The sequence below is a fragment of the Paracoccus haematequi genome (assembly GCF_900631945.1).
GTDB classification, from domain to species: domain Bacteria; phylum Pseudomonadota; class Alphaproteobacteria; order Rhodobacterales; family Rhodobacteraceae; genus Paracoccus; species Paracoccus haematequi_A.
Genome location: NZ_UZWE01000014.1, coordinates 55047 through 101112 on the forward strand (window position 1 = coordinate 55047; position 46066 = coordinate 101112).

The window sequence follows — 46066 nt, forward strand, 5'->3', positions numbered from 1 at the left end:
GGCTATCTGGCGGCCTGGCTGACGGGCGCCGATTGCGCGGCGGCCATCGCGGCGGGCCACGCCCTCAGCCGCAAGGTGATCGGGTATCGCGGGGCGTTGGTGCGCGAGGCGGTGGCGACCGCCTGAAGCGCCGAATTGGCGAAGGCCGTCGCCTTCCACGCCGGGGCATTTCCACCTGAACCGCCGGACCGGGCGCGCCTTGCCAAAGGTGACTTTTCTGAAGCGCGGGAGCGGTGGTGGGCAAGCCGGTCGTCGATACGGGTCAGGATCGGGGCGGTGCGATCCTGCCACGCGGCCAGACGGGAGTGACGCTCGGCTCTTGATTGCCTTGCGGAGCACGCGGTGCGACAGAGGCACGCCCCTTGGGCAAGGCGGTGTCATCGATAATCGGCCAGGCGTCGCTGCCACCTCCCAAGGCGCCGGCATCGCCCTCGGCTGAAGGCCGTTAACGGGAACCTGCCGAGTGGTATTTCTCCTCGACCAGTTCGGAACGCAGCAGGGCGTTGATCTGGCGCTTCAGCGCAGCCCTTTCGTCGTTCGTCAGATAGACCGAGCGCGCCAGCCCGATGAACTCGGCATCGAATTGGGCGGCGGCCTCTTTGGCGCGAATGTCGTCCTCGACCGTCCACAGGGCCAGGTTCACACGCCGCAGGCCGGCGATCAGATCCGCGAGGCCCGGCTGCGAAAGGACGGGTGCCGCGATATCGCGCAGCAAGGCAAGCTCGCGGTCCACATTGGCGCGGGCGGCGGGATCGGCGATGCGATGGGCCTTGATCTCCAGGATGGTGATCTTGTCCAGAAGCTCGCCCCAGGACACGGGGGCAAGCGGCGCGGGGCGATCATCCGAAGTCATGTCGTTCCTTCCGCGGGCTGCAATCGGCGCAGTCGCTCCAGGGCATCCGCGACATGGCCCAGGACGGCGGCCCAGTCGCCGGGCGCGGGCTGGCGCCAGACGCGCATGGTGGGATACCAGGGCGTGAAGGGGGTCTCGACCGGCCAGCGCCAGTCGGGGTCGTGCTTGACCAGCAGCCAGACGGGCCGTCCCAGCATCCCGGCCAGATGGGCGATCATCGTATCCACCGTGACGACAAGACCCGACCCGGCGACAAGCTGGGCGGTCCGCACCATGTCCAGCGGGCAGCCCTGCGGGTTCAGCACCGGCAGCGCGGTCGGTCCCGGCATCAGCGACAGCGCGGGACCGGAGCAGAAGGGGGCGAACATCGCCTCGGGCACGGACCGCGCGGCGTCCCAGTCGCCCGCGCCCCAGCACAGCCCCACCGTGCCCCGAGGCAGCGCCGCCGGCGCGATGCCCAACCGGGGCATGGGCGCGTCCGCAGGCCCCGTCCGCAGGGCAAGCGGCAGTTCCATGATCTCGATGTCGCAGTCCTGCGGCGGCAGGGGGTGGGCCGCGTCGAAGGGGACCAGCCGGTGGATGCCGGGGAAGCCCCGGAACAGGGGCAGAAGATGCGGCTGCATCTCGACCGTGACGCGCGCCGCGCGTTGCGCCAGCAGCGGCAGGAAGCGCGAGAACATCAGCGTGTCGCCCAGCCCGTGATAGCAGCGGACCAGCACATCCCGGTCCCGGAAAGGCCGGCCGTCCCACACCCATCGCAGATGATAGGGCAAAGCCGGATCATCCCGCGTCGTCGGATCGCACCGCGTCAGCGCATGGGCCGCGATGGTCCAGGCGGCCGGAAAATCGCCGCGCCGCATGGCGCAGGTCCAGGGATCGCCGGTCGTCACGGCGCCGACCCCGGACCTGTGCTGCTGGCCCCAGGCGGCCGCGCGCGCATGTCGGTCCTAGCCTGCGAATCCGGCCGCAGCAGGCTTGGCCGCCGCGAGTTCCGCCGCGAACCAGGCGCAGGTCGCCTCCAACCCTTCGGCCAGCGGAACCTTGGGCGCCCAGCCCAGCACCTCGTTCGCGCGGCTGATATCGGGGCGCCGGCGGCGGGGATCGTCCACAGGCAGGGGGCGATGCACCACGCGAGCGGCTGTGCCCGTCAGCGCCAGGACATGGCCCAGCAACTCGTTCACCGTCATCTCGTCGGGGTTGCCCAGATTCACCGGATCGGACCCGTCGATATCGGCCTCCATCAATGCCATCAGTCCGGCCACCATGTCCGAGACATAGCAGAAGCTGCGCGTCTGGCTGCCGTCTCCATAGATGGTCAGTTCGTCGCCGCGCAGCGCCTGACAGATCAGGTTCGATACCACCCGCCCGTCGTTGGGGTCCATATTCGGACCATAGGTGTTGAAGATGCGCGCGACGCGCACCTGCGTACGGCCCGCGCGGCCATAGTCGAAGGCCAGCGCCTCGGCCGCGCGCTTGCCTTCGTCATAGCAGGCGCGGGGTCCGGTGCAGCTGACATGGCCGCGGTAATCCTCGGCCTGCGGGTGGATCTCGGGGTCGCCATACACCTCGCTGGTCGAGGTCAGCAGGAAGCGCGCCTTTGCGGCCTCGGCCAGGTGCAGCAGGTGGTTGGTGCCCACGACATTCGTCATCATCGTGTGTTCGGGGTTCTGCTGATACAGCGGGGGCGAGGCGGCACAGGCGAGATTCCAGACGCGGGTGATGCGTGGCGCCATCCGCGTCAATTCGGCGGGCAGCGGCTGGCTGATGTCGTGGCGCATGAAGCGGAAACGGGGATGGCCTTCCAACGCCCGCAGGTTCGAAGCCCGCGAGGTTTGCAGGTTGTCCAGGCAAAGGACGGATTCCCCCTTTTCCAGCAGCGCGCGGCACAGATGCGATCCGATGAAGCCCGCGCCCCCCGCGACGACGTTCAACGCCAGCGGTCGGATTGTCGGGCCGGGGCCGTGATCCAGGTCGGTCTGCTTCCTCATGCCTTCAGCCCTCCGCTGTTTCGGTCGGTCGCGTGATTGCCTTGTGCTTGGCCGCTTCGCCCAGATGGGCTTCCAGTTCGGCCGCGCGATGGTCGGACGAATGCGCGGCCTCGATACGCGCCCGCGCTGCGCGGCCCATTGTCGCGGCGTCGCTGTCCAGCGCCGCCAGCACATCGGCGGCGCCATCCGCCAGCACGATTTCCTGATCGGGCCGGAACAGCGTCTCGATCCCGTCCCATTTGTCCGAGATGATGGGCGTGGCGCAGGCCCCGGCCTCGAACAGCCGGACCGAGGGCGAATAGCCCGCCCGGATCATGTCGGCCCGCGTGACGTTCAGCGTGAAGCGGCTGGCCGAATAGAAGGCCGCATGGTCGGCGGGCGGGCAATGTTCGATGCGTTCGACATTGCCGGGCCAGTCGATGCCGGGGGGATATTGCGGCCCGGCCACCACGAAACGCAGGTCGGGGCGCCGCCGGGCGGGTTCCAGCAGCAGCCGCTCCAGCGTGGGCTGGCGGTCGTCGCTGTAGGTGCCCAGATAGGACAGATCCCAGCGGATCGGCACGTCGCGCGGGCCGTAAAGGTCCAGGTCCACCGAGCAGTAAAGCGCCCGCGCCATCGGCGCGCCATAGCGGGTTTCGATATGGCGCAGGGTCGGGCCGCCGGTGAAGGACAGATACACATCGAAACCGGGGATCACGGCGGGCGAGAGATATTCGTGATCGCCCCGTTCCAGCTTGGCCAGCGTGACCGGCGTGTCGATGTCGTAGAAGGCCGTCACGCCCCCCACCCAGCCCTGCACGCGGCGCGCGACCTCAACGCCCTCGGGGACGTAGCTGCCGACGATCACCGCATCCGCCGCCGCGATCTCGTCCCGCCAGCGATCCAGCGCGGGCAGGCCCTCATAGAATTCCAGCCGGCACCAGTCGGGGGCGGTCAGGTCGCGCTGCCCGGCATACCAGGGCACGTCGCGTTCCAGGAACAGCACCTGATGGCCGCGCCGGGCAAAGGATTTCAGCAGCGCGCGAAAGGTCGTCGCGTGGCCATTGCCCCAGGACGACGACAGCGACAGGCCCAGGACGACCAGCTTCATGCCGCCATTCCCTTCGCCTGCGCCTTGAACAGCGCGTCCACCTGCGCACCGCGCAGGGCATAGGTGTGTTCCGCCTTGACCCGCGCCAGCGCCGCCTGGCCGATCTGCTTCGCCCGTTCCGGCGTCAGCGCCGCCAGATGGTCGGCCACGTCCTGCCCGTCGCGGGCGACCAGAACCTCGCGGTCGGGGGTCAGGAACTGCTCGATCCCCTCCCAGGCGTCAGTGATCAGGCAGGCGGCGGCACCGGCGGCTTCAAAGACGCGGGTGGCCGGGGAAAAGCCCACATGCGCCATGCTGTCGCGGGCGACGTTCAGGACGGCCAGCGGCGTGCAGTTGAAGGCGTTGTGTTCATGCGTATAGACATGGCCCAGGTGGCGGACATTGCCCGGCATCGGCTTGCTGTCCCAGCCGTTGCCGCCGATCAGGAAGCTGCGATCCGCCAGCATGGCGGCGGGCTTCAGGAAGAACTCCTCGACCCGCGCCTCGCGGTCGGGCAGGCGGTTGCCCAGAAAGGCGAGATCCGAGGCGAATTTCGGATCGGCGGGGGCGGGGTGATGGGTCGCCGGGTCCAAGGCGTTATAGACCGGCTCGCACAGCTTCGCGCCGAAGCCGCGATAGGCGTCCACCACGGGCGGGCCGCCGCCATAGGTCAGCACCATGTCGAGGGCGGGCAGCGCCCGGCGCACCGGATGGTCCGGGGCCGTCCGCATCTCGTCCAATGTGGCCGCCGCGTCCACGTCCCAGAAGATCTTCAGCGCGCCGGGTTTTGCACCCGCGACCACGCCGTCCAGCAGTTCCCGGTCGAAGACGCCGACGCCATTGGCCTTGACCACGATATCGGCGTCGGCCGCCTCGGCCAGGACGCCGCGCATGGCGTCCTCGGTCGCGGGATAGACGACCGAGCGGCACCAGTCCGGCGGGTCGATGTCGCGGTGCTGCTGGCGGTCGAATGCGTCGGGTTCATAGAAGGTGATCTGGTAGCCGCGCCTGGCGAGTTCGCCCAGGATGCCGCGGTAATAGGTGGCGGCACCGTTCCAATAGGAGGACAGCAGGCTGGATCCGTAGAATGCGATCTTCATGCGGCAGAAGCTCCGTGGTTCAGGCCGAGCGTTCCGGCAATGGACAGAAGTTCCTGCGCGCGATGGGCGCAGGTATGGCGGGCGCGGATGGTCTCCAGCCCATGTGCCACCAGCGCGGCGCGCAGGTCGGCATCATGGGCAAGGTCGCGCAGGCGGGCGGTCATTTCCGCGCCGTCGCCCGCGAACAGAAAGTCCTGGCCGGGGCGGAACAGGGCTTCGCTGTCCTGCCAGGGGGCCGAGACCAACGGGATGCCGCAGGCCAGCGCCTCGAAGACGCGGATGGTGGGGATGCCGGGCAGCATCGTGGTATAGAAGCGGCGCGGGACATGCACGGTCGCCATGTGGCGCGCGAAGATTTCGGGTGCCGCGGCGTTCGGCGCCCAGCCGTGATAGCGCACGCCGTAACGGTTCAGCGTCGCCAGGGCCTCGGCGGGGTAGCGGACGCCGTAGATGTCGAGCGGCAGTTCCGCCTGCTGCGCCGGGCGGAACAGGAAGGTTTCAAGCTCCTCGGTCCGCTCGCCGTCGCCCCAGTTGCCGATCCAGACCAGCCCTTCGCGCGCGGTTTCCTGCGCGGGCGGGTGAAACAGGCGGGTGTCGGCGGCCTCGTGCCAGGTCCAGACGCGATCCCCCCAGCCCCAGCGGCGATAGACCTCGCTCAGCGCCTCGCCAAAGGCCAGAACGCCGTCGAAGCCCGACAGGTCGAAGGCGCGGATCGCATCCGGGTCGCTGACGGCGCGGTGGTGGGTGTCGTGGAACAGCAGCTTGAAGCGGGCGCCCCCCTTGCGCGCCCGGCCAAGGGTCGCGGCCAAGGTAGGGTCGTTCCATTCGTGAACGATCACCAGATCGGCGTCGCCCGCCAGATCGACCGGATCGGCGGCGGGGTCATAGGTTTCGACCGACAGGTCGGGATAGTTCCGGCGGAACGGCTCCAGCCCCGCAGGCCCGTGGTCGCGCAGCAGGTTTTCCAGGCTCCAGGCGCCTTGCGGCTCCAGCGCGCGGACATGGTGGCCCGCTGCGGCCAGTTCCCGCAGCACGCCGCGCAGGAAATGGGCGTTGCCGTGGTTCCAGCAGCTTTGCAGCGAATGGGTGAAATAGACGATCTTCATGCGGCCTGGGTCCGTCTGGCAAGCGCGTCGCGATAGATCTCGGCCATCTGCTCGGCCATCGCGGCGGGGGTATAGCGGGCGGCGCGCTGACGGGCGGATTTGCCTCGGGCAGCGTGGCAAGCCGGGTCGGCGAGAAGCGCGGCGATGGCGTCGGCAAAGCCCTGCGCGTCGCCAGGCGCAACGAAGGAAGCCGCTCCGTCCCAGAGTTCGCGAAAGGTCGGAAGGTCCGACAGCACCAGCGGGCAACCGGCCTGCGCGGCTTCCAGGACCGCCAGGCCAAAGGGCTCGAACCGGGCGGCGCTGACAAAGACCGGGCGGCGGGCCAGCCAGCGACCGATGACCTCGGCGGGCAGGGGGCCGGTGGCTTGCAGATGCGTGGGCGTCACTGCCCCGCCATGCGGCGCGCGAGTGGCGCCGATGGCGACGAAGGGCGCATTCAGCCGCGCGGCAACGGCGTCCAGGGTGGCGGTGTCCTTGACCTCGTCCCAAAGCCTGCCGACCGTCAGCGCGCCGGGAAACGGCTGCGCCGGGGGCAGGGGCAGGGCGGTGCGGCCGTTATGGACCACCGCCGGCAGCAAGGGCAGGCCGTAGCGGCGGGCCGTCGCCTCGGCATAGGCGCGGGTCGGCGCCACCACGCGGTCGGCGGCGCGCAGGCCCCGGCCGACCAGTTCGGGCAGCCAGGCCAGCGCCGGATCGACCGCACCGCCGCGCGCCGCGTCCCACCAGGTGCCAAGGCAGCCGTGGTTCACGGCGACGACCGGCCGGTCATGGCGCGCCACGGCCAGAGCCGGGGCGTTCAGATGCACCAGATCCGCGCCCTCCTGGTGCACCATCCGCGCGACCGCATCCGCCGCCGCCAGCACCGGCGCGGGACCGTCGCTGAGCCAATCGAGCGGCAGGCCGGTTTCGATCAGCCGCACCCCCACCGCCTCGGCCGCGGCACGCTGATCGGGGTCGGGCGCAGGGCCCAGGACCGCCAGCACCACCTCGACCCGCAGGGCGGTGGCGAGTTCCAGCGCATAGGCCCAGACCCCGCCCATCGCGTCGGTGGTCATCAGCACCCGCATCATGCCGACTTCGCCAAGGGCTGGCCGATGGGCAGGTTGATCCCGCCCTCGGCGGCCAGCCATTGCGTCAGCCTTGTCACGCCCTCTTGCCAGTCCAGCTTGGGCGACAGGTCCAGCGCCTGGTCCGCCGCGCGGGTGTCGGCGACGAAATACCGCTGGTCGCCCGCCCGCCAGTCGGAATAGGCGATGTCCACCGGGCGGCCGATGATCCGGCCCACGAAGGCCAGAAGCTGGCGCAGGCTGACCGCGTTGGCGGGCCCGCCGCCCAGGTTGAAGACCCGGCCGGACACCTGGTCGATTCGGTCCCAGGCCGCCAGATAGGCCTCGACCGCGTTCGAGACGTCCAGGATGTCGCGCACCTGGCAGCCATCGCCGAACAGCGTGATCTGCTGGCCCTTCAGCGCGCGGATCAGGAAATGGGCGACCCAGCCCTGATCCTCGGTTCCCATCTGGCGCTGGCCATAGATGCAGGACATGCGCAACACGCAGGTGGGCACGCCGAAGCTGCGGGCATAGTCCAGCACATACTGGTCCGCCGCGCCCTTGGAACAGCCATAGGGGGTGTGGAAATCCAGCGGCCGGGCCTCGCCGATGCCGTGGTCGCGCACCTGGGCGTCGGTCGGAAGGTAAGCCTCGCCCTCCAGCGCGAAATCCAGATCGGCCAGGTCGCCATAGACCTTGTTCGTCGAGGCAAAGACCAGCGGCGTGCCGTCGCCCTTGGCGCGGAGCGCCTCCAGCAGGTTCATCGTGCCGATCAGGTTGATGGTCATGTCCTCGACCGGCTCGACCATGCTGGTGGTCACGGCGACCTGGGCCGCAAGGTGAAAGACTGCCTTTGCTTCGCGCGCGGCAGCGGCCATGCGGGCGGCGTCGCGGATGTCGGCCCGGACATGCTCGATCCGGTCGCCGTGGCGATCTTGCAGCCAGGCGAGGTTGCGTTCCACCCCCGGCCGGGTCATGGCGTCATAGACGATGACCCGGTGCCCGTCGCCCGCCAGGCGGTCGGCCAGGTTCGAGCCGATGAAGCCCGCGCCGCCGGTGACCAGCACCGGGCGCGGATCGGCGGATGCGTCGGTCCTGGCCATCACGCCACCAGCCCGCGCTTGTCCAGTTCCGCCCGCGCCTGTTCGACCCGGTCCACGGCCGTCTGGCTGGCGACCCATTCGGCCAGTTCGGCCAGCCCCTCGCGGAAATCGGTCTGCGCGGTGAAGCCCAGCGTTTCGGCGGCAAGCGTCGTGTCGCAGAAGCAATGGCGGATGTCGCCGATGCGGGCCTTGCCGACGATCTGCGGCTCCAGCGCGTTGCGGCCCATGGCGCGGCCCAGTTCCCGCGCGACCTCGGTCACGGAACGGTCGTTGCCCGAACCGATATTGAAGGTGCCGCCCGCCGCCTGCGGCAGGGACAGCGCCTCGGCAAAGGCGCGGGCCACGTCCGAGACATGGACGAAATCGCGGCGCTGCTCGCCATCCTCGAAGATCATCGGCGCCTGACCGTTCAGATAGCGCGAGGCAAAGATCGCCAGCACCCCGGTATAAGGGTTCGACAGCGCCTGTCCGGGGCCGAAGACGTTGAACAGCCGCAGGCACACGCCCTCGATCCCGTAGGGCGCGGTCATGATATGGGTGGTGCGTTCCTGCACGTATTTGTTCAGCGCATAGATCGAGGCGAGATTCGGCTGCTTCCATTCCGGCGTCGCCACCGGGGTCAGCGGTCGGCCCTGCGCGTCCACCGGGTCCCATTGCTTCAGCCCGTCGCGGATGCCCACGCGCTCGGCATCCTGGACCATCCCGCCGTCGGCATCCTTGTAAAGCCCCTCGCCATAGATCGACATCGACGAGGCGGTGACGACCCGGCGGACGGGATTGTCGATCAGCTTTTCGAACAGCACGGCGGTGCCCACGTCGTTCGTCGAGGTATAGCGCTCGACCTCGTACATGGACTGGCCCACGCCCACCTCGGCGGCCAGGTGGATGACGCTGTCCATGCCCTGCAGCGCGCGGCCCACCGCATCGCGGTCGCGCACGTCGCCCTGGATGAATTCGGCCTCGGGGTTCAGCGCGTCGGGACGCGAGGCACCCTCGCCATGGACCTGCGGGATCAGCGCATCGAGGACGCGGACATGATGGCCGCGCCGCAGCAATTCGTCGGTGACGAAGCGCCCGATGAACCCCGCGCCTCCGGTGATCAGAACCTTTTCCACTTGCCCCTCGCTCGTGTTTTCAGAAAGGATGTTCCTCTCAGGACCGTGACCTAAAGGCCGACATGCGGATTTGGTTCCACCTTCTTCATCTTTGTTGCCGGTGCGGCAAAGCCTCGCGCTGCCCCGCGGCATGAGCGTTCTGGTCGGCCTGGTGCGCCACGGCGCGCATGACGATCTGGGCACATGGCTGAGCGGGCGAACCCGCGATATCGCGCTGAATGCGGCGGGCCGGGACCAGACGGCGGCACTGGCACGGCGGCTGGCCGGACGGGGCATCGCCGCCGTCCACACAAGCCCTCGCCGCCGCACGGTCGAGACTGCCGCGATCCTGGGGCAGGGGTTGGGCCTGACCCCCGAGCCCCAGCCCGCCTGGGACGAGGTTGACTTCGGCGCCTGGTCCGGCGCGCGCTTTGCCGATCTCGAGGGCGATCCGGCATGGCGGCACTGGAACGCCGCCCGCGCCACCGCACCCACGCCGGGGGGCGAGACGATGGCCGCGGGGGCGGATCGGGCGCTGGCGCATCTGCACCGGCTGGCGGAACGGGGCGGCGGCGGGCCGGTCCTTTGCGTCAGCCATTGCGACGTGATCCGGGGGGTGATCGCGCGGGTGCTGGGCCTGGGCCTCGACAACATTCTGCGGTTCGAGATTGGACCCGCATCCGTCAGTTGGGTGTTGTCGCATGGACAGGGCACGGCCCAGGTCCTGACCCTGAATGGCACCGAGTGATGGGATGACCCATGAACGCACCGACAATCGAGCACAGGATTCAAGAGCTTGGCTCCTGGTTCCAGAACCTTGACCTGAACGGCGTCCGCACCGCGCCCGATCATTTCCTGGGCGATTATCCCGCCGACAAGTTCTCGCGCTTCTCGCATCTGGTGCCCGAGGACCTGACCGGCAGGACGGTCCTGGACATCGGCTGCAACGCCGGCTTCTACAGCTTCGAGATGCGCCGGCGGGGCGCGGCGCGGGTCTTGGGGATCGACACCGACGCGCGCTATCTGGCGCAGGCCTGCTTTGCCGCCGAGGTGCTGGATGTGGGCGGGGTCGAGTTCCGGCAGATGGGCGTCTATGACGTGGCTGCCCTGGGCGAACGCTTCGATCTGGTGGTGTTCATGGGGGTGCTTTACCACCTGCGCCACCCGCTGCTGGCGCTGGATCTGATCCGCGCCCATGTGGCGGACGACCTGATGCTGTTCCAGACCCTGACACGCGGTCCCGACAGCGTGGCCCAGCCGGCCGAGGATTACAACTTTTCCGAGGACGCCCAGTTCCAGCAGCCCGACTGGCCGCGCATGGCCTTCATCGAACATCAATGGGCGCATGACTGGACGAACTGGTGGGTGCCGAACCGGGCGGGGGTCGAGGCGATGCTGCGCGCCTCGGGCTTTGCCATCGAGGCGGGCCCCGCCGACGAGGTCTATCTGTGCCGCGCGGCAGAGGTGCCCTTTGCCCAGTACGGGCCCGCCGCCGTCTATCCCGCCCGACCCGAGTCCGACACCAGCCAAGGAGACGCCGCGCAATGATCGAAGCCGCGATGATCTGGAACGAGCCGAACAACAAGTCCCACTGGGACCCCGAACTGGACCCGGACTGGTCGCGCTTCGGCCAATGCGTCACCCTGGCCGGCCAGGCGATCCGCGCCGTGAACCCGGACCTGACGCGCGTTCTGGGCGGCATGTCGCCGATCGATCAGTTATGGGTGCAGCGGATGCAGGGTCACGGCGCGCTGGATCATGTGGATGTGGTGGCGGTGCACGGCTTTCCGCTGGACTGGAACCTGTGGCAGATCCACGAATGGCCCGCCAAGGTGGCCGAGATCGAGGCCGTGACCGACAAGCCCGTCTGGGTGACCGAGGTGGGTGTCGGCAGCTTCGGCGCCGAAGAGGTGCAGGTCTTCGGCGTGCAGAAGACCGCCGAGCTGCTGGTCGGCCGCGTGCCGCGCATCTTCTGGTATTCGCTGTTCGACCTGCCGCAGGAATGGGGCGCCACCACCCGGCACCGCGAGGCCGAGGGCAGCTCCTATTACCGGCATTTCTACATGGGCCTGATCCGCGCGGACGGCACGCCCAAGCCGGGGCTGGAGGCCTATGCGCCGCACGCCGCCGACATGGGGCTGATGCAGTGGTTCCATTACCAGGACCCGCGGCTTGACGATGCCGTGGCCTGGATGAAGCGCCTGGGCGTCCGGCACCTGCGCACGGGCCTGTCATGGGCCGACAGCTTCCGTCCCGACGCGCTTGGCTGGTTCGACCGGCAGATGGAGGCGCTGGCCGATTTCGACACGACCGTGACCTTCTGCTTCACGCCGGAACACCTGGGTCCGGGCGCCCATCACACCAGCCCGCCGCACGATCCGCAGCAATTCGCCGATTTCTGTGCGGCCATGATTGAACGATATGCGCCCCAACGGGTTAAGGCCATGCCGGAGGCCGTGCCGACGGCGATCCAGTCGACCCTGACCTGAAGGCTGCGCCCATGAAAGATGCCCCACCGACGATCAATATCGCCATCATCGGGGTCGGCAACTGCGCCAGTTCGCTGGTGCAGGGGCTGGCGCATTATGCAGGGCGCAACGATGCCACGGGGCTGATGCACCACAGCCTCGGGGGCTATCGACCCGACGACATCCGGGTGGTCGCGGCCTGGGACATCGACGCCCGCAAGGTCGGCTGCGACGTGGCGCAGGCGATCTTCGCCCTGCCGAACTGCACCGCCGTCTTCGCCCCCGAGGTGCCCGACACTGGCGCCGTGGTCCGCATGGGACGTATCCTGGACGGCGTGGCCGAGCATATGGCCGATTACCCCGAGGCGCGGACCTTCCTGCCCTCGGACGCCCCCGAACCCTCGCGTGAGCAGGTCGTGGCGGCGTTGCGGGATGCGCGGGTGGATGTGCTGATGAACTATCTGCCCGTCGGCAGCCAGAAGGCCACGGAATTCTATGCCGAATGCGCGCTGGAAGCGGGCGTGGCTTTCGTCAACAACATCCCGGTCTTCATCGCCTCGGATCCGGTCTGGGCCGAGCGGTTCGAACAGGCGGGCGTGCCGATCATCGGCGACGACATCAAGGCCCAGCTGGGCGCGACCATTGTCCATCGCGTGCTGACCGACCTGTTCCGCAAGCGCGGCGTCAAGCTGTGCCGGACCTATCAGCTGAACACCGGCGGCAACACCGATTTCCTGAACATGGCGAACCATAAGCGTCTGGAGAAGAAGAAGATTTCCAAGACAGAGGCGGTGCAGTCGGTTTCGGCCGAGCGGATCGCGGACGACAACATCCATATCGGCCCGTCCGATTACGTTGCCTGGCAGAACGACAACAAGGTCTGTTTCCTGCGGATGGAGGGCGAGCTTTTCGGCGGCGTTCCCATGAACCTGGAACTGCGCCTGTCGGTCGAGGACAGCCCGAATTCCGCAGGCGTCGCCATCGACATGATCCGCTGCGCGGCTATCGCGCGCGACAGGGGCCTTGCCGGACCTGTCATCGCGCCCGCCGCCTGGTTCTGCAAGCACCCGCCGCAGCAGATGACCGATGACGAGGCCTATGAGGCGGTCGAATCCTTCATCGCCGGCGGGTTGCCTGCCGCAGCGTCCCTGTCGTGACCGCTGGCGGGGTGGCCTGGGGCGCCGCCGTCCCCCTCGATCTCTTCCAGCGCGTCCAGAACCTGTTCGGGATCGACGTTCTTTTCGACCTCCTGGGCCGCGCCTTCGTCGATCGGAACGTCAAGCCGTTCGGCCATGCGGTAGATCACGGAAGCCAGCTTGGTCAACTCGTCTTCGGTCAGCAGACTGACATGCAGGGTGAAATCGGCGCGGGCGTCGGCGCGCTGCTCTTCTCGCCGCTGGTTCATCAGGACGAACAGCGACAGGAAGATCGCTTCGGTCGAGGCCACCGAGCCGACCAGCCCCAGGCCTTCGCCGAAGGGGATCGGAATGGGGATCAGATCGGTCAGGACCAGCAGCGCGCCGCCGTAGAAGACGACATGCAGCAGGATGAAGGTCATAGAGCCCGCGATCTTGGTGATCGTTTCCGCGATCCGCTCGCTGGGCGAGGCGCGGGCGTCCTCCTGACGGCGACGCTCGACCAGCCGCAGGATGTTGCTGGTCAACTGTTCCTTCATGCCCTCGCCGGAAGGGACGGGATCGTTACGGTCCATGACAGCCTCGCCATCCATGCCTTGCACAAGGGACCGGGCGGCGGCTTGGTTCCGGGAGACGACAGATGATTCAGACCATGCGCGCGGCGGTCCTCGACGGTCCGCAGCGGTTTTCCGTGGCCAGGGTGCCGGTGCCCCGGCCCGATCCGGGCGAGGTGCTGATCCGGCTGGAGGGCTGCGGCGTCTGCGCCTCGAACGTCGAGCCGTGGGAGGGCCAGCCCTGGTCCACCTGGCCCGGCGCGCCCGGCGGCATGGGGCACGAGGGCTGGGGCCGGATCGCGGCCCTGGGCGAGGGGGTGGGGGGCCTGTCCGTCGGGGACCGCGTGACCGCGCTGACCGAACGGTCCTATGCCGAATACGACACGGCCCCCGCCGCGATGGTGGTGCCGCTGCCCGCCAGCCTGGACGGGATGCCGGTTCCGGGCGAACCCGTGGCCTGCGCGCTGAACATCTTCGCGCGGTCGGACATCCGCGCCGGCCAGACGGTGGCGATCGTCGGCATCGGCTTTCTGGGCGCGATCCTGACCCGGCTGGCAACGGACGCGGGGGCGCGCGTGATCGCCGTGTCGCGCCGGGCCGAGACGCTGGATCTGGCCCGCAGGATGGGTGCTTCGGAAACCATCCCCATGGACGACCACTGGCGCATCATCGAGGACGTGAGGCGCCTGACCGACGGGCACATGCCCCAGCGGGTGATCGAATGCGTGGGCAAGCAATGGCCGCTGGATCTGGCCGGGGACCTGGTGGCCGAGGGCGGGCGTCTGGTGATCGCGGGCTATCACCAGGACGGGCCGCGGCAGGTGAACATGCAGATGTGGAACTGGAAGGGCATCGACATCGCCAGCGCGCATGAACGCGACGCGGCCGTGCGCGTGGCGGGGCTGCGGGCGGCGGTGGATGCGCTGGCCCAGGGGCGGCTGGACCTTGGCCCGCTGCTGACCGGCTCCTATCCGCTGGAGGATCTGGGCGAGGCCCTGGCCGCGACCCGCGACAAGCCCGGCGGCTTCGTCAAGGCCTGGGTGGCGCTGTGAGGCCGCGCCTGGGCTTTCTCGGCACCGGCTGGATTGGGCGGCACCGGATGGGGGCCCTGGCCGCCAGCGGCCTGGCCGAGATCGTCGCGGTGGCCGAGCCGGACGACGCCTGCGCCGCCGAGGCGCTGACGCTTGCGCCCGATGCCCGGCGGGTGGACGGACTTGACGCGCTGCTGACCGCCGACATCGATGCCGTGGTGATCGCCACCCCAAGCGCGGCCCATGCGGACCAATCCATCGCCGCGCTGAACGCGGGCAAGGCGGTGTTCTGCCAGAAGCCCCTGGGCCGCACCGGGCCCGAGGTGGCCGAGGTGGTCGCAGCCGCCCGCCGCGCTGACCGCCTGCTGGGGGTCGACTTGTCCTATCGCCACACCGCCGCCATGGCCGCGATCCGCCCGCTGCTGGACGCGGGCAGCCTGGGCCATGTCTTCGGGGTTGACGTGACCTTCCACAACGCCTGGGGCCCGGACAAGCCCTGGTTTTACGACCCCGCGCTGTCGGGCGGCGGCTGCGTGGTCGATCTGGGCGTCCACCTGATCGACCTTGCGCTGTGGTCGCTGGGCTGGCCCGAGGTCGCGGGCGTCGAAAGCCGACTTTACGCCAAGGGCGCGCCGCTGGCCGATCCGGCGCGGCAGGTCGAGGATTACGCCACAGCCACGCTGGATCTGGCGGGCGGCACGGTCGTCCGCCTCGCCTGCTCCTGGGGCCTGCAGGCGGGGCGCGAGGCGGTGATCGCGGCCGAGTTCTTCGGCACCGAAGGCGGCGCATCCCTGCGCAATGTCAATGGCTCATTCTACGATCTGCGGGCCGAACGGCATCATCACATCCGCGCCGAGCCCTTGGCCGAGCCGCCCGACGACTGGGGCGGGCGCGCGGCGGTGGACTGGCTGACGCGCCTGGCACAGGGGGCGCGCTTTGACGATGACGCGCGGCATCTGGTCACGGTCGCGCGGGTGATCGACCGGATCTATGGGCGATAGATGCGCGTCGGGGTGCTGACCTTTCACCGCTGCATCAACTATGGCAGCTACTGGCAGGCCCGCTGCCTGGTCGAGGCCATCTCCGCGCGCGGCCACAAGGCGGTCCTGCTGGATCATCAGTCGCGGGACGTGACCTCGCGCGAATGGCGCTATGCCTTTCAGCCGCTGACGCCGGACCGCTCCTCGCGCGCCGACGTGGCGCAATATGGCCGCAAGCTGCGCAAGTTCGTGCAGGCGTTCGAGGCGCTGCCGCTCTCCGCGTCCTTCGACCTGGATGATCCCGCCGCGATGCCGTCGGTGGATCTGGCGGTGATCGGCAGCGACGAGGTGCTGAACCTCAGCCATCCCTGGTATGGCGGCAAGCCGATCTTCTGGGGCGAGGGGCTGGCCGCCCCGCGCGTCGTCACCTATGCCGCCAGCTTCGGCAATTACGCCGCCGACTTCATCGAGCCGCAATGGGCGGAACGCCTGCGTGCGCTGGATGCGGTCTCGGTGCGCGACGCCAACAGCTTCGGGCTGGTGGCGGGGGTCCTGGGGCGAGAGCCGGCGATGGTGCTGGACCCGGTGCTGCTGAACCCGCCCAAGGTTCAGCCGGCGGAGGAATCGCCCTATGTGCTGGTCTACGGCCACCACATCCCCGACTGGTTCGCGGATCGCGTGCAGGCTGCCGCCCGCGCGCGGGGCCTGCGCATGGTCAGCGTGGGCTATCGCAACGACTGGGCCGACGAACAGCGGCTGGATGCCGGGCCGCAGGACTTCGCGGGGCTGATGGCGGGGGCGCAGGCGGTCGCCACCACCTATTTCCACGGCTGCTGCTTTGCGCTGCTGAACGGCAAGCCGCTGGCCTGCGCGCCCTCGGATTACCGCTGGACCAAGGTGCGCGACCTGACCGCGCTGCTGGGCGCCGAACGCCACCTGACTTTCGAGGATCGCGACCCCGCCGACATCACCGCGCTGCTGGCCGAGCGGGTCTCCGACCAGGTCCAGGCCCGGATCGCGCAGCTGCGCGCGCAATCGGCGGCCTGGCTGGACGCGGCGCTTGCGGGGCGGGCATGAGCCGCGCGCTCAGCCCCGCGCAGATCGTCGCCTCGGATCTGTGCATCGGCTGCGGGGTCTGCGCCTCGGGCGGCGAGGCGGGGATGGCGTGGGATGCGTATGGCCAGTTGAAACCGCACGGCCCCGCCACCCGACGGCAGACCGAGGCTTTCGCCGCGCTCTGCCCGTTTTCGCCTTTCGCGGCGAACGAGGACCAGATCGCCGCCGCCCGCTTTCCTGATGCGCCGCACCTGGATGCGCGCCTCGGCCGCCATGTCAGCTGCCATGTCGGCGCCGTGGCCGAGCCGCCCTTCCGCGAACGCGGCAGTTCCGGCGGCATGGTCAGCTGGGTCGCCGCCGAGCTGATGCGGCGGGGCCAGATCGACGGCGTGCTGCATGTCCATCCGGGGCAGCCGGGTCAGCCCTTCTTCGGCTATCGCATCAGCCGGTCGGAACAGGAGCTGCTGGCGGGCGCCCGGTCGCGCTATCACCCGATCCATCTGGCCGAGGTGCTGAGGGAAGTCCGCGCCATGCCGGGCCGCTATGCGGTGGTAGGCATTCCCTGTTTCATCAAGGCCGTGCATCTGGCCCGCGCGCAGGATCCGGTGCTGGCGGACCGCATTACCCACATGCTGGGCCTGTTCTGCGGCCATATGAAAAGCGCGCGCTTCGTCGACAGCTTCGCCTGGCAGCTTGGCGCCGATCCGGCCCGCGTCCGGGCGGTCGAATACCGGCTGAAGGACGCGAACCGCCCGGCCAACTGGTACACCGCGCACCTGACGCTGGAGGATGGCAGCACGGTGCAGAAGGACTGGTTCCACCTAGCCGACGGCGACTGGGGCGCGGGCTATTTCCAGAACCCGGCCTGCAATTTCTGCGACGACGTGGTGGCAGAGACCGCCGATGTCAGCTTCGGCGATGCCTGGGTGGAACCCTATTCCCAGGACGGCCGGGGCACCAATGTGGTGGTCGTCCGCGCCCCCTTGATCCAGCGCCTGATCGACGAGGCCCGCGCCGAGGGTCGGCTGGCGCTGGACCAGGTCGATGCCGATTTCGTGGCCGAGACGCAGGCGGCGGGGTTCCGGCAGCGGCGCGAGGGGCTGGCCTATCGCCTGACCTGGGCGAAACGCGGCATTCGCCCCGTCAAGCGCGTGGCGCCGCAGGCGGCGGGGATCGGCTGGCGCCGAAAGCTGGTCTATCGCACCCGCGCCGCGATCAGCCGCGGTTCGCACAGGATGGCGCGGCTGGCGGCGATCACGAGCCGCCCGCAGATCTATGTCGGGTGGGCGAGGCGGGCCTATGCGCTTTACGAGGCGCTGACCTATCACCGGGGGCGGCTTGCCCCGATCCTCGACCGGATCGAGCGGATGACAAAGCCGCGCGGCGGCGACCCTCGCCGCCCCTAGCAACTGCATCCTTCAACCAGCCTGGGCGGTCCCGTGGTTCGGCGCTCTGCACCGCCGCTGGACCGGCAGGTCAGGATCGGTCCGCCAGGGCGTCCCGGCGGGCATACCGGCTGCGACGCGGCAGCCCGCGCGCGGCGAAGTCCCGCGCCAGCCGGTCGAGCGCCGCCCGGAAATCCGGCCCCGCCAGGGCCGGGCCGTGCCCCGGAATCATGCGGTCCGGCCGCAGCGCGGCAAGCCGGCGCAGCGATTGCCCGGCCGTGTCCCAATCGGTGGTGAAATAGGCGGGCGGGCCTTGCAGATGCGGGATCTGCAAGGCGGCGCTGCACAGCGATTCCTGCCGCGTGGCGCTGATCGCGTCGCCCGCGATGAGGGTGCCGGTGGCGGCGTTCCAGAACGACACATGCCCCGGCGCATGGCCGGGCGTATGGATCCATTGCCAGCCGTCCAGACCGGGGATGGTCCCGTCGCCGGGCAGGTCGGAAAGCCGGTCCGACACGTCGATCGGCCCGCGCGGGAACAGGGGCGACAGTTCCGCCATGCTGCCGCCCCCCACTTCGGGCGCGGGCGGCGGATAGGACCGCGTGCCGTCCAGAAAGCCGCGTTCGGCCCGGTGGGCAAGGATCGGCGCATCCCAGTCGCGGGCCAGGTCCGCAAGCGCGCCGACATGATCGAAATGGCCGTGGGTCAAAAGGATCGCCGCCGGGCGGGCATCGCCGAAACGGCTCCGGGCCGCCGCCCGGATGGCGGGGCCGAAACCGGCGATGCCGGCATCGACCAGGAACCACCCCCGGGCCCCCGCGCCAGCCGGGCCGATGAAGGCGACGTTCACGATGCCGCAGCGCAGCCGGGCCACATCGGGCCCGCAATCCTGCGTCACCGCCGCAGGGGGCAGCGGGACGCCCGGTGGTCCCGGCGGCTGGGTCAGGACGGCGGCGGCCAGCGAAAAGGCGCCGTATCCGGTCAGAAAGGCGCGCGGCCCAGGGGCGCTTTCCCGCAGTCCCGCCGCCAGGCAGGCCGCCCCCTGCACGGCGTCCAGCATTCGGTGCTGGTCCAGGTCGATGCCGCCGCCCTGTCCGGGGCGATAGCGCGTCGCCAGCGAATAGGCCGCCACCCCCAGCCCTGCCAAGGCCAGCGGCCGCGTCAGCCTGCCGGGCCAGCCCAATGCGCGGGGCAGCGCAAGCAGGGCCAGGGCGGATGCGGCGTCAAGCCGGGCGTGAAGACGGGGCGGGATCATCGGACGCATTCTCCATCGGGGGTTTTGCGGACGCGGCAGGGGGCGCGCCGCTCAGGTCGGCCAGCGCGCGAGCGGTCAGCAGCCTGCCCAGCTCGACCCGGCGCTCCAGGTTCGAGCGGCTGAAATCGAAGGCCTTGCCAACGAATTCGTCCTGGGGATCGGACAGGACGACATGGCGGAAATTGCGGCCCGCCAGGTCCGCGCACTGGATGATCCGTTCCGACTGCCCGGCAAAGAACAGTTCCTGCGCGCGGGTGCCGATGCCGTCCATCGTCTCGGTCAGCGTGCCCTGTCGTGCGAACAGATCCAGCGCGATGATGGCCGCGTCGCCCGGCCGGTCCAGCAGCGGACGAAGCGGCAGGTTTTCGCAAAGTCCCGGATCCAGCAGGCAGCGCCCGTCGATCCGCACGGGCCGGAACAGGACCGGCAGGGCGGTGCTAGCCATGATGTGATCGACGCTCAGCGCCATGTCCCGGTTGCGGAACTCCACGACCCTCCCGGTTTCCGCGTCCAGCGCGGTCATCGTCACCTCGATCTCGGCATCGTTCAGGCGGTCGAAGTCGATCGTCCGTTCCAGCAGGCGCCGCATCGGCCCGCGCCGGAACTGCGAGCGGTCGGCGGGCATTCCGGGCAGGATTTCCCATAGCCCCGGCCAGGACGGCACGAACAGCGACGGATGGCCGCGCATCAGCATCGCCGCGACCGCCGCCCGCCGCCCGGTCATCCGCCGTTCCTGCCGGACCTGGGCCAGAAACGCGTGCAGCGCCTCGGACCGCCGGTCCGGGGGGTTGCCCGCGATGACCGCCGCGACCACCGCCCCGATCGAGGCGCCCGACATGCGCGTGACGCGCAGGCCGGACTGTTCGATCGCCGCCCAGGCGCCGACGTGGAACGCGCCAAGCGCATTCCCGCCGGCCAAGCAAAGCCAGGCCTCCATGTGCGGTCAGCCCATGCGCTCGCTGATGGCGCGCAGCATGGACATGTGGCTGTCGATCGCCGGAACGCCGACGATGGACGCGCCGCGCGCCATCAGATTCTGGCCGTTTTCGGCATAGGCTGCGTGCAGGGCGCGCAGCTGTTCGTGGCCCTGCATCTGTGCCGCCAGATACTGCCGGTCGAATTCGGCCCCTGCTTCCATGGCGGTCATCTGCTCCAGCAGGGCCGCGTGTTCCGGCGTCACCTGATCCGAGGGCGTCGCGCCAAAGGCGCGGGCCACGGCCTCCTGTTCGGCCACCTCAAGCGCGGCGAAGGCCTTGACGGCGGGGTCCGTGCCCTTGTCGGCGGCGGCCCGGCTGCTCAGCAGCGAAAAGTTCCCGCCCATCAGGATCGCCTGCATGTCCGCATCGGGTGCGGTCTGGGCGAACGACATTCGGGCGACCGGCAGGACGGCGGCGACCGCTCCGGCTGCGAAAAGGGTTCTGCGCTTCATCTGCATTCTCCTGCTTGGGGGTCCGGGGATCGGACCTTGGGAAGCGCCGGGCCGGTCATCGGCCGGGCGGGAAGGGGGTCATTCGTCCTCGGGCTTCGCCATCCGCCGATGCGCCTTGGCCACCAGCCCCGCGGGCAGGACTTCGGCCAGGGTGGCCTGCATCTTGTTCTTCAGGCCCGGCGTCATCTGCGCCTGTCCCGCCATCATGGCGTCATAGCCCGCGCGGGCGACCATGGCGGGATCGTCCTTGTTCTTCATCTGGCCGATGGGCGTGTCCAGAAGGCCCGCGCGCTCGAAGAAGGCCGTGTCCGTCGGGCCGGGCATCAGGCAGGTGACGGTGACGCCGGTGTCCTTCAGTTCCTCGTTCCAGCCCAGGGCGAAATTGTTCAGGAACGCCTTGGAGGCGTTGTAGATCGCCTGGAACGTCCCCGGCATGAAGCCCGCGATGGAGCCGGTGATCAGGATCCGCCCCTGGCCACGGGCCTGCATCCGGCGGCCTAGGGGATGCGCCAGCCGCAGCACGCCCAGGATGTTGGTCATCACCACATGGTCGATGCGCTGCGGATCCTGGTCCAGAAAGGCGTGGCCCAGCCCGGTGCCCGCGTTCAGCATCAGCAGCTCGACCTCGCGTCCGCCCAGATGGGCCAGGACCGACGCGACCCCTTCGGACGTGGCCAGATCGGCCTCGACCGCTTCGGCACCCAGGCCTGCGGCGGCCTGATGAATGGCGGGTTCATCGGCGACCATGATGGTGTGATGACCATCGGCACGGGCGATGCGGGCCAGTTCCAGCCCGATTCCCGTGGATGCGCCGGTGACAAGGGCAAGGGTCATCGCCATCTCCTGCAAGGGTGTCGCGTGTTGCGAAAGGACAGGCCCGCCGGTTCCGGCCGGCGGGCCGCAGGATCATCCGATCTGTTCGGCCTGCGCGCCGCTGTCGGGGCGCGCCATGCCCAGATCGGGCTTCTGGTCGGACGGATGCAGCTTGCCCGTGACGAAGGTGCCCTTGCCGTCGATGGACGGACCTTCGGCCCAGCGGCCCGGAACGGGCGCGCTGCCGTCGGCCTGGAAGCCCAGATAGGCATAGCTGAAGTCGGTCTTTTCCTGCGCCTGCGGAAAGCTGTTCGGGATCGGGAAGGCCCCGGTCATGCCGCCCAGTTCCTCAAGCGCGGCAAGCCACTGGTTCTGGTGCATGGTGTCGCGCGCGATCAGATAGGACAGCATGTCCTTCATGCCGGCGTCGTCGGTCATGTTGTAAAGCCGCACGGCCAAGGTGCGCCCCGTGGATTCGGCGGCGACATTGGCGGTCATGTCGGCGGCGATATTGCCGCTGGCATAGATGTGGGACATGTCGAAGGGCACGCCGTCGCTGTCCACCGGCATCGCCGACAGGCCGGACGACAGCAGGTTCTTCAGGTTCATGCCGCCCATCGCCGCGCCCACCACGCGGTCGGTCGCGGCCATCTCCTCCTGCATCGACAGGGGCGCGCCATCCAGGTTCATCGCGACGGCGGTCGCCAGCATCTCGATATGGCCCAGTTCCTCGGCGGCGGTGTTCATCAGCAGGTCGCGGAACTTGGGGTTGCCGCGCGCGCCGCAGGCCTGGAAGAAATATTGCATCGCCACGCGGATTTCGCCTTCGACCCCGCCGATGGCCTGCTGCAGCGCTCGGGCGAACAGCGGGTTCGGGGTGTCGACGCGAACGGGATATTGCAGCTTGTTGTCGGTATAAAACATCGGAAGTCCTCGGATGATCGTGGAGGGAAACCGGGCATCCAGACGGCGTACACGCATCGGCGTCAGCACGGGCACCCGGTCCTACAACCGTCCCCTGCTTGCGATGTTCCCGAAGATCGGCCGGGCAATCCTTTATCAACCGGGTCGAGTCCGGTCCCTGGCCCGGTTTCCGCGGCCTTCCTTGCAGGCCCGGAAAACGCCAAGGCACGCCGTTCTTCGTCCCTTACAGCGGCGTGAAATCCGTATCAGGACGCAGGCGTCGGCAATATTCGCAGACAAGATCGATGGTGGCCTGAATGTCGTCAAGGCATACCACCTCGGACGGGGTGTGCATGTAGCGCAGCGGCACGGAGATCACGCCGGTGGCGACGCCGCCCTGCAATTCCTGGACCACCCGTGCATCCGTGGGGCTGGTGCCGCCGGTCGCCTGCTGCTGCCAGGCTATGTCCTTGTCCCTGGCGGCCGAGATCAGAAGGTCCAGCACGACCGGATTGGTGTTGGCCCCCTGGGATATGCCGGGGCCCTTGCCAAGCTCCAGCTTGCCCTGGTCCTCGGGTCGCGCGCGGGGATAGTCCGTGGCGACGCCCATATCAATGGCAAGGGCCGTGCGCGGCGCAAGGTTGAAGCCCGCCGTCTTGGCGCCGCGAGAGCCGATCTCCTCTTGCACCGTGCCCAGGATGTGCAGCCCGACATCGGGATGCACGCCGCCCTCCTCGGCCAGGCGGCGCACCACCTCGGCGCCGATCAGCAGCCCCACCTTGTTGTCGAAGGCGCGTCCCACGGCCAGGCCGCCGCCCAGCAGGGCGAAGCCGGCATCGATCGTCACCGGACTGCCGACATGGACGACCTTTTCGGCCTCTGCGCGCGACGCGGCGCCGATGTCGATCCACAGATCCTTCAGCGACGGCGTCTGGCTGACATCGGACGCCTGGAAGGTCTGGATCGCCTTGCGCCCGATCACCCCCGGCACGCGTTCATGTCCATGGACCCAGACGCGCTGTCCGATCTCGGTCGCGGCGTCGGTGCCGCCGATCGTGCTGAAGAACAGGAAGCCGTCCTCGTCGATGTGATGGACGATGAAGCCGATCTCGTCCATGTGGCCGGCATACATGAAGCGCATCGGCGCGTCGGGATGGATGACGGCGCTGACATTGCCCAGGATATCGGTCGTGACCGTGTCCGCGAAGGGCTGGACGTAATCGCGATAAAGCCGGGCGACCGGCTGCTCGAAGCCGCTGGGCGAGGGGGCTGCGACGATGGCTGTCAGGAAATCAAGGGCGCGATCATGCATGGCGGCGGCTCCTGTGGAGAGGGGGTGAACCCTAGACCGCCGATGTTGTTCCAGAAGCCCCGGCGGTTTTTGGCCTGATTGGATAGCGCAGGCATGAATTTCAGGCGCCAGGTATAAGCTGCACTGACCGGCGACAGGGCGATCATTGCTCGGGCGGCTGGCCGCCGGTCGACCGGGCCGCGATCAGGGCATCGCGCAGGCGCTGCCGCGCCCCGGCAGACCCGGCTTTTGACCGCGCCGATGTCGCAGCCGAGTATCCCGGCGGCGGCGATGTAGCTTTCGCCCAGGACTGCGGCCGCAGTTCCTTGCGGCGCAGGTGCCATTCCTGCGACGGCAGGCAGCGGGGAAGGGTCGAGGCGCAATCGGCATCCGCGGTCCGTTCCCGGCTCTGGCGGCGCCAGGTGCGGAACCGCCGCCCGAACAGGTCAACCGCCGCAATGGCACCGCGACGAAGCGCGTGAAGGGCGCCCGCGAAGCCCGGCAGGCTTTCCTGTTGCGACTTTCGGACGCGCTTCGGCCTCTGGCCGAGATCCCGGCCGGCTGCGAGGGCCGCGCCGCAGCTTACAGGTTCAGCAGGAAGGTGGGTCAGAACAGCGCCTCCCCTGATCCGCCCTGGCCCAGGCGGATTTCAACCCGTGGCTACGGCCTGCGCGGCCATCTTGCGCGCCCCATCCCGGACCAGCCCCGACAGCGCCGCCGTCAGGTCGGCGGCAAAGCCCGGATCGTCGCGCAGGGTGGGGGGGAAAACCTCGGCCAGGGCCAGGAAGCCCTTGACCGTCGCCGCCGGATCGTCGTGCCACAGATCGGCCAGGCGCGAGGCCAGCGGATCCCTGACCTCGATGGGGCGGCCCTGTTCGTCCGACCCCGAGACATAGCGCATCCAGGCCGCCACGGCCAAGGTCAGCCCCGGCACCGCGCGCCCTGCGGCCCGGCTTTCCGCGATGGTCCCCAGGATCCGCTGCGGCAGCTTCTGGCTGCCGTCCATGGCGATCTGCCAGGTCCGGTGCCGGATCGCCGGATTGGCGTATCGCGCGGCAAGCGCGTCGGCATAGGCGGCCAGATCCTCGCCCGGCGGCGGGGTCAGCGCCGGGATGATCTCGTCCCCCCACAAGCCGCGCACCAAGCGGGCGAAGACCGGATCGGCCATCGTGTCGGCGATGGTTTCGTGCCCCGCCAGATAGCCCAGATAGGCGAGGCTGGAATGCGTACCGTTCAGCATCCGCAGCTTCATGTGCTCGAAGGGCGTCACATCCGCGACCATCTGCACCCCGACAGTCTCGAAGGCCGGGCGGGGGCCGCAGAAATCGTCCTCGACCACCCATTGCCGGAAGGGCTCGTGCATGACCGGCGCTTCGTCGCGGTATCCCGTGGCCGCTTCCAGCCGGTCCAGATCGGCGGGCGTGGTCGCGGGCACGATACGGTCGACCATGGTGGACGGAAATGCGCCCTTCGCCCGAATCCAGTCGGCCAGGGCCGGGTCGATCAGCCGGGCCAGTTCCAGAACCACGCCGCGCACCACCCGGCCGTTTTCGGGCAGGTTGTCGCAGCACAGCACCGTGAAGGGCGGCAGGCCCGCCGCGCGACGCGCGGCCAGGGCGCGGACCAGGAAGCCCGGCGCAGAGCGCGGCAGCGGGTTTTCCAGGTCGTGCCGGATGTCGGGATGGCCGGGGTTCAGGCGGCCCGTGGACGGCTCGTGGCAATAGCCCTTTTCCGTCACGGTCAGGCTGACGATATGCGTTGCGGGCGAGGCCATGGCGTCCAGCACGGCCTGGGGATCCTCGGGCGCGACCAGCACGTCGCGCAGCACCGTCACGACCTGCGGCTTTTCGCCGTCCGGTCCCAGTTCAAGTGCCGTATAGGCCCAGCCTTGCGGTTTCAGCCTGTCGCGCGTGCCCGGCGATTGCAGCGACACGCCGGTGACGCCCCAGCCGCCCGCCTGGGCCACATAGATCGCCCCATGCGCGCGGAAAAACGCGCCCAGGCCCAGATGGACGATGCCGCCCGCCGTGGCGGGGTCGCGGTGCAGCCTATCGTGCAAGCCAGCCTCCATCGACGTTCAGGACCGCGCCGTTGATATAGTCGGACGCGGGCGCGGACAGGAACACGGCGGTCTGGCCGATGTCTTCCGGGCGGCCCCAGCGGCCTGCGGGGATGCGGTCCAGGATCGCGGCGGAACGGTCGGGATCGGCGCGCAGGGCCGTCGTGTTGTTCGTCTCGATATAGCCGGGCGCGATGGCGTTGACGTTCAGGCCCCGCGCCGCCCATTCGTTGGCCATTAGCTTGGTCAGCCCCGCGACGCCATGTTTCGACGCTGTATAGGACGGCACCCGGATGCCGCCCTGAAACGACAGCAGGGACGCGATGTTGACGATCTTGCCCCGCCCGCGCGGCAGGGCCGCCCTGGCGAAGGCCTGGCAGGTGAAGAACAGCGCCTTGAGGTTCGTGTCCATCACCTCGTCCCAGTCGGCTTCGCTGAAATCGACCGCATCGGCGCGGCGGATTATCCCTGCGTTGTTCACCAGAATGTCGATCTGTTCCGAGGCAAAGACATCGCGCGCCGCCATCGGATCGCTGAAATCCAGCCGCAACTCGCGGCCGGATCCCATCAGCGCCAGCGTCTCGTCGCAGTCGCGGCGGCCGCTCGCGATGACCTCGGCCCCCGCCTGCGCCATGGCGACGGCGATGGCCTGGCCGATGCCGGTATTGGCGCCGGTGACAAGCGCCACCTTGCCCTCCAGCGAGAACGGGTTCACCGCAGATCCCCCGGCTGGACGAAGTCCATGTCGGTGTAATCCACGTTGTCGCCCGCCATCGCCCAGATGAAGGTATAGCCGCCGATCCCCGCCCCCGAATGGATCGACCAGGAAGGCGAGATCACCGCCTGTTCGTTGGCGACGAAGATGTGGCGGGTTTCCTGCGGCTCTCCCATCAGGTGCAGGACGCGGGCCTCGGGCGCCATGCCGTGATACAGATAGGCCTCCATCCGCCGGTCGTGGACATGGCTTGGGATGGTGTTCCAGACCGACCCGTCCTCCAGCGTGGTATAGCCCAGCACCAACTGGCAGCTTTCCATCACCAGCGGGTGGATGAACTGGCGGATGGTGCGCTTGTTCGAGGTTTCCACCGCGCCGGTCTTCATCTCCTTGGCCTCGTTCACGGTGACAAGCCGACAGGGCAGGGCGCGATGCGCGGGACAGGACGCGAGATAGAAACGCCCCATGCCGCTGAACGTCACCGCGCCCGATCCCCTGCCCAGATACAGCACATCGCCGGTCTTCATCTCCCATGTCCGGCCCGCCGCCGTCACCGATCCGGTGTCGCCGATGTTGACGATGCCCATTTCGCGCCGTTCCAGGAAGGTCGCGGTCTTCGTTTCCTCGATCTTGTCCAGGGTGATGTCGGCGCCGTTGGGGACCGCGCCGCCCAGCACGAAGCGGTCGTAATGGGTATAGACCAGCCGGATCTCGGCATCGGCGAACAGGCCCTCGGTCAGGAAATGCTGGCGCAGTTCGGCGGTGTCCATGCGCTTGGCGTGATCGGGATGGATCGCGTGGCGGGTTTCGACATGGGTGGTCATGGCAGGGCCTTTCACAGGAAATCGTCGCGGCGGGGGGTGAAGCTGTCGATCAGTTCGCCAGCTTCAAGACAGGTGCAGCCGTGTTCGGCGCCCGAGGGGATGACGAAGGCGTCGCCCGGCCCGACCTCGAAATCGCGGCCATCCACGGTGAAGCGGTAGCGGCCCGATTGCACATAGGTCGATTGCACATGCGGGTGGCTGTGCAGCGCGCCCCGGTCGCCCGCCCGGAAGGCGAAGCGGACGACCATCAGGTCGGGGGCATGGGCCAGGACGGTGCGGATGGGATCGGTCACTTGAACACCCCCGGCAGCCACAGGGACAGGGCGGGCACATAGGTCACCAGCAGCAGCACGATCAGGCCCGCCGCATAGAAGGGCCAGACGCTGCGCATGGCTTCCCAGATCGAGATCCGCGCCACGGCAGCGGCGACGAACTGCACCGGGCCAAGCGGCGGCGTGTTCAGCCCGATGCCCAGGTTCAGGATCATGATGACGCCGAAATGCACCGGATCGACACCGAAGGCCGCGACCACCGGCAGGAAGATCGGCGTGGTGATGATGATCAGCGGCGACATGTCCATGAAGGTGCCCAGCACCAGCAGCACGATGTTGATCATCAGCAGGATCACGAACGGATTGTCCGAAACCGACTGCATCCAGTTGAGCGAAATCTGCGCCACGTGCAGATAGGCCATCAGCCAGCCGAAGGCCCCCGCCATGCCGATGATCAGCAGCACCATCGCCGTGGTCCGCACGGCCTGCTGGGTGGCGTGGACGAAATCGGACCAGGACATGCTGCGATAGACCAGCATCGTCACCAGCAGCGCATAGATCACGGCGATGCACGAGCTTTCGGTGGCGGTGAAGACGCCCGACCGGACGCCGCCGAAGATGATCGCGATCAGCAGCATTCCGGGCAAGGACTGGATCAGGAAGCGCAGGACATTGGCGAAGCCGGGGAAGGGTTCCGTCGGATAGCCGCGCTTGCGGGCGACGACATAGGCCGTGATCGACAGCGCGACCGCCAGAAGCAGGCCGGGGATGATCCCCGCCGTGAACAGGTCGGCGATGGAAATCCGCCCCCCGCCCGAGATCGAATAGATGATCATGTTGTGGCTGGGCGGCAGCAGCAGCGCGATCAGCGCCGCCATCGAGGTCACGTTGACCGCGTAATCGGCGCCGTAGCCGCGTTCCTTCATCTGCGGGATCATGATGCCGCCGACCGCCGCCGCCTCGGCCACCGCCGACCCGGAGATGCCGCCGAACAGGGTGGAGGCGGCGATGTTGACCTGGCCAAGGCCACCCCGGACATGGCCGATCAGCGATCCGGCGAAACGCACGATCCGCGCCGCGATGCCGCCGCGCACCATCAGGTCGCCCGCGAAGATGAAGAAGGGAATGGCCATCAGCGTGAAGACCGAAATCCCCGCCGACAGCCGCTGGAACACCACCAGAGGCGGCAGGCCCAGATAGCCCACGGTCGCCAGGCTGGAAATGCCCAGGCAGAAGGCGATCGGCGTTCCGATCAGCATCAGGGCGGTGAAGACGCCGAACAGGATCAGATATTCCATCTCAGGCCTCGGTCATCAGGATGTCTTCGGCGTCCGGCTCGGCCTCGACCATGCGGCCGGTCAGCCGGTTCAGCAGGTGTTCCAGAACGAACAGCGTCATCAGCACGCCCCCCGCGAACAGCGGCATATAGCCGAAGCCCCCCGGCAGCCCGATCACCGGCAGGCTGGACCCCCAGGTCTTGGCCATCAACTGCCAGCCATAGACCGCCATGCCGAGGCTGAAGACCAGCACCGCCAGGTCGGACAGCGCCCGCAGCCATGTCCCGGCGCTGTCGGGCAGAAAGAACAGCAGCACGTCGAAGCCCATATGGAAGCTTTCATGGACGCCCACGGCGCTGCCCAGGAAGATGAACCAGCTCATCAGCAGGATCGCCACGGGTTCGACCCACAGCAGGCTGTCGTTCATCACATAGCGCATGAAGACCTGCGCGAAGACGATCACGGTCATCGCGACCAGGCCCAGGCCCGCCAGCCACAGGCTGGTCCGCGACAGCCAGGCGTTCAGACGCGACAATGCGGCGATGCTGCCGTGCATGGCGTCACCTTTCGATTGCGTGAAGGGAATGGCCCGCGCAGGGCGGCGCGGGCCTTGGCGTCACTGGGTTTCCTGGATGCGCTTGACCAGATCCTGCGCCTCGGGCGTGGTCACGTATTTCTCGTAGACGGGGGCCATCGCCTCGATGAAGGCGGTCTTGTCCACGTCCTTGATGACCTCGGCGCCGGCGGCCACGACTTTCTCCTCGCTGGCCTTTTCCTGTTCCGCCCACAGGCGGCGCTGCACGGTGGCGGAATTCTTGGCCGCCGTGCGCATGATTTCCTGATCCTCGGGCGACAGCTTGTCCCAGGCGATCTTCGACACCGCGACCAGTTCCGGGACCATCAGGTGCTGGTCCAGGGTGAAATATTTGGCCACCTCGGCATGGCCCGAACTGTCATAGGAGGGGAAGTTGTTCTCCGCCCCGTCGATGACGCCGGTCTGGATAGACGAATAGACCTCGCCGTAAGGCATCGGCGTGGCATTGGCGCCAAGCGCCGCCATCATGTCCACGAACACGTCGTTCTGCATGACGCGGAACTTCATGCCCTTCAGGTCTTCGACCGACTGGATCGGCTTTTGCGAGTTATAGAAGTTGCGCGCCCCGCCGTCGTAATAGGCCAGCGCGATCAGATCCTTTTCCTCGAAGGCCTTGGCGATTTCCTCGCCGATGGGGCCGTCCATCACGGCGTGCTGGTGTTCCTCGGACCGGAACAGATAGGGCAGCGACATCAGCTGCGTGACCGGCACGATGTCGTTGAACGACCCGAAGGACGCGCGCACCATGTCGATGACGCCGAACTGGGTCTGTTCGATGGTGTCCTTTTCCTCGCCCAGCTGGGACGACGGGAACACCTCGATGCAGATGCGGCCGCCGGATTTCTCCTTGACCTCGGCGGCCATGGCCTTGACGCCCTCGACGGTCGGATAGCCGTCGGGATGGGTGTCGGACGACCGCAGGGTGATCTCGCAATCGGCGGCGGCGGCAAGGCCGGCCGAACACAGCAGCACGGCAAGGGTGGTGGTGACGAACTTCATGGTATCCTCCCGTTGGTGAAGCTCAGAGTTTGTAGGCCTTCTTGGCGAGGCCGTAGGTCAGTTCGTGGGCAAGCGCGGGCGCCTCGTCGGCGTGCAGGCGTCCGGTGGCGACCAGCGTCGCAAGAAATCCGCAATCGACCCGCCGCGCGACATCGTGGCGCGCCGGGATCGAGCAGAAGGCGCGGGTGTCGTCGTTGAACCCCACGGTGTTGAAAAAACCCGCCGTTTCCGTGGTCATCTCGCGAAACCGGCGCATCCCCTCGGGGCTGTCGTGGAACCACCAGGGCGGACCAAGCCGCAGGCAGGGATAGACCCCGGCCAGCGGCGCCAGTTCGCGGGAATAGGCGGTCTCGTCCAGGGTGAACAGGATCACCGTCAGATCGGGGCGCATCCCCACCGCGTTCAGAAGCGGGCGCAGGGCGGCGACGTAATCGGTGCGGCCCGGAATGTCGAAGCCCTTGTCGCGGCCATGGATGGCCATCACCGGATCCGAATGGTTGCGCCGGGCGCCAGGATGGATTTGCAGGACCAGCCCGTCCTCCAGGCTCATCCGCGCCATTTCGGTCAGCATCTGGCCGCGAAAGGCATCGGCCTCGTCGGGGGTGCAGGCGCCGCGCAGCGCCTTCTGGAACAGCGCGGCGGCGTCTGCCTGGGGCAGATCCTCGGTTCGGGCGCTGGCGTGGCCGTGGTCGCTGGAGGTCGCGCCGTGATCCTGGAAGAACGCCCGCCGCGCCCGGTGCGCGTCCAAGTAACCCGCCCAGGTCGCGGTGTCGAAACCCGTCTGCTGTCCCAGCAGCGCCACGTTGTCGGCGAACCCCGCCATCTCGGGGTCCACCACCCCGTCGGGGCGATAGGCGGTGACGACGCGGCCGTCCCAGCCCGATTCGCGGATCATCCGATGCCAGCGCAGATCGTCGGTCGCGGCCTCGGTCGTGGCGATGACCTCGATGTTGAAGCGCTTGAACAGCGCGCGGGGGCGGAATTCGGGCCGGGCCAGGCAATCGGCGATACGGTCGTAATACCAGTCCGCCGAATCCGCAGACAGGCGGCGGTCGATGCCGAAGACATGCTGAAAACTGTGATCCAGCCACAGCCGCGACGGGGTGCCCGCGAACAGGTGGTAATGGCTTGCGAACAGCCGCCAGATCGCGCGCCCGTCCGTCGCGGTCGGACCGCCGTCCATGCGCGGCACGCCCAGGTCCGTCAGCGCCACGCCCTGCGACGCCAGCATCCGAAAGACGTAATGATCCGGCGTCACGAACAGCTGCGCGGGGTCGGGAAAGGGCCGGTCCTCGGCGAACCAGCGGGGGTCGGTATGGCCGTGCGGGCTGACGATCGGCAGGTCGCGGATCCCCGCATACAGGTCGCGCGCCACGTCGCGGGCGCGCCCGTCCAGCGGAAACAGCCGATCCTCGTCCAGCAAGCCCATCCTCCCTCCCATCGAGTCGTGCTTGTTTTGCGTCTAGCCATCTAATATGCTAGTTTTCAAGAATGGTCAACTGAGTGTCGAGATGGCATCATCGCGCGGGCTTTCTATGGTCGATCTTCCGGTTCTGGACGGGGGCCGGTCACGCAGCGTCACGGATCAGGTCTTCGACCTGCTCTATGACCGGGTGGTGACCCTGGCCCTGCCCCCCGGCGCCAAACTGTCCGAGGCCGAGGTGGCCGCCCAGATGGGCGTCTCGCGCCAGCCGGTGCGCGACGCCTTCTATCGGCTGTCGCAACTGGGCTTCATCGAGATCCGGCCGCAGCGCGCGACCATCGTCACGCCCATTTCGGAAGATGCGGTCTTGCAGGCCTATTTCATCCGGGCCGCGCTGGAGGAATCCTGCATGCGCGTCGCGGTGCAGCGCCTGACCCAGGACCACCTTGTCGCCTTGGCGCGGCTGATCGACCTGCAAGCCCAGGAAATCCGGGCGGGGAACCGCGCGGCGTTCCACGCCCTGGACGACCGTTTCCACCACGACATCTGCGCCTTTGCCGGGCTGGAATTCGTCTGGACGTTGATCCGCGACAATAAGGGCCATATGGACCGCGCCCGGTATCTGTCCCTTTCCTATGGCAGCGAGACCGCCTTCGCCGAACATGGCCAGATCCTGGAGGCCCTGCGCCACCGCGACGCGGATGCTGCCGTCGCCGCCGTCCGCCAGCATCTCAGCCGGATCGAGGGGATCCTGGCCCGCCTGCGCCTGGACCAGCCGCAGGTCTTCGGCTGATCGCTGGTCCTTTGCCTGGATGAAATATCCTCGGGGGGAGCCGCCTGAAAGGCGGCCGGGGGGCAGACGGCCCCCCGCCTTCGCCGCCGCGCGCGCGTCCCGACCCTATTGGATCGAGAACGGCTGCTGGAAATTATAGGACGCGTTCGTCAGGCTGGGCGGGGCCGCGGGACAGCGGGCGCGGCCCATGGCCCGCGCGATTTCCCGGTCGACGCGCGCATTTCCGGTCGTGCCGCCCAGGGACGCGGCCTGAACCCGCCCGTTGCGCGCGATCACCAGGTTCACCACGCCCCGCGATCCCCGCGCCCCCGACACGCGCGAGGCAGAGCGCAGGATGCAGGCCCCGACCTGCTGCTTCCAGCTCGCCTCGTCGCGGGCGCGCTGCTGGGGGCTGGCCCCGGTCCTGCCGGTGGCGCCCTGCTGGCCTTGCTCGGCCCGCCGCGCCGGTTGCTGCCGGGCAGGCTGTTCTTGGCGCGGTTCGGCCCGACGCTGCGGCTGTGGTTCGCGGCGCGGCTCGCGCCGAGGTTCGGGTTCGCGCTGCGGTTCTGGCTCCGGCGTGCGTTCGGGACGGCGCTGCGGCCGGGCCGAGCTGTTCAGCACCACCTCGGGCGGGGTGTCCAGTTCCGGCGGCGCGGGCGGGAACAGGTCGGCCATGTCGTCCAGCGGCGCCAGTTCCGGCAAGGGCGGCAGTTCCAGCGGCTCGGCCACTTCCTCGGGTTCCGGCTCGGGTTCAGGTTCCGGCTCCACAGGCTCCTCGGCGGCTTCCTCGACCGGCTCGGCTGCTGGTTCCTCGGTCGGCGCCACCGATTCCTCGGTCGCCTCCTCGGCGGCGGGGGCCAGATCCACGAAGACGGGCTGGGGCAGTCCCGGCGGGGCGGCGGCCTCGGCCTGGCGCATCAGCCACAGCGCGCCGCCCAGATGCACCGCCAGCACCAGGGCCGAGGCGCCGCTCCACAGGGCGGCCTCGCGGATCGCCCGGCTGGCGCGCCCGGTCATCATTGGGCCGGTTCCGGCGCGGCGGGCGCCGGATCCGCGTCGGGAACGGCGGGCGTCGCGGGTGCCTGCGCCGATTCAAGCCCCACAAGCGCGATCTTCAGATAGCCGGTGTCGCGCAGGGTGTTCATCACCTCCATCAGGTCGCCATAGGCGACCTCGCGGTCGGCGCGCAGGAAGATGCGCTGTTCGCGGTCGCCTTCGGTCGCGGCGGCCAGGGCCGCGGCCAGCCCGCCCGGCGCGATGTCGGTATTGTCCAGCGCCAGCGTCAGGTCGGGCTTCACGGTCACATAGACCGGCTGGTCCGGGCGTTCGGCGGGCGTGGCGTTCGACACCGGCAGGTCGACGTTCACGTCCACCGTGGCCAGCGGCGCGGCGACCATGAAGATGATCAGCAGCACCAGCATCACGTCGATGAAGGGGGTGACGTTGATCTCGTGGTTCTCGACCAGATCGTCGCCCGATTCGCGGATCCCGCCTGCCATGGCCTAGACCCCCGGCCGGGGCGCGGCGACGCCCCGGAAATCCAGGTCGCGGCTGACCAGTTGGCGCACGCCCGCCGCCGCATTGGCCAAGCGCAGGCGATAGCCGGTGATGCCGCGCGCGAAGACGTTGTAGATCACCACGGCGGGGATCGCCGCGACCAGGCCGATGGCGGTGGCCAGCAGCGCCTCGGCAATGCCGGGGGCCACCACGGCCAGGTTGGTGGTCTGGCTTTCGGAAATGCCGATGAAGCTGTTCATGATCCCCCAGACGGTGCCGAACAGCCCCACGAAGGGCGCGGTGGACCCGATGGTCGCCAGCACGCCGGTGCCCCGGCCCATGCGGCGGCCCGCGACGGCCTCGATCCGGTCCAGTTGCGATTCGACGCGTTCCTTGACGCCGCCGTCGCCCGCCACGTCCAGGGCGGGCTGCGACCGGCGGTATTCCTCGGCCGCCTGGCGGATCATGCGAGACACGGCATCGCGGCGGTTGCCGCTGGCGGCGACGGCGGCCTCAAGCGTGTCAGCGCGCTGGATGCGGCGGATGCCGCCCTGCACGGCCGCGCTGGCGCCCCACAGTTCCAGCGCCTTCACGACCAGCACCGTCCAGGTGACGACCGAGGCGAAGGCCAGCCCGATCATCACCGCCTTGACCACGATGTCGGCGGCCCAGAACATGCCCATCGGCGACAGGTCGTGCGGCAGGTTCGGATCGCGCGCGGGCGGGGTCAGGATCGGCGCCAGGGCGTCCTGCATGGATTGTGGCAGGAAGTCCGCGACCGGCTCTGGCTGGGGCACCGCAGGGGTTTCAACGGCAGGAGCAGGCGTTGCTGCGGGCACGGCGGCGGCCGGGGCGTCGGCGACGGGCGCCGAAGCTGTCGGCTCGGAAGCAGGCGCGGGCGCGGCACCCGCAACGGGTGCTGCGGAGGGCACGGCAGGCGCTGCGGCTTCGGCTTCGGTCGACGCCGGAGCCGTCGCGGGCGCGGCGGGTTGCTGCGCCGCAGGGGCCTGAACCTGGGCGGGCGCAGGGGCCTGAACGGGGGCCGGAGCCTGGACCGGGGTCGTGGTCTGGCCGGGCGCGGTCTCCTGCGCCGGGGCCGCAGGTGCCAGCAGGCAGGTGAGCGTCAGGGCAAGGGCTGCGCCGAGGCGGGGCTGCGGCAGGTAGGTCATGGCGTTCCTGGCTTCTTGATCCGCGGGGGCGGAGGGATCGGACGGCGCGGGTCGCGGCCATCGCCGCCCCCACGCATTGGGCCGGGTATCAAACAGCCATGTAAAATTGTCAACTATTCAGATTCATAAAGCGTCACGCGCTCCAATAGGCGGCCAGATGGGCGCGCGCCGTCCCGATTCCCAGGTCGTCGGCGATGGCCGCCTTCAGCGGCGCCAGCCGCGCCCGTTCGGTGGCCAGCCAGATCCGGTCCGCGTCGGTGCCTTCCCGCCGCAGCCGGTCGGCCAGGGCCGCCTCTCCGCCGGGGGCGTGGCTGACGTGGATCCCCGGATGCCGGGGCAGGGGGTAATCCGCCCGGACGCCGAACAGGTGGCATTCGCCGGTCGTATCCGGGCCTGCGGCCTCGATGGCGCGGGCGAGGGCCGGATAGGCGGTCTCGTCTCCGCCCAGCAGCAGGCTGCGGCCCTGCGCCAGGACGCCGCCGCCGGGCCCGGTCAGCCCGACCGCCGTGCCCGCCGCCGCCGCCGCGGCAAATCCGCAGGTGCGCCCGCCGTCATGGACGAAGATGTCGGTTTCCAGCCAGCCCGCGCCGGGGTCGATATGGCGCACGGTATAAGCGGGACGATGCAGCGCCGCTGCCCCCTTGGGCCAGACGGTGCGGCCATCCTGGCCGATCGCCGGCCATGCGGACGCCGGTGCGCCGGGGGGCTGCAACACCAGGCGGAAATGAATCAGGTCGTGGGCGAAGCGGGCCAGGTCGCCGCCTTCCAGCCGCAGCCGCAGGAAATCGGCGGCGATCCGGGTGACGCCCGCCACCTGCGCCAGGCTGAAATTCGGCGGATGCGCGCCCGGTTCGTCCAGCGACGACCAGGCAGGCCGCAGGCCCGGCAGGTGCTGGGCCAGATGATGGTCCACCGCCTCCAGCAGTTCGTGCAGGCGGTCGCGGGCATGGGTGCGGATATAAAGGATGCTGCCCGTCGGACCCATCCTGGCGCCGAATTCGTCGCCCCCCGGCAGCTTGCACCAGGTTGACCGGCCATGCCCGACATGCAGGTCCAGCCCCTGTTCGGCCGCTTCGGCCCGGATCAGGGCATCGACCGTGGCAAAGGGAAGCTCGGGCAGCGCGGCTTCGGTCTGGAAGGGGGGCAAAGGGTCATGTCTCATGAACAGGCTCCGGTCGCGGCGGCAGGGCGGTCCTCGTGGCGGATCCCGACGGCCAGGGTCGGGGGCGTCTTGCGTCCGCTAGGGTTTCCGACTAATCATGTCAAGAATTGCGTCCAGCCTGCGCCAGATGCCGCGAAAGCCGTTGCATGAAGAGGCCCCCATGAACGACCTGACCCCCGCGCGCCTGCGGGCGCTGAAACGCGACGCCACGGTGCGGCCGTTCGATCTGGCCGCCCAGCTTGGCCTGCCCGAAGCCGCTCTGGTCGAGGCGGAGCTGGGCCATGGCGCCACGCGGATCGACCCCGCCCCGTCGCGGCTGATCCCGGCGGTGCGGTCGCTGGGCGAGGTGATGGCCCTGACCCGCAACATCTCCTGCGTGATCGAGAAAATCGGCACCTATAACGATTTCCACGACGGCGATCACGCCGCGATGACGCTGGATCCCGAAATCGACCTGCGCCTGTTCCCTCGCCATTGGGTCCATGCCTTCTGTCTCGAGGCGCCGTCGCCCGATGGTCCGCGCAGGTCGATCCAGGTCTTCGACGCGGCGGGCGATGCAGTTCACAAGGTGCATCTGCGCGCTGGATCGGATCTGGACGCCTGGGACGCGCTGCGCCGCGATCTGGCGCTGCCCGACGGCGAAGGGCTGTCGGATTTCGTCCCCCGCGCGGCGGCGGAAGGGGCGCGCGCCAATCCCGACCGGGCCGACGCGCTGCGGGCCGAATGGGCGCAGATGACCGACACGCATCAGTTCAACACCCTGCTGCGGCGGCTGAAGATGAACCGGCTGGGCGCCTATCGCACGGTCGGCGCGCCCTATGCCCGGCCGCTGGCCGTCGCTGCGGTGGCGCGGATGTTCGACGCGATCCAGGCGCAGGGCCAGCAGGTGATGCTGTTCGTGGGCAACATGGGCTGCATCCAGATCCATTCGGGCACGTTCCAGAACGTCAAGACCATGGGTCCGTGGCTGAACGTGCTGGATCCCCGCTTCGACCTGCACCTGCGCGCCGATCACGTGGCCGAGGTCTGGCTGGTGGACAAGCCCACCCGGCGCGGCAGCGCCCTGTCGGTCGAAGCCTTCGCCGCCTCGGGAGAGCTGATCTTCCAGTGCTTCGGCATGCGCGCCGACAAGGGCGGCGATCCCGACGCCTGGGCGCGGCTGGCGGGCGCGCTGCCCGGCGGAGATGAGGCATGATCCGGGTTCTGACGCTTGGCCTGCTGCTCGGGGCGGCCCCCGTGCTGGCCGATCCCCATCCCGACGCGCGGCGCGTCCTGTCCATCGGCGGATCGGTGACGGAAATCGTCTATGCCCTGGGCCAGCAGCACCGGCTGGTCGGGCGCGACACGACCTCGACCTTCCCGGAACAGGCCCAGGCGCTGCCGGACGTGGGCTATGTCCGCGCGCTGTCGCCCGAAGGTGTGCTGTCGGTCGATCCCGACCTGATCCTGGCCGAAGAGGGGGCAGGCCCGCCCGAAACCGTCGCGGTGCTGGCCCAGGCCGGCATCCCCTTCGAGACGATCCCGTCGGGCACCGATGCCGACGGGCTGGTCGCCAGGATCCGCGCCGTGGCCCAGGCCTTGGGCGTGCCGCAGGCGGCCGACGGCCCCGCCGCCGCGCTGAAGGCCGATCTGGACAGGCTGGCCGCCGTAACGCAGGACATCGACAAGCCGCGCGTGCTGTTCATCCTGTCCCTGCAAGGCGGCCGCGTCATGGCGGGCGGCCAGGGCAGCGGGGCCGAGGCGATCATCCGCCTGGCGGGCGCCGAGAACGCCGTTCAGGGGTTCCAGGGATACAAGCCGCTGACCCCCGAGGCGATCACCGCCGCCGCGCCCGACGTGATCCTGATGATGAACCGGGGCGGCGACAGCGACCACGACGCGCCTGACGCAGAACTGCTGGCCATGCCCGCGATCGCGTCCACTCCGGCGGGCAAGGCGGGCCGGGTGATCCGCATGGACGGGCTGTATCTTCTGGGCTTCGGGCCGCGCACCGGGCAGGCCGCGCTGGATCTGCACGACGCCATCTATGGGGCGCCCGATGGTGGCGCTTGACGCCCCCCGCGAACGGCTTGAGGGCGACCGCCGCCACCTGGGGCGCGCCCTGGCGGTGGCGCTGACGCTGCTGCTGGCGGTGGTCGCGATGGTGTCGCTGGGCCATGGCGCATCGGGCGTGTCGGCCCCGCAGGTGCTGGCCGACTGGCTGGCGGGCCGAGAGATCGCGCTGACCGACCGGGTGGTGCTGCTGGACATCCGCCTGCCGCGCCTGGCGACGGGCATCCTGGTCGGCGCCGGGCTGGCGGTGTCGGGCGCGGTGATGCAGGGGCTGTTCCGCAACCCGCTGGCGGATCCGGGCCTTCTGGGGGTCAGTTCCGGCGCCTCGCTGGGGGCCATCGCGGCGATCGTGCTGGGCGGTCTGCTGCCGCCGTCGCTGGCCGCCCTGGCGGGCTGGCACCTGGTGCCGCTGGCGGCCTTCGCGGGCGGCTGGCTGTCGATGCTGATCCTTTACGGCATCGCCACGCGGCAGGGGCGCACCTCGATCGCGACGATGCTGCTGGCCGGGATCGCCATGGCCGCCATGATCGGCGCGCTGTCGGGGCTGATCGTCTATAAGGCGAACGACCAGCAGTTGCGCGACCTGACCTTCTGGGGGTTGGGATCGCTGGCGGGCGCAAGCTGGACCAAGCTCGCCGCCGCCGGTCCCCTGATCGCCGCCGCGCTGATCGTCGCGCCGTTCCTGGCGAGGGGCCTGAACGGCCTGGCCCTGGGCGAGGCCGCGGCCGCCCATGTCGGCATCCCCGTCCAGCGGGTCAAGGCCGTGGCGATCCTGACCACGGCGGGCGCCACCGGCGCCTCGGTCGCCATCTCGGGCGGGATCGGCTTCGTGGGCATCGTCGTGCCGCATCTGCTGCGGCTGGCAACGGGGCCGGACCACCGCTGGCTGCTGGTCAATTCCGGCCTGCTGGGCGCATCCGGCCTGATCTGCGCCGACATGATCAGCCGCACGGTGATCGCGCCCGCCGAACTGCCCATCGGCATCGTCACCGCGATGATCGGCGGGCCGTTCTTCCTGTGGGTGCTGCTGTCCAACCGCCGGGTGGTGGACCTGTGACGCTGATCGCCCGCGACATCCAGGCCCGTCTGGGCCGCGCGACGGTCCTGCACGGCGTTGGCCTGCGCGCCGAGCCGGGCCGCCTGACCGCGATCATCGGCCCGAACGGCTCGGGCAAGACCACGCTGCTGCGCTGCCTGACGGGCGAGCTTGCGCCCCAGGCGGGCGCCGTCACGCTGAACGGCGCCGACATCGCCGGGATGGCCCCCGACGCCCTGGCTCTTCGCCGCGCCGTCCTGCCCCAGCACAGCGCGCTGAGCTTTCCGTTCTCGGTGGCCGAGATCGTGCGCATCGGCCTGACCGCTTATTCCGGCGCGCCCGCCGATCAGGACGCGCTGATCCGCGCCGCGCTGCTGCGGGTGGGCTTGCCGGGCCATGCCGGGCGACTGTATCAGCACCTGTCGGGGGGCGAACAGCAGCGGGTGCAGTTGGCCCGCGCGATGGTGCAGGTCTGGCACCCCGTCGGGTCGGACGGTGCCCGCTGGCTGTTGCTGGACGAACCCGTCAGCAGTCTGGACATCGCCCATCAGCTGGCCGTGATGCGGCTGGCCCGGGATTATGCCCGGCAGGGCGGCGGCGTGGTGGCGGTGATGCACGACCTGAACCTGACCGCGATGTTCGCCGATCACGTCCTGCTGATGCAGGGTGGCCGCGCGCTGGCCCAGGGGGCGCCCGACAGGGTGCTGACCGACCCGCTGCTGTCGCAGGCCTATGGCTGCGCGCTGCGGGTGCGCCATGCGCCGGACCGGGGCGTCTGGCTGCTGCCGCAGGGGGCCGTGGCCTGAAGGGCTTGCCTTGCCGCCAGGAAGGCGGGACAACCGCCTGATGACCCCGCCCCCCGCCATCATCCTTGCCGGAGGCCGCGCGACCCGGATGGGCGGCGGCGACAAATGTCTGCTGGATCTGGACGGCAGGCCGATCCTGGCGCGGATCGTCGACCGTCTGGCCCCGCAATGCGGCCCGCTGGCGCTGAACGCGAACGGCGATCCGGCCCGCTTCGCCGCGTTCGGCCTGCCGGTCGTCGCCGACAGCCTGCCGGATCATCCGGGGCCGCTGGCGGGGATCCTGGCGGGGATGGACTGGGCTGCGGGGCTGGGGGCCGGCCGGATCCTGTCGGCGGCGGGGGACACGCCGTTCTTCCCGGCGGATCTGGCCCTGCGGCTGACCCAGGCCGGGGAAGGCATCGTGCTGGCCGCCAGCCGTGCGGCCGGGGATCAGGTGATCGCCCATCCGACCTTCGGCCTGTGGCCCACGGCATTGCGCGACGACCTGCGCGCGGCCCTGGCGTCGGGCCAGCGACGCGTGCGCGCCTTCGCGGCTTCCCATGGGGCGGCGACTGCGGTGTGGAAGGCCGACCCCGAGGATCCGTTCTTCAACATCAACACGCCCGAGGATCTGGATCGGGCGTGTTCCCGGCCTATGCCGCCGTGACCGGAAACCGGATGATGTTGTCCGCAGGCCTGATCGCCCGGTCCGTCTTGCGCAAGGCGAGATCCTTGGAAAGCCCTTCCAGTTCAGCGATATGCAATTCGATCCGCCACTTCGCGTCGGCGATCTGTTCGGCGCTGAGGTCATACTGTTCCGCATGGGCGCGGCACAGCATGACCGTCATGTGGGCGGATGAGAGATAGTCGTGGAGCGTGTCCGCTGTCATTGTTCGGCGCATGGGTCTGTGTCTTTGCCAATCTATGGACGTGATAAGCGACATTTCGCTGATTCTTGTGAAGGTCCGGTTAATACTGCACAAATAAGTGCTTTTTTCAGGATGACGTAAGGGCATCCCGCGTTGGCGGAGGCATGGCGATGATAAAGGGAACGCCGCCCGGACTCTGGTGTTGGAAGATCAGTCCGATAGGGTTGAGATTCATGCGCACCATCCTTCCGATCCTTGTCCTGCTGGCCGCCGTGGCCTTTGCCGTCTCGCCCATGCTGTCGAACGGGTTCGGCGGCTATCGCCCCGACCAGTTCCCCATCCCGCAGGCCGATCCGCCGATCCAGCCCGCCGGATGGGCGTTCTCGATCTGGGGGTTGATCTATGCCTGGCTGATCGCCGGTTCGGCCTTCGGCGCCTGGAAACGCGCGGCCGATCCCGACTGGCAGCCGATGCGGCCCGCGCTGCTGATCAGCCTGGCGCTTGGCGCCTTCTGGGTCGAAACCGCGCATCGCACCCCCATCGGCGCCACGGTGCTGATCGTGGCGATGCTGGTGCCCGCGCTGCTGGCCTTCCTGCGCGCCGGGTATCGGGATCCGGTCTGGCAATTGCGGCCCGTCGCGCTGTATGCCGGATGGCTGACGGCGGCGACGGGCGCGTCTTTCGGGATGGTTCTGGGCGGCTTCGGCATCCTGTCCGAACAGGCGGCGGCGATCCTGTGCCTGATCGCGGTGACGGTCGCTGCCCTGCTGGTCCACGGCCGCAGGCCGGGGGAATGGGCCTATCCGGCGGGCGTGATCTGGGCCTTGACCGGGATCATCGCCGCGAACCTGTCGCCCGCCAATCCGCCGGTCCTGGCACTGGCCGCCCTGGCGGCGGCGCTGCTGGCCTGGCGCGCCGTCGCGTCCTATCGCCGGAACGCGGCATAGGCGTCCAGGGCGCGCTGCCTGCCCCGGTCCAGGTCGACCAGCGGCGCGGGATCCGGATCCAGAACCCAGGACCGGGGCGCGGCCGCCGCGAAATCCCGCGCGCCAGGGGCCTTCGGGTCCAGCCAGGCATCCCGATAGCGTCGCTGGCGGTCGAATTTCGCGGCCTGCGTGTCGGGGTTGAACACCCGGAAGAAGGGCGAGGCGTCCGGCCCGCAGCCCGCCACCCATTGCCAGTTCATCGCATTGCTGGCCGCGTCCCAATCGGTCAGGCAGCGGGCGAACCAGTCCAGCCCGACGCGCCAGTCGGTCATCAGATGCTTGACCAGGAAGCTGGCGGCGATCATCCGCACCCGGTTGTGCATCCGCCCGGTCGCGAACAGTTCCCGCATTCCCGCATCGACCATCGGGACGCCGGTGCGGCCCTGCCGCCAGGCCTCGGCCTGGGCATTGTCGCCGCGCCACGAGAAATCGTTCCATTCCGGCCGCCAGCAGGTCCGGTCCAGGTCGGGGGCGGCGTCGAACAGCTCTCGCGCGAATTCGCGCCAGGCCAGTTCGCGCAGCAGATCCTCGATCCCGCCTTGCCCGTGGTCCTGGGCGTTCAGCGCCTTGTGCCACAGCCGCCGGGCGCTGATTTCCCCCACCGCCAGGGCATCCGACAGGCCCGAGGTCGCGTCCCCGTCCGCCGGAACGTCGCGGCGTTCGGCATAGCGCGCGTCCACCCGGTCCAGGAAGGCGTCCAGCCGGTCCTGGGCGGCGCTCTCTCCGGCCTGGACATGGCGGGCCACCACGTCCCAGCCCCGGTCCATCGCCGCGCGCGCTTCCGGCCAGTCCAACCCGTCGCTGCCGGGCCAGGCATCAGGCGCGGACAGGCGCGGCGCGGGCAGGGGGTCGGCGATATGCGACCTGCGCAGCGCCCGCCAGAAGGGGGTAAAGACCTTGAAGCGCGTGCCGCCGCCCGTCAGCACGCTGCCGCGCGGGACCAGATCGGCCAGCGGGTGCAGGTGCAGCCGCGCCCCGGCCTGATCGACCGCCGCGCCCAGCCCGTCGTCCTGGGCAAAGGGCAGCCCTTGCGTCGCATGGACCGCGCGGGCGCCGCTGTCGCGGATCACCTGGGCCAGCACCGCCGCCGGATCGCCCCGCCGGACGATCAGCCGGCTGCCCTGCCGGCGCAGGGCGGCGTCCAGATCGGGCAGCGCCATCGCCTGCCGCTGGGCCGAGGCGGGATGGGCGCGCGCCTCGGCCGGGTCCAGGATCACCAGGGGGATCACCGGCCCCTCTTGCGCGGCGGCGGCCAGCGCGGGGTGGTCGTCCAGGCGCAGCACGCGGCGAAACCAGCAGATGACGGTCATGGCACATCTTTCGTTCAGGTCGCGGAACCCGGCTCGCGGCGGCAAAAACTTTCGCTGCCTCGGATTGCCTGGCCCGGCATGGGTGGTATAGCGAGACAATCCCGGACGAAAGCCGCCCCGTTGCCTGATCCCGCCGCCAATCCCGGTTTCGTGTCCCTGGTCTCTGCCGGGCCGGGCGATCCCGAACTGCTGACGCTCAAGGCCGCGCGCCGCCTGGCCGAGGCCCAGGTGGTGCTGTACGACGACCTGGCATCCGGCCCGGTGCTGGACCATGCCAGCCCCCAGGCCGAACTGATCGCGGTGGGCAAGCGCGCGGGCCGCCCCTCGGCCCGGCAGGATCACGTCAATGCGCTGCTGGTCGAACACGCCCGCGCCGGGCTTCGGGTGGTGCGGCTGAAATCGGGCGATGCCGGGGTCTTCGGCCGGCTGGAGGAGGAACTGGCGGCCCTGGCGGCGGCGGGCATCCCGTTCGAGATCGTGCCCGGCGTCACCTCGGCCAGCGCGGCGGCGGCGGCGGCGGGGATTCCGCTGACCCGGCGGCTGACCGCGCGGCGCGTGCAGTTCATCACCGGCGCCGACGTGACCGGGCAGTTGCCGGGCGACATCAACTGGGCGGCCATCGCCGATCCGGCGGTCACGACGGTGGTCTTCATGGGCCAGCGCAGCTTTCCCGAACTGGCCGCCGGGCTGCGCGCCCATGGCCTGCCCGGCGACACGCCCGCGCTGTTCGCGCAATCCGTGGGCCACCCCGATCAGCGGCTGGTCCGTACGACCGTGGACGGGCTGGCCCGGATGATGCAGGCGGCCGAGGTGTCGCAGCCGGGCCTTATCATGTACGGACCCTTGGCCTTCGACATCTAAAGGTTTCCTTAAATTCCAGGGAAAAGAGACTGTTCCGGCGGCGCGGATTAGGGTTCTGTCAGACACCGTCCCAGAAGGGGGCTTGCTGCTGAAACGCGCATCCAACGGACAAGATGATCTCTTATCGTCACGTGGTCACCTATGGGACCACGCAGCATGGCTGGTTGTCTAACGTCGCCGATCTGGCCGTGGCCCGGATCGGCGCGGACTGGATGCTGTTTGCCTTGAATGCCACCGGCGGGGTCAGCAGCTATCGCATCGGCGATCTGCTTGCGCCGCTGCAACGCGCGTCGGATGCCGCCTTTCCGCTGACCTTCACCTATTACGCCAGGCCCGCCCTGACGGTCCTGAATGGCGACGCCGGGGGCAGCCTGCTGGTCGGGGGCATGTCCGGCGCGGGCGCCGCCGGGCTGGCCTTCGACGACCAGGGCCGCCTGGGCGATCTGGGCCAGTTGTTCCCGGCCGAGGGGATCGGCGCGCGCCTGTCCGCCAGCGGCCAGTTTCAGGGCGACAACAGCCGGTTCCTGGTTTCCGCCCGCGAAGGCAAGCTGGCGATCGAGGTGAACCGGATCAATGCCGACGGCAGCCTCGCCCCGGTCTCGTCCGTCACCTTGCCGACCCCACCCGGCGTGACCGAGGCGTCGCTGGACAAGATCATTCCCGTTACCGTCGACGGCCAGCCCCTGCTGGTGGCGATTTCGGGACTGGGCAACTTCATCTCGACCCATGCGATCGGCGGCGACGGGACGCTGGGCGGCGGGGCGGTACATTTCGCGGCCGAGGGGTTGGGCTATTACATCCCCTCGGACATCGCGGCGCTGCAATTCGGCGGGAACAGCTTTCTGGTGGCGGCGGGGGCGTCGTCGTCCTCGCTGTCGGTGTTCCGGCTGGACCGGACCGGCGCCCTGACCCCGACGGACCACATCCTGGACGAATTGACGACGCGGTTCCAGTCGGTGACGGCCCTCGCCACGGCCGAGGTGGACGGGCGCGGCTATGTGATCGCGGGCGGCGCGGATGGCGGCGTCAGCATCTTCACCCTGCTGCCCGACGGCAGGCTGCTGCACCTGCAAACCATCGCCGACACCAACGACATGACCCTGGGCCGGGTCGGCGCCATCGAAGCCGTGGTGATGGACGGCCGGATCGTGCTGCTGGTCACGTCCAACGGGGAAACCGGGGTGACGCAGCTTGTCGTCGATCCGGGCGCCCTGGGCACCACCGGCTTTGCCGACGCGGGCATGGCCGCGGGAACGGCGCGCGACGACCTGCTGGTGGCGACCCTTGCCACGACCCATCTGCACGGCGGCGCCGGCGACGATATCCTGGTGACGGCCAAGGCCGACATCACCCTGACCGGCGGCGACGGCGCGGATGTCTTTGCCCTGACCCGCTTCGACGGGCGCGTGACCATCACCGATTACGAGCTGGGCAGCGACCGCCTGGATCTGTCCATGCTGGGTATGATCCGCAGCGTGTGGCAGCTGAATTTCGCGCCGCAATCCTGGGGTATGCGGATCGTCTATGGCAATTCCATCCTGGAAATCCGCACCCGCGACGGCCAACCCCTAGCGCCTGCGGATTTCGGCAATGCCATGTTCCCCGTCGCCCATTACGGTCTGCCCGCGCTTGACCCGCTGGAGATCGAGACCCCGCCCGCGACGGTCGGCGGTTGGGTCTTTGGCAGCGACGCCGCCGATACCCTGCTGGGCGGGGTCTCGATCTCCAGCGGGTCAAGCG

Annotated in this window: 48 protein-coding genes and 1 pseudogene (1 of these 49 running past the window's edge); 18 read left to right on the forward strand and 31 right to left on the reverse strand. The window is 69.3% G+C overall.

Annotated elements, in window-relative coordinates; translation table 11 throughout:
• Nucleotides 1-126 carry the final stretch of a sugar kinase gene (locus tag PARHAE_RS00850; protein WP_126152714.1) on the forward strand. 783 nt of this gene lie to the left of the window's left edge, so 126 of the gene's 909 nt are visible here — the last part of the coding sequence; its start codon lies off the left edge, out of view; the stop codon is at nucleotides 124-126.
• Between the two features lie 319 nt (nucleotides 127-445).
• On the opposite strand, the gene PARHAE_RS00855 is transcribed toward PARHAE_RS00850, so the two are convergent.
• From PARHAE_RS00855 to PARHAE_RS21505, 9 genes are read right to left on the reverse strand one after another with little or no spacing between them, the layout of a single operon-like run.
• Nucleotides 446-853 (reverse strand): hypothetical protein, encoded by a 408-nt coding sequence (locus PARHAE_RS00855; protein ID WP_126152715.1) that lies wholly within the window; start codon nucleotides 851-853, stop codon nucleotides 446-448.
• Nucleotides 850-1743 carry a glycosyltransferase family protein gene (locus tag PARHAE_RS00860; RefSeq protein WP_206436831.1) on the reverse strand — a complete coding sequence of 298 codons (894 nt, stop codon included), beginning with the start codon at nucleotides 1741-1743 and terminating at the stop codon, nucleotides 850-852. The genes PARHAE_RS00855 and PARHAE_RS00860 overlap by 4 nt, the downstream gene beginning before the upstream one ends.
• A gap of 57 nt (nucleotides 1744-1800) precedes the next feature.
• Nucleotides 1801-2841 carry a UDP-glucuronic acid decarboxylase family protein gene (locus PARHAE_RS00865; protein ID WP_126152716.1) on the reverse strand — a complete coding sequence of 347 codons (1041 nt, stop codon included), beginning with the start codon at nucleotides 2839-2841 and terminating at the stop codon, nucleotides 1801-1803.
• Nucleotides 2842-2845: 4 nt separating this feature from the next.
• The gene (locus tag PARHAE_RS00870) at nucleotides 2846-3931 is read right to left on the reverse strand and encodes a CgeB family protein (RefSeq protein WP_126152717.1); all 1086 of its coding nucleotides are present in this window, start codon (nucleotides 3929-3931) and stop codon (nucleotides 2846-2848) included.
• On the reverse strand, nucleotides 3928-5010 hold the full coding sequence (locus PARHAE_RS00875; protein ID WP_126152718.1) for a CgeB family protein: 1083 nt from the start codon (nucleotides 5008-5010) through the stop codon (nucleotides 3928-3930). The genes PARHAE_RS00870 and PARHAE_RS00875 overlap by 4 nt, the downstream gene beginning before the upstream one ends.
• Nucleotides 5007-6116 (reverse strand): CgeB family protein, encoded by a 1110-nt coding sequence (locus tag PARHAE_RS00880; RefSeq protein WP_126152719.1) that lies wholly within the window; start codon nucleotides 6114-6116, stop codon nucleotides 5007-5009. Before PARHAE_RS00880 ends, PARHAE_RS00875 begins: the two co-directional genes overlap by 4 nt.
• Nucleotides 6113-7186 (reverse strand): glycosyltransferase family 4 protein, encoded by a 1074-nt coding sequence (locus PARHAE_RS00885; protein ID WP_206436832.1) that lies wholly within the window; start codon nucleotides 7184-7186, stop codon nucleotides 6113-6115. Before PARHAE_RS00885 ends, PARHAE_RS00880 begins: the two co-directional genes overlap by 4 nt.
• Entirely contained in the window at nucleotides 7183-8268 is a 1086-nt protein-coding gene (locus tag PARHAE_RS21500) for an SDR family NAD(P)-dependent oxidoreductase (RefSeq protein WP_241232617.1), read from the reverse strand. The genes PARHAE_RS00885 and PARHAE_RS21500 overlap by 4 nt, the downstream gene beginning before the upstream one ends.
• On the reverse strand, nucleotides 8268-9383 hold the full coding sequence (locus PARHAE_RS21505) for an NAD-dependent epimerase/dehydratase family protein (RefSeq protein WP_099650795.1): 1116 nt from the start codon (nucleotides 9381-9383) through the stop codon (nucleotides 8268-8270). The genes PARHAE_RS21500 and PARHAE_RS21505 overlap by 1 nt, the downstream gene beginning before the upstream one ends.
• Nucleotides 9384-9513: 130 nt before the next feature.
• Here PARHAE_RS21505 and PARHAE_RS00900 point away from each other — a divergent pair, with 130 nt between their 5' ends.
• The 4 genes from PARHAE_RS00900 to PARHAE_RS00915 are packed head-to-tail and all read left to right on the forward strand — an operon-like array spanning nucleotide 9514 to nucleotide 12987.
• Nucleotides 9514-10110: a histidine phosphatase family protein gene (locus PARHAE_RS00900; RefSeq protein ID WP_126152721.1), complete on the forward strand. Its 597-nt coding sequence runs from the start codon at nucleotides 9514-9516 to the stop codon at nucleotides 10108-10110.
• Between the two features lie 11 nt (nucleotides 10111-10121).
• Nucleotides 10122-10910, forward strand: a complete 789-nt coding sequence (locus PARHAE_RS00905; protein ID WP_126152722.1) for a TIGR04290 family methyltransferase — start codon at nucleotides 10122-10124, stop codon at nucleotides 10908-10910.
• The gene (locus PARHAE_RS00910; RefSeq protein ID WP_126152723.1) at nucleotides 10907-11851 is read left to right on the forward strand and encodes a glycosyl hydrolase; all 945 of its coding nucleotides are present in this window, start codon (nucleotides 10907-10909) and stop codon (nucleotides 11849-11851) included. Before PARHAE_RS00905 ends, PARHAE_RS00910 begins: the two co-directional genes overlap by 4 nt.
• 11 nt (nucleotides 11852-11862) lie before the next feature.
• Nucleotides 11863-12987 (forward strand): inositol-3-phosphate synthase, encoded by a 1125-nt coding sequence (locus tag PARHAE_RS00915; protein ID WP_126152724.1) that lies wholly within the window; start codon nucleotides 11863-11865, stop codon nucleotides 12985-12987.
• Here PARHAE_RS00915 and PARHAE_RS00920 read toward each other — a convergent pair.
• On the reverse strand, nucleotides 12927-13541 hold the full coding sequence (locus PARHAE_RS00920) for a DUF1003 domain-containing protein (protein ID WP_164555092.1): 615 nt from the start codon (nucleotides 13539-13541) through the stop codon (nucleotides 12927-12929). The genes PARHAE_RS00915 and PARHAE_RS00920 overlap by 61 nt on opposite strands.
• Before the next feature lie 65 nt (nucleotides 13542-13606).
• On the opposite strand from PARHAE_RS00920, the gene PARHAE_RS00925 reads away from it, so the two are divergent.
• From PARHAE_RS00925 to PARHAE_RS00940, 4 genes are read left to right on the forward strand one after another with little or no spacing between them, the layout of a single operon-like run.
• A complete protein-coding gene (locus PARHAE_RS00925; RefSeq protein ID WP_241232618.1) occupies nucleotides 13607-14572 on the forward strand; it encodes an MDR/zinc-dependent alcohol dehydrogenase-like family protein in 966 nt (321 codons plus the stop codon).
• Nucleotides 14569-15552: a Gfo/Idh/MocA family protein gene (locus PARHAE_RS00930; protein ID WP_126152726.1), complete on the forward strand. Its 984-nt coding sequence runs from the start codon at nucleotides 14569-14571 to the stop codon at nucleotides 15550-15552. The genes PARHAE_RS00925 and PARHAE_RS00930 overlap by 4 nt, the downstream gene beginning before the upstream one ends.
• On the forward strand, nucleotides 15553-16608 hold the full coding sequence (locus PARHAE_RS00935; RefSeq protein ID WP_126152727.1) for a polysaccharide pyruvyl transferase family protein: 1056 nt from the start codon (nucleotides 15553-15555) through the stop codon (nucleotides 16606-16608).
• Nucleotides 16605-17993: a Coenzyme F420 hydrogenase/dehydrogenase, beta subunit C-terminal domain gene (locus tag PARHAE_RS00940; protein WP_206436834.1), complete on the forward strand. Its 1389-nt coding sequence runs from the start codon at nucleotides 16605-16607 to the stop codon at nucleotides 17991-17993. The genes PARHAE_RS00935 and PARHAE_RS00940 overlap by 4 nt, the downstream gene beginning before the upstream one ends.
• 70 nt (nucleotides 17994-18063) lie before the next feature.
• Here the strand turns inward: PARHAE_RS00940 and PARHAE_RS00945 are convergent, their stop codons facing one another.
• From PARHAE_RS00945 to uxaC, 15 genes are all read right to left on the reverse strand, one after another.
• Complete coding sequence (locus tag PARHAE_RS00945; protein ID WP_126152728.1) at nucleotides 18064-19227, reverse strand: MBL fold metallo-hydrolase; 1164 nt, start codon at nucleotides 19225-19227, stop codon at nucleotides 18064-18066.
• The gene (locus PARHAE_RS00950; protein ID WP_164555093.1) at nucleotides 19196-20146 is read right to left on the reverse strand and encodes a patatin-like phospholipase family protein; all 951 of its coding nucleotides are present in this window, start codon (nucleotides 20144-20146) and stop codon (nucleotides 19196-19198) included. The genes PARHAE_RS00945 and PARHAE_RS00950 overlap by 32 nt, the downstream gene beginning before the upstream one ends.
• 24 nt (nucleotides 20147-20170) lie before the next feature.
• Entirely contained in the window at nucleotides 20171-20656 is a 486-nt protein-coding gene (locus PARHAE_RS00955; protein ID WP_164555094.1) for a DUF4142 domain-containing protein, read from the reverse strand.
• Between the two features lie 78 nt (nucleotides 20657-20734).
• Nucleotides 20735-21490 carry an SDR family NAD(P)-dependent oxidoreductase gene (locus tag PARHAE_RS00960; protein ID WP_126152731.1) on the reverse strand — a complete coding sequence of 252 codons (756 nt, stop codon included), beginning with the start codon at nucleotides 21488-21490 and terminating at the stop codon, nucleotides 20735-20737.
• A 72-nt stretch (nucleotides 21491-21562) separates the two neighbouring features.
• A complete protein-coding gene (locus PARHAE_RS00965; RefSeq protein WP_126152732.1) occupies nucleotides 21563-22393 on the reverse strand; it encodes a manganese catalase family protein in 831 nt (276 codons plus the stop codon).
• Between the two features lie 223 nt (nucleotides 22394-22616).
• Entirely contained in the window at nucleotides 22617-23684 is a 1068-nt protein-coding gene (locus PARHAE_RS00970; RefSeq protein ID WP_126152733.1) for a M42 family metallopeptidase, read from the reverse strand.
• Nucleotides 23657-24007, reverse strand: a complete 351-nt coding sequence (locus tag PARHAE_RS20925) for a hypothetical protein (RefSeq protein WP_164555096.1) — start codon at nucleotides 24005-24007, stop codon at nucleotides 23657-23659. Before PARHAE_RS20925 ends, PARHAE_RS00970 begins: the two co-directional genes overlap by 28 nt.
• Nucleotides 24008-24312: 305 nt before the next feature.
• Complete coding sequence (locus PARHAE_RS00975; protein ID WP_164555100.1) at nucleotides 24313-25710, reverse strand: mannitol dehydrogenase family protein; 1398 nt, start codon at nucleotides 25708-25710, stop codon at nucleotides 24313-24315.
• Between the two features lies 1 nt (nucleotide 25711).
• Nucleotides 25712-26437 carry a 2-dehydro-3-deoxy-D-gluconate 5-dehydrogenase KduD gene (gene kduD / locus PARHAE_RS00980; RefSeq protein ID WP_126152735.1) on the reverse strand — a complete coding sequence of 242 codons (726 nt, stop codon included), beginning with the start codon at nucleotides 26435-26437 and terminating at the stop codon, nucleotides 25712-25714.
• Nucleotides 26434-27261, reverse strand: coding sequence for a 5-dehydro-4-deoxy-D-glucuronate isomerase (kduI, locus tag PARHAE_RS00985; protein ID WP_126152736.1), 828 nt, complete (start codon nucleotides 27259-27261; stop codon nucleotides 26434-26436). The genes kduD and kduI overlap by 4 nt, the downstream gene beginning before the upstream one ends.
• Before the next feature lie 11 nt (nucleotides 27262-27272).
• On the reverse strand, nucleotides 27273-27509 hold the full coding sequence (locus PARHAE_RS00990; RefSeq protein ID WP_126152761.1) for a cupin domain-containing protein: 237 nt from the start codon (nucleotides 27507-27509) through the stop codon (nucleotides 27273-27275).
• A gap of 41 nt (nucleotides 27510-27550) precedes the next feature.
• Nucleotides 27551-28831, reverse strand: a complete 1281-nt coding sequence (locus tag PARHAE_RS00995; protein ID WP_126152737.1) for a TRAP transporter large permease — start codon at nucleotides 28829-28831, stop codon at nucleotides 27551-27553.
• Nucleotide 28832: 1 nt separating this feature from the next.
• Nucleotides 28833-29366 (reverse strand): TRAP transporter small permease, encoded by a 534-nt coding sequence (locus PARHAE_RS01000; protein ID WP_126152738.1) that lies wholly within the window; start codon nucleotides 29364-29366, stop codon nucleotides 28833-28835.
• Between the two features lie 60 nt (nucleotides 29367-29426).
• Nucleotides 29427-30404, reverse strand: coding sequence for a TRAP transporter substrate-binding protein (locus PARHAE_RS01005; protein ID WP_126152739.1), 978 nt, complete (start codon nucleotides 30402-30404; stop codon nucleotides 29427-29429).
• Between the two features lie 22 nt (nucleotides 30405-30426).
• A complete protein-coding gene (uxaC, locus tag PARHAE_RS01010) occupies nucleotides 30427-31833 on the reverse strand; it encodes a glucuronate isomerase (protein ID WP_126152740.1) in 1407 nt (468 codons plus the stop codon).
• An 82-nt stretch (nucleotides 31834-31915) separates the two neighbouring features.
• On the opposite strand from uxaC, the gene PARHAE_RS01015 reads away from it, so the two are divergent.
• Nucleotides 31916-32620, forward strand: a complete 705-nt coding sequence (locus PARHAE_RS01015) for a GntR family transcriptional regulator (protein WP_241232619.1) — start codon at nucleotides 31916-31918, stop codon at nucleotides 32618-32620.
• 105 nt (nucleotides 32621-32725) lie between these two features.
• Here the strand turns inward: PARHAE_RS01015 and PARHAE_RS01020 are convergent, their stop codons facing one another.
• From PARHAE_RS01020 to PARHAE_RS01035, 4 genes are all read right to left on the reverse strand, one after another.
• Nucleotides 32726-33616, reverse strand: a complete 891-nt coding sequence (locus PARHAE_RS01020; RefSeq protein ID WP_164555097.1) for an energy transducer TonB — start codon at nucleotides 33614-33616, stop codon at nucleotides 32726-32728.
• The gene (gene exbD, locus PARHAE_RS01025) at nucleotides 33616-34098 is read right to left on the reverse strand and encodes a TonB system transport protein ExbD (protein WP_126152742.1); all 483 of its coding nucleotides are present in this window, start codon (nucleotides 34096-34098) and stop codon (nucleotides 33616-33618) included. Before exbD ends, PARHAE_RS01020 begins: the two co-directional genes overlap by 1 nt.
• 3 nt (nucleotides 34099-34101) lie before the next feature.
• The gene (gene exbB / locus PARHAE_RS01030) at nucleotides 34102-35265 is read right to left on the reverse strand and encodes a tonB-system energizer ExbB (protein WP_126152743.1); all 1164 of its coding nucleotides are present in this window, start codon (nucleotides 35263-35265) and stop codon (nucleotides 34102-34104) included.
• Between the two features lie 133 nt (nucleotides 35266-35398).
• Nucleotides 35399-36427 carry a siderophore-interacting protein gene (locus PARHAE_RS01035; protein ID WP_126152744.1) on the reverse strand — a complete coding sequence of 343 codons (1029 nt, stop codon included), beginning with the start codon at nucleotides 36425-36427 and terminating at the stop codon, nucleotides 35399-35401.
• A gap of 160 nt (nucleotides 36428-36587) precedes the next feature.
• On the opposite strand from PARHAE_RS01035, the gene PARHAE_RS01040 reads away from it, so the two are divergent.
• From PARHAE_RS01040 to mobA, 5 genes are read left to right on the forward strand one after another with little or no spacing between them, the layout of a single operon-like run.
• Nucleotides 36588-37622, forward strand: a complete 1035-nt coding sequence (locus PARHAE_RS01040) for a hemin-degrading factor (protein ID WP_126152745.1) — start codon at nucleotides 36588-36590, stop codon at nucleotides 37620-37622.
• Entirely contained in the window at nucleotides 37619-38479 is an 861-nt protein-coding gene (locus PARHAE_RS01045; RefSeq protein ID WP_126152746.1) for a heme/hemin ABC transporter substrate-binding protein, read from the forward strand. The genes PARHAE_RS01040 and PARHAE_RS01045 overlap by 4 nt, the downstream gene beginning before the upstream one ends.
• Nucleotides 38466-39536, forward strand: a complete 1071-nt coding sequence (locus PARHAE_RS01050) for a FecCD family ABC transporter permease (RefSeq protein WP_126152747.1) — start codon at nucleotides 38466-38468, stop codon at nucleotides 39534-39536. Before PARHAE_RS01045 ends, PARHAE_RS01050 begins: the two co-directional genes overlap by 14 nt.
• Entirely contained in the window at nucleotides 39533-40321 is a 789-nt protein-coding gene (locus PARHAE_RS01055) for a heme ABC transporter ATP-binding protein (protein ID WP_126152748.1), read from the forward strand. Before PARHAE_RS01050 ends, PARHAE_RS01055 begins: the two co-directional genes overlap by 4 nt.
• Before the next feature lie 40 nt (nucleotides 40322-40361).
• A complete protein-coding gene (gene mobA / locus PARHAE_RS01060) occupies nucleotides 40362-40967 on the forward strand; it encodes a molybdenum cofactor guanylyltransferase MobA (RefSeq protein WP_126152749.1) in 606 nt (201 codons plus the stop codon).
• Here mobA and PARHAE_RS01065 read toward each other — a convergent pair.
• The gene (locus PARHAE_RS01065) at nucleotides 40954-41190 is read right to left on the reverse strand and encodes a hypothetical protein (RefSeq protein ID WP_164555098.1); all 237 of its coding nucleotides are present in this window, start codon (nucleotides 41188-41190) and stop codon (nucleotides 40954-40956) included. The genes mobA and PARHAE_RS01065 overlap by 14 nt on opposite strands.
• Before the next feature lie 212 nt (nucleotides 41191-41402).
• Between PARHAE_RS01065 and PARHAE_RS01070 the strand changes: the two genes are divergently transcribed.
• A complete protein-coding gene (locus PARHAE_RS01070; protein WP_126152751.1) occupies nucleotides 41403-42116 on the forward strand; it encodes a tryptophan-rich sensory protein in 714 nt (237 codons plus the stop codon).
• Here PARHAE_RS01070 and PARHAE_RS01075 read toward each other — a convergent pair.
• Nucleotides 42095-43465 (reverse strand): cryptochrome/photolyase family protein, encoded by a 1371-nt coding sequence (locus tag PARHAE_RS01075; RefSeq protein ID WP_126152752.1) that lies wholly within the window; start codon nucleotides 43463-43465, stop codon nucleotides 42095-42097. The genes PARHAE_RS01070 and PARHAE_RS01075 overlap by 22 nt on opposite strands.
• Nucleotides 43466-43585: 120 nt before the next feature.
• Between PARHAE_RS01075 and cobA the strand changes: the two genes are divergently transcribed.
• Together cobA and PARHAE_RS01085 are read left to right on the forward strand one after the other, a co-directional pair.
• Nucleotides 43586-44326, forward strand: a complete 741-nt coding sequence (gene cobA / locus PARHAE_RS01080; RefSeq protein WP_241232620.1) for a uroporphyrinogen-III C-methyltransferase — start codon at nucleotides 43586-43588, stop codon at nucleotides 44324-44326.
• Nucleotides 44327-44439: 113 nt separating this feature from the next.
• Nucleotides 44440-46066, forward strand: a pseudogene (locus tag PARHAE_RS01085) (hypothetical protein); the annotation flags it as partial.

Coding starts and splice junctions, on each gene's coding strand:
- uxaC (WP_126152740.1), bottom strand. CDS start 31,833: ATGGGCTTGCTGGACGAGGATCGGCTGTTTCCGCTGGACGGGCGCGCC.
- PARHAE_RS00965 (WP_126152732.1), bottom strand. CDS start 22,393: ATGTTTTATACCGACAACAAGCTGCAATATCCCGTTCGCGTCGACACC.
- PARHAE_RS00865 (WP_126152716.1), bottom strand. CDS start 2,841: ATGAGGAAGCAGACCGACCTGGATCACGGCCCCGGCCCGACAATCCGA.
- PARHAE_RS01070 (WP_126152751.1), top strand. CDS start 41,403: ATGCGCACCATCCTTCCGATCCTTGTCCTGCTGGCCGCCGTGGCCTTT.
- PARHAE_RS01000 (WP_126152738.1), bottom strand. CDS start 29,366: ATGCACGGCAGCATCGCCGCATTGTCGCGTCTGAACGCCTGGCTGTCG.
- PARHAE_RS00940 (WP_206436834.1), top strand. CDS start 16,605: ATGAGCCGCGCGCTCAGCCCCGCGCAGATCGTCGCCTCGGATCTGTGC.
- PARHAE_RS00970 (WP_126152733.1), bottom strand. CDS start 23,684: ATGCATGATCGCGCCCTTGATTTCCTGACAGCCATCGTCGCAGCCCCC.
- PARHAE_RS00990 (WP_126152761.1), bottom strand. CDS start 27,509: ATGGTCGTCCGCTTCGCCTTCCGGGCGGGCGACCGGGGCGCGCTGCAC.
- exbB (WP_126152743.1), bottom strand. CDS start 35,265: ATGACCTACCTGCCGCAGCCCCGCCTCGGCGCAGCCCTTGCCCTGACG.
- PARHAE_RS01005 (WP_126152739.1), bottom strand. CDS start 30,404: ATGAAGTTCGTCACCACCACCCTTGCCGTGCTGCTGTGTTCGGCCGGC.
- PARHAE_RS00870 (WP_126152717.1), bottom strand. CDS start 3,931: ATGAAGCTGGTCGTCCTGGGCCTGTCGCTGTCGTCGTCCTGGGGCAAT.
- mobA (WP_126152749.1), top strand. CDS start 40,362: ATGACCCCGCCCCCCGCCATCATCCTTGCCGGAGGCCGCGCGACCCGG.
- PARHAE_RS00885 (WP_206436832.1), bottom strand. CDS start 7,186: ATGATGCGGGTGCTGATGACCACCGACGCGATGGGCGGGGTCTGGGCC.
- kduI (WP_126152736.1), bottom strand. CDS start 27,261: ATGACCACCCATGTCGAAACCCGCCACGCGATCCATCCCGATCACGCC.
- PARHAE_RS00915 (WP_126152724.1), top strand. CDS start 11,863: ATGAAAGATGCCCCACCGACGATCAATATCGCCATCATCGGGGTCGGC.
- exbD (WP_126152742.1), bottom strand. CDS start 34,098: ATGGCAGGCGGGATCCGCGAATCGGGCGACGATCTGGTCGAGAACCAC.
- PARHAE_RS01065 (WP_164555098.1), bottom strand. CDS start 41,190: ATGACAGCGGACACGCTCCACGACTATCTCTCATCCGCCCACATGACG.
- PARHAE_RS01035 (WP_126152744.1), bottom strand. CDS start 36,427: ATGAGACATGACCCTTTGCCCCCCTTCCAGACCGAAGCCGCGCTGCCC.
- PARHAE_RS00900 (WP_126152721.1), top strand. CDS start 9,514: ATGAGCGTTCTGGTCGGCCTGGTGCGCCACGGCGCGCATGACGATCTG.
- PARHAE_RS00905 (WP_126152722.1), top strand. CDS start 10,122: ATGAACGCACCGACAATCGAGCACAGGATTCAAGAGCTTGGCTCCTGG.
- PARHAE_RS01020 (WP_164555097.1), bottom strand. CDS start 33,616: ATGACCGGGCGCGCCAGCCGGGCGATCCGCGAGGCCGCCCTGTGGAGC.
- PARHAE_RS01075 (WP_126152752.1), bottom strand. CDS start 43,465: ATGACCGTCATCTGCTGGTTTCGCCGCGTGCTGCGCCTGGACGACCAC.
- PARHAE_RS00920 (WP_164555092.1), bottom strand. CDS start 13,541: ATGGACCGTAACGATCCCGTCCCTTCCGGCGAGGGCATGAAGGAACAG.
- PARHAE_RS00925 (WP_241232618.1), top strand. CDS start 13,607: ATGATTCAGACCATGCGCGCGGCGGTCCTCGACGGTCCGCAGCGGTTT.
- PARHAE_RS00855 (WP_126152715.1), bottom strand. CDS start 853: ATGACTTCGGATGATCGCCCCGCGCCGCTTGCCCCCGTGTCCTGGGGC.
- PARHAE_RS00955 (WP_164555094.1), bottom strand. CDS start 20,656: ATGAAGCGCAGAACCCTTTTCGCAGCCGGAGCGGTCGCCGCCGTCCTG.
- PARHAE_RS00880 (WP_126152719.1), bottom strand. CDS start 6,116: ATGAAGATCGTCTATTTCACCCATTCGCTGCAAAGCTGCTGGAACCAC.
- PARHAE_RS21500 (WP_241232617.1), bottom strand. CDS start 8,268: ATGGCCAGGACCGACGCATCCGCCGATCCGCGCCCGGTGCTGGTCACC.
- PARHAE_RS01040 (WP_126152745.1), top strand. CDS start 36,588: ATGAACGACCTGACCCCCGCGCGCCTGCGGGCGCTGAAACGCGACGCC.
- PARHAE_RS01045 (WP_126152746.1), top strand. CDS start 37,619: ATGATCCGGGTTCTGACGCTTGGCCTGCTGCTCGGGGCGGCCCCCGTG.
- PARHAE_RS00910 (WP_126152723.1), top strand. CDS start 10,907: ATGATCGAAGCCGCGATGATCTGGAACGAGCCGAACAACAAGTCCCAC.
- PARHAE_RS00960 (WP_126152731.1), bottom strand. CDS start 21,490: ATGACCCTTGCCCTTGTCACCGGCGCATCCACGGGAATCGGGCTGGAA.
- PARHAE_RS01015 (WP_241232619.1), top strand. CDS start 31,916: ATGGCATCATCGCGCGGGCTTTCTATGGTCGATCTTCCGGTTCTGGAC.
- PARHAE_RS00945 (WP_126152728.1), bottom strand. CDS start 19,227: ATGATCCCGCCCCGTCTTCACGCCCGGCTTGACGCCGCATCCGCCCTG.
- PARHAE_RS20925 (WP_164555096.1), bottom strand. CDS start 24,007: ATGGCACCTGCGCCGCAAGGAACTGCGGCCGCAGTCCTGGGCGAAAGC.
- PARHAE_RS01050 (WP_126152747.1), top strand. CDS start 38,466: ATGGTGGCGCTTGACGCCCCCCGCGAACGGCTTGAGGGCGACCGCCGC.
- PARHAE_RS00875 (WP_126152718.1), bottom strand. CDS start 5,010: ATGAAGATCGCATTCTACGGATCCAGCCTGCTGTCCTCCTATTGGAAC.
- PARHAE_RS00995 (WP_126152737.1), bottom strand. CDS start 28,831: ATGGAATATCTGATCCTGTTCGGCGTCTTCACCGCCCTGATGCTGATC.
- PARHAE_RS00935 (WP_126152727.1), top strand. CDS start 15,553: ATGCGCGTCGGGGTGCTGACCTTTCACCGCTGCATCAACTATGGCAGC.